Below are 57671 nucleotides of genomic sequence, written 5' to 3'. Positions count from 1 at the left end.
GTGAAGATGGTTATGATTCGCTCGAGATTACCGAAGCAAGCGTAAAACGATTGATAGCTCTGATCAACGATTTACTCGATCTGGAGAAAATGGAATCTGGAATGCTCGAATTACGCATTGCGAAGACTGACATGAAGAGTGTTCTTTCCAGCTCGATTGGTTCAGTAATTAGTTTCGCCAAGCAAGCTGATGTTGAGGTAACGATTAATGGTGATGCCCATCTGATACTTGAAGCGGACAACGATCGACTGGTGCAAGTGGTAGTCAACCTGCTATCCAACGCGATTAAATTTTCACCGAAAGGTGAACGGGTCACAATCGACGTAGCAAAAATGCCTGACGCTGTAAGAGTAAATATTCGGGACAGGGGCAGGGGAGTTCCGGAAAAAATGAGGGAATCGATTTTCGAGCGGTTCAAGCAGGTTGAGCTGAATGATGAGAGAAAGAAGGGCGGCTCAGGTTTAGGTCTGGCGATTTGCAAAGCCATTATTGAAAGGCACGGAGGCAAAATCGGTGTCGAACCCGGTGAAAATGAAGTCGGCAGCGTCTTCTGGTTCACCCTGCCACTTACCGCCTCCATCGCGCCGGCTGAAAAAGCCAGGGTCTAAAATTCATTGCGCCTGCACCGAGAAAACAGGGATTGGTTTTACATGAGTCCACGCATGCTGTAGTATCTGCGTGTCGGTCTAAAGTGACATTCAAAAATCTCTTTGCACTTGTCAGCAAAGCAGTTGAAGGTTCACAGTCCGGGCATAATAGACACGACAGTATCGAGTGGACGGTTCTGTGGCCAAAATTCTCCTGGTTGAAGACGATCAAGGTCTGTGCCGTATGGTACGGGACTGGCTGACGATGGAGAAACACAATCTGGAAATCATTTCAGATGGACGCGAAGCGCTTGAAAGGCTGAAATACTACCAATTTGACGTGGTCATTCTCGACTGGGAGCTGCCCGGCATTCATGGACCGCAAATTCTGAAGGAGTTTAGGGACGCCGGAAAAACCACTCCCGTGATTATGCTGACCGGCAAGTCTACTATAGACGACAAAGAAACTGGTTTTACAGCCGGAGCCGACGACTACCTGACAAAGCCGTTTGCTATGAAAGAGCTTTCGGTTCGGCTCCGAGCTTTACTGAGACGCCCTGGTTCGTTCACCGGAAACGTGATTACGATGGGAAATATCACCCTCGACCAGGCGAACTTCAAACTAACCAAAAACGATGTGGAGATCAAGTTACTGCCAAGAGAATTCGCTTTGATGGAGTTTTTCATGCGACATCCAAAGCAAGTTTTTAGCGCAGACGCCTTGCTCAATCGCGTTTGGGCATCAGACTCCGACTCTAGCAGCGACGCTCTGACGACGTGCATTAAACGTCTCCGCAAAAAGCTTGATGAAGAAGGAAAGCCCTCCATTATTACGACCGTTCACGGCGTCGGTTACAAACTCGATATTGGATAGCTCTTTAGCTCAACAGCTCAATAGAAGAGAACTACAGCCGCTACAGGAACAGCCGATACACCGCCTCTGCCTGGAAATTCATGTTGCGGAAATCGCTACCGCTACCCCACTGACTGAATTTCGCCGAATTGCAAAAGTAAATTCACCGCTCTCGCTGATTCGGCCGATTGGCTGACCCGCTTTTACCTTGTCGCCGGTAACTACGTTTGCCATGTCCAGTCCGACATATAGATGATAACGAATCGCTTTTTGCGCTCTGTCATAACATTGAATTACAACCGCTTCTTTGGACAGATTCAGCCGCTTGTATTTTTCGATAAGTGCGAAATCCTTATCGCTGAGGCTGATCAATGCATGCTTTCTCTGATCATTCCCCTCAGACTGGCGCGTCGAGTAGACTACTACTCCATCTTGAAAGGCAGCAACAGGAGACTGACTGTCAAACTTAATCGTCGAATACACGTCAGAACCTGATACGACTGATGAACACTCGCCACGCTCAAGCAGCAATTGGCAGGACGTGGTAACTCCATTTTTCAACGCGAACTTTGGTCTGCCAATCAACGGTGGTTCCTGAAACGCCACACCATCTGTAAACTGTCTCGTCTTTCGACCTTCGAGATCAGTAATGGTACGGATTCCGCAATACTCCTCAACAGCGTATCCGTTGCAATATCTTATTGTTTGTTTGCCGGACAACTCGGTGTAAGTATAAGCACCACTTGTATTGACCGATACAGTACCGTACCAATAGCGACCAGTTTCCTCGTTGCACCAAATCTGGTTACCGATGTTATTCCATGTACCGCGCTCATTCAAGATACGCTGCGGTTGCCCATCTGCACTATAGTTTTGGAACTCGAATTTACGTCCATCTGCGTCATGCATTACCGTCAATCTTCCTGTTGCGTCATAACCGAGAAGAGAATTATTGAGAAGATCTCTAATTGCCGACCTGCCGTCAATGAATCTATAAGTGATCGTCTGAGCAATCGCATCTTCCAGAGATGTGTTGCCCTGTGCGTCTTCCTTGATGCGTGAATACAGTTCACCAGAGGCATACTTTTCGGTGGTCTTCGTTCCGCAGGGTGAAAAAAGAACACTTTCAAAAGCATTGCTCATAGCGCAACCAGCTTTGCCGATCGAAATGCGACCATTCCAAACGACCCCGGTTTGATTATTGATCCAGCTGTCCAAATAGCGCCTGTCTTCACCAAACTGCCTGAACCAGTCACCATACTGATTTGCAAAAGCGTTCATTTCGCCTGTAATGTCGTCGTAAGCAAAACCAAAGCGCCGACCGGCAGCATCTTTGAAGATGCTGATTCGATTTTTATCGTCGATAGTCAGTTCGCTGCCGTTTTCTCCGGATACAGTTACCGGCTGCAGGAATTTGCGAGCGGCATCGGCAGCAGAATCGCATTCGCCTGCTATGCGCGCCTCGCGATCAAAAACACTGAGAGTTGTGGCGGCAGCGACAGAAGAATCGCCTGCCCCGATATTACACTCAGCAGGACTCTTCCTGGAGCTGGAGAACGGGTCATCGCAGTTGAGGAAAAACCCGTTTGGCAATTGATTTCGATGTTCCAATAGGTTCATGTCCTGCGCCTCACCGTTCTTCCATTACGCTGGCGTCTCGCGCCTCATGTACCTAATTTAGAAAATTAAGTTGGCTAAGTTTTGGCATCATCGATAGATGTTCAAAAATTTGTGGCGGGCCCGTCCAAAGTTTTTTCTTGACATCAGACAGCGAAAGAATATACTGATGAAGCCCTCTCATACTTTTATACGTCCAAACCAGGTCCCCGAGACTGTTCAGCACAGCTTTGGAGGGGATTTGCATCCTTAGCAGCAGGATACTTGCCATGCCTCCCGGTCCAGGCGATACCAACCTTAGTAATCACGATAAATTAGTCAGACAGATTGAAGGTGACTTCAAAGACCTGTATGGCAAATACCACGACGCTTCCCACATGCAGAAAGTGTGGGATGAGTTGAATCAGCTACATAAGATGGATGGCGGCGATGATCGGTTCCAATCCGACATGCGCATGATCAACAAGTACTTGCAAGACAAGCACATTCTGCCGGGGCTGGAAATCGACGAGGACCCGACCAGCCCGGACGGATACAAAATTGGACCGACAGACCCGGCCAGTCCAGACTCGCCCTCCAACGAAAAGGCGTCGATGGATGCGAACCAGGCTGCACAAGAAGCTGCATCGCAAGACGCTCCAGCGAGCGGATACAATGGCAGCCCAGGCGAGTCGGGCGGCTACTCAGGCGGCGCTCAGGCAGGAGACTCAGGCGCGACTGGCAGCGGTGGCTACGACAGTTCAGCCAGTAACGATGGCTCGGGGGGCTCCGCTTACAACCCTAGTTTTTCTGGGCAAGCCGGGTTTGACGGATACGAAGACACGGTCGATCCAAACAATGACGCTCAAAATTCGATCCTGAAGACCTGTGAAGAAGATGTCGGTCACGCCATGTGGAAACAAATCAATGGTGGCGCCAGTGGTGGCAACGAGGGCTGCGCGGCTTCCGTGAGCGCAGTGCTAGACCAGGCTGGCGCAGCCAATGTCAGTGAGATGGAGTGCCATCATTTACAGTCTTCCCTACAAAGCCAGGGGTGGAGCATCACCAATAAACCGCAGCCAGGCGACGTAGTAATTGGGTACGGCGGATTAAGCGCTGCACACACAGGCATCGTCGGAAAGAACGGCACGGTTTTCGACAACCACTCAAGCACTGGTACCTTCCAACAAGACTCTTTGAGCTATTTTAAGAACTGGAATCAAGTTGTATTCCTGCATAAAGATTCTGCACCGGCGGCTCATGCGCCAGCTCCAGCAGCTGCCCATGCACCGGCTCCCGCGCATAAGTAATACAGCGCCGGCGTAATTGATTAGACAGTTCACAGCGTGCCTTTCAGGCACGCAAAATAGATAAGAACAAAGTTGCGATCAGAAACAATATCTGGGCATCCGTTGTAAGATTCGTTCTTAACGGCTTACAACTATTTCCTTTCGAGAGATTTCGTCCCATGCAAAATAAGTGCCTTGAGTTTGCTCTGTCAGTTTGTCTATTGGCAGGTGTAGCTTTCTGCCCAGTGCCAAGTATGGCGCAACAGGGACCCGGCGATCCCCAGGTCAATATGATGCTCTTCCCGGTCATGCGTGACCAGAACAATCAGCAATACATCATCAGCCGTGCAGGCTACAAACTGAACATCGAAGGCGTTGGCATCGCTAAAGACGCCAAGCAAATCGCTGTCTATCAGGATAACCAGAACAACTTCTGGTACATCAACAAGAATGGTGAACCGACCCAAGTCAATCCTCAACAAATGCAGAAACTGCAAGCTCAGATTGAGGCGCAGCAAATGATGCAGCAGCAACAGCAGCAGGGCGGCAATCCAAACGGTAATCCACAAAACGTAACTGTTAACAATTATGGTTCTACTGGCAGCAGCAGCGGCAGCAGTGGCGGCGGAGCCTCAGCACTCGGCACGGGCTTGGCAGCCATGGGCGGCGCAATGGGCGGCGCAGCGCTGGGCGCAGCGATGACTAACTCGATGTACCATGAGCCTTACCCGGCATACGGCGCTGGTTACGGCGGCATTCCCTACGGCGCCCCAATCTATAAAGAAGGCGGTACTGGAAACTACTACTATCACGGCGCTTCGGGCAACAACGTCTACGTTAAACCAACCGAAAACACCGCTGCCATGTTCAATCAATATGACCAGCAAGGCGCCTGGAAAGACAAACAACAGTGGCAGAATAACCCGAACTGGGCGAAAGAACAGCACTATAACCAGAACATGAGTGGCATGAACAACATGAACCAAATGAACAAAAATGCCATGAATGGAATGAACAATATGAACGAAATGAACAAGAACTCCATGAACGGAATGAATGGCATGAACGGCAAAAACATGAATGAAATGGCCGGTAAGGGCGAAGGAGAAGGCGAAGGCGGTCGCAAATTTGGCCGTCGCGGCGGAAACGAAGGCGGCTTCGGTAACAGAGAAGGCGGCGGCGGCGGTGGCGAGCGTCGTTTCGGGGGCGGTCGATTCCGCTAAGCGTCGGGCTTAGAAACCCAGTACAGTTCGCACCGGACACAGAACCGGTAACCAAGTAACAGAAACGGCGAGCGCATTAAGCGTTCGCCGTCTTTACATTAAGCCGTCAGCCTCAATCGTTAAGGCTGCCAACCTTAGTCTTTGAGGTGTGAGCGGAGCAATACGCCCGACAACAGTTCAAAAGCCTCGTCATCAAAATGGTTTGAGTGAAGAGCCTTTTCCAGAAATGCCTTTTCTTGCTCGGATACCTTTCCGTCCGCCATAATTAGCTCGCGAATAACCTTTGCCTCGTATTTGGACACTTTATGGTCGTCCTGAAGCGCTTCTTTAAGAGCTTCTTCCAATGTCAACTTAAACGCCACTTTCGTTGCCTCCTTTGGCAGACCCGATTAATCGAGATTATACTTAACTCCTGGTTGAATTAAAAAGGGGTCAGGGATGGCTGGGTCGGACACAAAGACTGAAATAACACCTCTGGAGCTTAAAAAACGGCTCGATGCGGGCGAAAATATCGTACTTCTCGATATCCGAGAACCACATGAGCTGGCGATTTGCACACTTGCCAATACGACCGCGCATATTCCCATGGGCGATTTAATGGAACGACTGTCGGAATTGGAGAAATTTAGAAATCAAGATATCGTAGTTTACTGCCGCTCTGGAAATCGAAGCGACAGCTGCGCCGAGTTCTTACGAGACCAGGGATTTTCCGGTCTTAACTTAACAGGTGGAATAATCGCCTGGTCAAATGACATCGATCCGTCGGTTCAGAAGTATTAGAGAAACGGAGGCGCCTGTGACTAACTCTACAGACGGTGATACCGCGGGCAATACTGAAGAAGTAGCTAAACGCAAACAGAAACAATTCATGATACTGGTGGCAGTGCTAAGCGTCTGCACAGTTATCTTCATTGTGATGATGGTTTTGCTTGCATATACTCTGCCAAATGCGACAGGCTGATACTTCAAATCAAGTTGATTACAAAGTTAGACAGAGTCCATTGAAAGCGCAGGGAGATTCGGCCTACGCACGAAGTTACAGAGCTTAAGTTGACACGGTAAAAACGCAGACTGATCTTATCTGGAGATATCGAAAATGGAACGAGCGCTCAAATCATTGACAGTGGGGATGAGCGCACTGCTTGTGCTAAGTGCCAGTTTTTGTGGGACCAATGGCTATTGCGCCGGCAAATTGAATGCCAGCGATACCAGCCGCACCAGCGCAACCAGTGAAATCGCAGTTCTTCTCAATAGCCTGCAACAATCGATCGTGAAAGGTGATGCAAAAGAAGCGGCCTTGCTCTGGACAGACGATGCAATCTTCATTGACGAAGGCGGAGCAGAGACCCACGGTCGCAATGCCTTGCAGCAGCGGTTTGAAGAGCTTTTCAAATCGAGAGCACAGAATACAGAGAAAAACGGGACCATTGAATTTGAAACAGAGCGCGTATCTTTTCCATCAAGTAATGTGGCACTAATTATTGGTGTGGTGAAAAGAAGTGCAGCGAATAATGGAAGTGCAGCGAATAATGAAAGCTCAGGCACCAGATTCTCTATGACTGCAGAGAAGCGAAATCAGAAATGGCTTATTTCTCAGGCGAGCGAAACACGCATTGCATTGGAACCGGGTACAAGTGCGGACGCACACGAGCATTTAAAAGAGTTGGATTGGCTAACGGGTAACTGGAAAGCCATTACGTCAAGAGGCGTCGTGACAATGCGAGTCGAGTGGGTTCCAGGCAAAAATTTCATACGCGCAACCTGTGTCAGCACGGACAAAGACAGCACGGAAGAAAAGACAGACACACAAATCATCGGTTGGGATGAGCGGTCAGGCTCCATAGTTTCATGGTACTTCGGCTACCGCGGCAATTTTTCATACGGCAAGTGGAGACGCAACGGCACTGATTGGCTCGTAGACATTGCAGGTATGAACAGTGATGGCAGTGCATTTCGAGAAACAAATGTTTTCTCCAAACCAGACTCGCACAAGTTCACGTGGCAGTCGACCGAAAGAACTAACGCCGGCACGAGTTTGCCTGATACAGAAGAGCTGACAATCGAAAAGGTCAGTGGTACAGAGCAATGAAGCACTATCGACATATTCTTGTCGCAGCAGCTGTCGCCCTCACTTGCTCATGCCTGCCCTCTCATTCTCAGTATCTGGGGCAGAACAGCCAGTACAGTGTAAATGGCACTGGATTCGGTGGCGTAAGTTCGTACCAACAAATGCCCAAGGCGTCCACAATGCAAAGCTTAGAGCAAACGCTGGACACAGTGGACAACCGCAACGCCTGGTCGCGCACACCGGTTTCAGGTGCTGTGCAACAACCGCAATATCAGCAACACCCTCAATCACAGCAACGTTCGCAATATCAACAGCAACCACAATATCAACGACAATCGCAATATCAACAACCTTACAACGTGTCCGCACAAAACAGCGGCATGTTGCCGAAAGTCACCAAACGAGATCTCGCTCGAGTCTTCTTCGAAGGAGGCTCGCTTTTCGATAGCTCAGTCTCACCAACAGCATCGAGCTATATGGCGCCAGCGCCATCAGGCAACAACTCGCAGGCTACAAGCGTGGCATATCAGGGCTATCAAAGAGCACAAAACATGTCCACACGCGCGAGAAATGCCGCCAGCCGAGCGCGTAACAGCACTGATCAATGGGTCAGAAAGAAGGCCGCCGATGAAGCCTACTATGATGCGAATGATGCAGACGCCGCAGCTAACCGCGCCTATTACGCTGCCCAGAATGGAGATTCACAAGCCAGAGGTTATGCCAACTTAGCCCGTCAGGCAGCAGATCGAGCGCGCGCCGATGCCAACCGCGCCCGGTACAATGCAGACACGATTCGCTAAACATATTTACTTCTCGAAGCGCGCGATAACTTTGCTGTAACGTTGCTCCAATTGCGCCGCATCGTTGTCGCGTTTTTCAAAGCGCAATAACTGAGTCATGTTGGCGAGAGAAATTCGAATTCGGCTTGGGTCGGCGCTATTACGGTGTAGGGAAAGCGCTCTGTTGAAGCACACTTCGGCACCACGAACATCGCTGCTGTTCGCAAGCTCGATGCCATAGTTATCATAAGCAGTGCCCAGGTCATCCTGAAGAATCGTGCTACCGGGCGAACTTGCCAGAGCACGTTCGAAGTACTCAACCGCCTCGCGGTTACTTGAGAAGCTCTGCCCGCTTTTGTATTTCTGAATCTTACCTGCTTCTGGCGGTGGCGGCGCAGAAACTAAATTCGGATTTGTGCTCTGACGCATACTCCTATGGGCGGTGAACTCAGAGTCATCACTACTTGCAGAGTCATCATTACTCGCAGAGCCATCATTATTGGTTTTGACATTATTCCGCTGCGCAGGTTCAGAATCAAAAGCTTCTGCCTGCGGCATGCTCGCCAACTGAGTTGTTGATTGCGGCCTGTTGTTGGCGCTGCGCCTCTCCAGAAGAGTCGAGTAAAGCTTCGCCAATGTGTTGACGTCGCGTTGAGTTAAATGCGGCTCTTGCACTTTTTGACCATTTGCTGTGAAGTACATGACGTCAGTAGCGACATCGCTATGTCCCAGTAAACCGAGCGTGTGCCCTATCTCATGCAAGCAAATTGCATGCATCACAAGATCGCTCACCGAAGACTTATCATCACGCTCTCGTGTCAACAAGAACAGCTTAGAGCTGACGATGTATCCGTCGCTGTCGAGCATCGGTACAGCTTCGCCAGCTTCCAGCCCACGATTCTGCGGGAACTCCTTTGGATCATCTATCCAGATACATTCAATATTCGCATCTGCAACACTATCTACGCGAGTGAAGGTGATGTGCCCTTCTGTTGCTTTAGTCCATTCGGCAAATGAGTTGTTCAGAATTATGGCATCGTTAGGACGATACCCCTTAACTCCTTTACCGTCACCGATATAAACCTTGAGTGGCATTGCATCGAGATTCCATCCATAAAAATTCTTACCTTCTGTAGCGAGCGCAAAATAGCTGTCAGCACCATCGCGGCCCACTCTAGCCCAGATCTCATTCTTCCTGGCGAGTTGCTCATTCAACTTTTGCATGATCAGCATCGTCTCTTTTCGCCGAGAACTGTGCGGGAAGTTTGCGAGAAACTGATTGCCTACCTGTATGCCTTCCTCAAGTTGCCCGGACGTCATGCAAGCTCCGACAAGCGCAGCCCAAGCCAAATCAAAGCTAGGGTCAGCCTGCACGGCTTGTTCGAACTTAATGCGTGACTCCTGCAAGCGATTATTATCTGCAAGGCGAATCGCTTCGTTATACAAATGCGAAGACACCATGCGCGGTGTCTGCTGCTGCTGGACATACTGACGTGATCCTGAACTCGGTGAAACGCGAATACCACCGACGCCCGGGATAGGAATTCCGCCGCTCAAAATAGTATCGAGAAATCCAGCTTGCGCACCGGTACAGGAGACGGCGAACGCACCTACTAGTGCAAAAAGACGCGAAATGCCAAACTTCGCCATGCCGATCCCTCACTGGTCTAGTAATCTATGTTCCCAGTGTGCGGATATTTAGTGACAAATTGGTGACCAGAGCTTACAGTTAACCCGGTTCGAGTTATTGCATTAAATTTGAACGGAAAGCCTATTGAAACGTGCTTTTGCTGGGCTCAATCCAAGAAATAATCTGAAAACCATTGTTCGAAGCAGCCGGATTTTTTACGTAGTACAGGCTATTGCTGGTGTTGTTGGTACTGCTTGTCGAAATTGACGGATGTGTTGTGGCAGGGTCGTAGTAAAACGTGCCACTTCCAGCTAAAGAGACGTTGTTTCCTGCCACTGCTCCATGGAACTCCTGCCCCGACCCCGACATCGTTACGTTGATCGGTGCATTCGGAGCATAAATCAGTCCGTAAAACTTACTGAATCCAGAACTTAATGACACAGATACATTCTGCTGTCCGGCGTAGAAAATCTGGAGATTGCTCGCCGACGCCGATCCAGATTGGGTTATTCCCTTTCCTCCGATAGCAATTGGAGTAGCAAGTGATGTTTCGCCCTGGACTGTAATGTTGACGCCTGTTGCATTCGGAGATGTGGTGGCAATAATTTGTGCGTTGTCTTTTATCGAAATCGAAGAGGCAACATAGTTACCAGCAGGCAAAGTCAGAGTATCTGAACTACGCAAATTAATCGCACCCAGATTAACGGTCTCACCAACGCCTGGAGCACTTACAATGCTGGAGTTGCTTCCAGTCGCAGTGTATGTGGCAGTCGTATTGGCCTGAACTTGAGTCACAGGAGCGAATTCTGCCTGGGCACTGCCAACGGAAGTGATGGTTCCTTGAGTGGGAGTTGGTCCGAACGAACCATCCCCCAAAACATTTGGATTTCTGGACAAATTTGAGCTACTGTCCACCAGAAACGCCGGTGCTGTTGATGAAACGTTGTTGGACATAATACCGTTATAGGAAAGATTTCCATTTATTCGATTGGTAGAAGAGCCGACAATCGAAACGGCGCCGTCGTCATTGTTAGCAACGACGTTGCCATCAATAGTAGTTCGACCGCTCATCGTTATCAGGTTGTTACTGCCAATTTGCGCTTGCCTTGTTGAGTTCTCAGATACGACCCTGAGCCGACTTGACCCGGTGTTTTTTAAGGTCAATCCATCCGCCCCGAATAACGCATTATTGAAATATGCTGTTGGTGAGGACGGTAGACCAGACGCTCCGCTGGACGGCACAGCCTGAGTTTGAACCGCTTTGACTATCATATAAACAACTGATTTGGACGCCCCCAGAGTAGCCATTGAGGTGATGCGACGGTAATCTGGTAGCGGATTCCCAGATTTGTTTCCAAAATTAGTTGCTGCCGGATTATTGACAGCGGTTCCACTCATTTGCGCCGAAGAAAGCGATTCGATCGTTATCGCAACATTTGCATTCGAAGCTGAAGATGGCAACGTCAACGATGCTGGCACGGACGAAAGATCGGCCGCAGTATTAAGCTTCGCAAGTGCATACTGAGCACCAACTTCAGCCGCTGATTGCGTCTGAGCATTCAAATTCTGTGCGCTGACGTTCTGGTAAATCGGAATCAATGCGCTAGTGGCGGCGAGGGCCATTAGTACCATTACAATGCCCATTGATGCTACAAAGACCAGCGAAAATCCTGAGTTATCCCGATTCTTTCTCATGGTGCCACCATGTTTGTACGTGTGAAAACATCGGATGCAAATGCAAATGACTTGTTGGACGTATCGCTTCGAACAGAGCTGTTGGGCGCAACTTCAACGGTCACTCGCACTCCCACGATTTGGGAAAGTTCAAAGTTAGTAAAACCAGTCGAAGGAGCATCAACCAATTGTGGTAATGCAGTTGCAGAAATTTTTTGATAGTACCGGAACGGTTTAGGCATCGTAGTATCGCTCGGATCCATGGGACCGACGAGGCCGCTAGCGAGCGTGTACGTGGTGGTGGTAGTTCCTGTGGAAGGCACAAGCGCTTGCTTTTGCAGAACAAACTGCCCGGGGCGAGATGCATCAGCCACAATCGAATAGCTAACCAAATCAGTCAGCCATTTGGAATTGGCCTGTTGCGGCAAACCAACTTGAGATCCACTGGTTATGAACTCCGGCGTGTAAATTTGAAATGATGTCGGCGTGGCACTGGCAAATGTTCTCGCCATGTGCACGTCTCTCTCGAAGCCATTGAAGAACCTCCGCGCAGCCACCAGAGAATCAATTCTGTTCGAGGTTTTGAGAGAAACAACGTTTTGAGTAACTGCAATCTCTGCCATGATCGTACCGATGAAAGCGGTTACAAACAGCGTCGAAAGCATTTCTATCAATGACATTCCAAGATGATTGCGCTGATGATTACGTTGTTGATTACGCATTCTAGAATGTCGCTCCATCATCGAAGATACACGTGGTGCGCGTGACGGATTTCGTGCCACCAGTTTCCGAAGGATAAGCAACGACCACGTTATAGATGGTGCAAGGCAAATTGTCCAAAGCCGTTCTGGTACTTTGAACCGTTACCGTCCCTTTGAATTGATTACCGGAGGTGTCGGTCCAACGCTTCGAAAGATCAAGCGACCCATTACTGAAGATACCGAAAGCGTCTCTATTCACATCCAGTTGATAAGTTGGATTTGGGGATGTCTCAGCCAGATTCCCAGACAAATTTTGGTGCTGAATTAACTCAACTATCTGATCCGCGGTCGCGCCAGCCAGAATCTGGTTCTCACTGGCAGTGGCAAATCGCAGGGTCTGAGAAAGCATGCCGGATAGGAGCACGACAAAGATGCCGCTCAATCCAACGGCAACAAGCATCTCAACTAGTTGTATTCCGCGAGCTGACCGCATATAACATCCCGGCGAATCTACCTAACACATGCCCGCGGTTCCGGCTGCAGCACCACAGGATTGCAATTTTAAGGTTTTCGAGCAATTTTATTTCCTAGGGCGATAAATTCGCCTACGGCACAGCGATGTCACCCTGTTTGCTTACATCCACATGAGCAGACCGAATTCCTTTACTGACGATGAAGGACGCAGCGTGGAGAGGAAGTCCCTGCGAGTCAAAGGTGACCGAACCGACAACATTAACCCCCTTGGGCAGAATTACTTCCTCGACGGTCTTCTCTTCATCTCGGATTTCATACGCAGCAGGAGTTTTATCGGTCGGGTTCCGACTTGTCAGCGTGATATTGACTTGATGCTCCTTAGCAAGGCCTTTGCAGCGAATCAAATCATTAACCAGGTCGACTGACGTGTTTTTGACGGCAAGCGTCGTCGTCGCATGATCCACGACCTTGAGGGCAAACAGCGGCAGAGCGATAAACATGGCGGCGAAAACGAAGGTCTCGACCTTCCGAAACAGGGGCCATTGACCGATTGCGTCAATCGTCTGCCCTATGTCGCCTTTATTCTTTTTCGGTTGCTCTGCCAAAACGTGAAATTCGTGGTTCCAAGTCTGCCGGATACCGGCTTTATAACACTCAAATGAAAGTATAAGCCCCTTTGAATGCCCTTTGCCTTTCTAAAATATGCTTGACATCAAACCGGAAATGGCTACAATGACCATAATTCGTGTTACTACCACTCGAAAATTGTGCCTAGCAACTCAGTTGCAGCACCCCCCCGCAATTCAATCCGTACTTCGGAAAGAATGATTCTGCGCCTTCTCCAGCTTTGGCCTTCCCTGCCAAGCGTTTGAGGTTTTACTATGCAAATGTCCGCTCCAACGATGCCACCTGTTGTTTCCGAGAGCCGAATTCCAAAGAAAGAGATTACAGCGGTCCATGACCTCGGACTGTTACTAAAACGGATGATTCAAACAAGCACGGGCGAGAATCCGTGTTTGCCAGCGACCCCGCTGACTGCCGACCCGGCAGATTGGGCGACATATAAAGTAGGCGCAGAAATTGCCATCCAGCATGGCAAAATTCGAGAAGCTGAAACCGCCTGGCTGAAAGCGCTCAGTATCTCCAACCAGTTTCCAGCTTCAGATGCCCGCGTTCCTTATACGTTAGAGAGCCTGGCCGCATTTTACATATCGGTTGGCAAGTTGGATCAGGCTGAGCAGTATCTGAAAGAAGCTCTACAGGCGCTGGAAGTCGTTTACGGACCTGCCGATGTCAAAATCGCCCAGTGTCTCAACACTATTGCCGGTCTGTACTACAGGCAGCGCCGATATATCGAAGCTGTTCCCTATGGCATCCGCATGCTCACTATCTACAACAAGTATTACGGAGCTGAACATGCTGAGGTCGGTATGGCAGCAAACAATTTAGCCATGCTCTACCATGCTCAAGAAAAATTCGACCTGGCCGAAATGATGTACGAACGGGCTTTACCGATCCGCAGAAGAGCACTGGGTAAGAATAGTCCTCAGTTCAAAACACTGATCGAAAACTATTCCAATCTTCTTATATCGACAGGACGTCCAGAGCAAGCTGAAAAGCTGAGAGCAGAGAATGGACCAAGCGATGCCTGGGAAACGTTCGAATGCCGCGTGCCGGTATCCGGAGTCAACTAAGCTAAGGACTGGAACCAAATGATTTATTCGCGGGCAGTGGAAACTGTCCGCGATTTATTTTTCACAATATTGGCGGCTTTCATATTGCTTGCCACCATATCCAGTACCACTACAAATGGAACGCCCGCGTCTCGCGGGCACCAATCTAACTACTACCATATTCAGTGCCCAATCAACACTTGCTTATCAGCCTCCGATAAACGTGGACTATCAGCCGCAGAAAAGTGTTATACCTCAGTCAAGGTATGGTGAGCACGACAGTCGCAAAACCCGCTGTTGATGGGGCTTTCAGAGCAAGCGAGCGGCAAATAATAAAGTGTGAATTTTCGTCTCAGAACTTCGATCCGTTTTCTTACAAAAGGATGTATCTCCGAACTAATCGGTGATAGAACTGACGCTCGCAACATGCAAATCCATAATCACTCTTTACGCGCTAGTGGAACGAGAGTATGATTCCGCCATCAAATCGAAGAAGGGCACAAGTGCTTGATCTTATAGTCTAGATACAATCTGCACTGTCCTGAAATTATTGTTCGCTTGAGCAAATTGCCGACGAACACTAGCGAGAGAAGAGGAGAAAACAATGAGAGTTACCAATACATTGGCGCTGTTAGGCGCCATGTTTGCTTTGACGCCATCAATCATCAGTGTTCCGGCGAACGCTGCGCATCACACCAGACGTCTCAGCGGAAAGATCAATCATGAAGTGTTGATGGCCGATGACTTGATGATGAAAGGAAAGTTCATCCAAGCGGCCGAAATTTATCACGACGCAATCAACAAAGACAACAAAAACATTCAAGCAATGAATGGCTATGGAATGGCTCTGGGACGCCAATTCAAGCTCGACGCCGCCCAAGAGCAATTCCAGAAAGCACTGACTGCCGATCCGCAAAATGCTCAAGCTCATCTCGGTCTGGCAATGGTAGCTTTGAATCGGCTCCAGTCTTCCGATAACAGCATTCGCAAAAATCGTGAATCTATTCTCAATGATGCCGAAAGCCAATGTCGACAGGCACTCGATCTCGACAATGGATCACCTGAAGCTCATTACTGGCTGGCGCAGACTCAGCGTGAGAAAGGACTGTACGCAGACGCCAGCAACTCCTTTCAAAGTGCCATCAAATTAGATCCGAAATATTCGGAAGCTTACGCTGGATTAGCCATGATGAAGCTAGCGCAAAACAGTCCGGCAGAAGCGATCAGCAACTTTCAACAAGCTATCAAACTGAATTCAGGAAATTCAACCGCGCACTTTGGACTGGGCAAAGCGATGCTACAGCAAGGTCAGGTTGACGCCGCCATAAAAGAGTTCAATACAGCCATGTATCAAAACAGAAACAGCGGTCCAACACATCTTGCCCTGGGCGATGCCTACAATCAGCAGGGCAACTACGTTGCAGCAATCAAGCAATATCAGGAATCAATTCGCATCAAACCAGAAATCTCGGAACCCTATCTGCAGATTGCCAGCATTCGCGAAGCGCGTGGCGACATTGAGCACTCAATTGCCGAACTGCGCTCAGCTCTTGAACTAATGCCAAACAATACCGATCTGCAGCAAAGAATTGCTGAAGACAACCTCAGACTAGAAAAGCTCGACGAGGCAATCAAAGGCTTCGAACAAGTAATGGCGACAAATCCAGGCAGTGCAGCAGCAGCGAAAGGCATAACTAGAGCCTTTTACTTAAAGAGTCAAAAGGAAGCAGCCGGAGCCTTTTTTGTTTCCAATCAGTTCGAGAATTCTATGCGTTTGATGGATAAGGCAATTGCTTTGAATCCAAATGATATGGAACTGCGCCTGGCTCAAGCAAAGTTGAGAGCAATGGCCGGAGTAAAAATCGACCTGGCATCGATTGGACAGCCCCGAACAGACGGCGAGCGTGTTGCATATGCAGAAGCATTGCTTGCGCAAAACAAATTTGCGGAAGCGCAAGAGCAGATGAACACCGTCATTGGCTCAGCGATAAACGCCAGACAAGCATTTGCCGTTGCCGACCTGGCGTTGATGATCAAAGACTTGAACGACGCCGAAATTGCGTACAAAAAAGCTGCCACCATGCCTGGTGCCGAAGCGCGAGCACAGAGAGGTCTGGAGCAAGTAGCGAAAGCTCGTGAGATTGCGCGGCAAGACTTAACTCTGGCTTCAGATCTTGCTCGTAGAAATCAACTAGCCAGTGCTGTCGACAAGTTTCACTCCTCTATCTTTGCTGACCCGAAGGGAGCCAACGCTAGAGTAGGCTTGGCACAAACACTGGAAAAATTCCCGGCGACAGGTTCGCAAGGACTGCGCGAAGCGGTTTCGCAATACCGTGCCTACATTAGCCTGAGCCCGACTCTAGCTCCAAAGGAAGTCGAGAAATTGAACAAACGCATAGTCAAACTCGAAGAGAAAGCCAGCAAGGTCGAGCAAAAGGAGAAACGAATCGCCTCGGCTAACTTGCCTCAGAGAAAGTCATAGAAACTTACCTGGGTGGCTTTTTCACTGACTTAGCCTTCTCATCAGCGGCATCGTCGGTGAACGCATCCAGAAAGTCTTCGAAGCGTTTTTTCTGCCGGGAAGTAACCAGGACATCCATTCGATCGCCGGTAATTTTGTATTTCGTAGGGTAGTCAAATGCGGAAGAATCTGTCTTTGTCTTGCACACCGAAACGGTACGATAAGTGTAGGAGATACCACCATCTGTGGTGAGCGTAGACAATTGCAGAGGAAATCCGCCCGGGTACGCCAGAGAATACAATCCTGCCAGAAATTTTTTCTGATCCTCGTTGACCGGAATCGTTGTGGAAACCCTTAACCGACTGGAAAGTAGCTGTTTCTTCTCAGCCGCTCGAAAAATAGCAGGGTCGTTGTTGCCGTAGTAACGACCCTGCAGCGGTATCTCTAGTTGCAAGAGATCCATTTTCAGTTGAGGATCGTGAATTTGAGACTTCTTGCCTGTCAGCAATTCCCCAGGACCTTTGAAAAGCTTCAAACCATTACGAGGCCATTCACTCAAGGGAACCTCGAAACCAACCTTCTCAGATCGGTTGAAGGCCACCACGCGCCAGGCTGGCTTGCGCGCAACAACTATCAAATCTCCATCGTTGCCGATGAACTTAACCGCATCTGATGACATTAAAACGGTTGTCGGACCCAGTTGTTCGGTTTGCTGCTTAATCTGCCACGTTTCCACTTCCGCAGACAGCGCAGGGGTCGAAATCGCCGCCAAAGAGCCAAGCAAAAGTGCCGTGCAAAAAACTTGCATAAGCTTTTGTAGTGAGGATTTAGCCGCCATCATAAAGCCATTCTACACAATAGGCGTTCTTTAGGGCGTGCAACGGACTGCCCGCTAATCTCTGGGGCTGTTAAGCTGGGCGACTGGCCAGCCACGCTTAAGCGGTGGGCATGGATGCCTCAAGCCCCAGTTCTTTGGCCATCATGTCTCGCATCACGAACTTCTGACACTTCCCGGTCACGGTCATCGGAAACTCACTCACCAGTTTGACGTACTTTGGCACTTTGAAGTAGGCAACACGCTCTTTGAGCCATTCGCGAACCTCATCTGGCGTAAGAGCCTCACCCTGCTTTACCATAATCCAGGCAGAGACTTCTTCACCTAATCTTGCATCAGGTACGCCGAACACTTGCGCCTGGGCAATACCCTTATGCTCATGTAGAACTTCCTCGATTTCGCGAGGGTAAATGTTTTCCCCGCCTCGAATAATCATGTCTTTCTTGCGACCGGTGATATTTATGAATCCATCGGCGTTCATCACACCGAGATCGCCCGAATGCAACCAGCCGCTTTTATCAATGGCTTCGGCGGTAGCCTGCGGATTGTTCCAGTATCCCAGCATGACACCATGTCCACGACTGCATATTTCACCCTGCACGCCGCGAGGCACGACCTCACCGGTCTGCGCATCAACGATTTTCAATTCGATACCAGGAATAACTCGTCCAACAGTTGTCGCTCTAATTTCCAAACTGTCATTGCATGTGGTGGCAGTCATCAGCGGCGATGCCTCTGTCAATCCATAAAGAATGACAATCTGCTGCATCTTCATGCGATTAGCAACATCGCGCATCAGCTGCACCGGGCAGGGAGCTCCGGCCATAAAACCGCCCTGCAACGATGTCACGTCAAAACTGTCGAATTCCGGATGGTGCAGTTCTCCAATGAACATAGTGGGCACACCAGACAAGTGTGTGCACTGCTCTTGCTGCACTGCAGTCAGCACGGCGGTGTCATCATAAAATGGACTGGGGATAACAACGGCGCCACCAACCGAGATGGTTGCAAGCGCTGAACTGATCATGCCACCACAATGATAAAACGGCATGGGAACGCAGAAGCGCGAATCGGGTCCGAGATTCATCGCCCTGGCTGCCAGCAAACCATTGTTCAATAGATTGTGATGACTGAGCGTCACGCCCTTAGGCAATCCTGTCGTACCAGATGTGTACTGAATATTGACAGGGTCGTCGAATTGAAGCTGTTTCTCGCGCTCCTTGAGTGCACTGGCTTCCAACTCAGAGCCCATCGCGGTGACTTGATCGAAGCTCAAAAGACGACCTGGCAGCTTGCCGTGGGCGCCGATGACAATGATGTTCTGCAAATTCGGAAGCTTATCGCAAGGGCTCTTATCGCCAGCGACAAAGAAGGTAGGAGCTAACTCCTCGAGCATCTCAAGATAATTGCTGGTGCGATGCTTCGGTATAACGACAAGCAGTTTCACACCGGATTGTCCCAAAACATATTCAAGCTCTGAGGTGCGATAGCCCGGATTGATATTGACCAAAATCGCGCCGACCTTGGCTGCGGCGAGTTGTGTGACTATCCATTCCGCGTTATTCGTCGACCAGATGCCGACCCTGTCACCACGCTCAATACCAAGGCGCAAGAAACCGGACGCGCACAAATTGATGCGCTCCAACAATTGAATGTAGGAATAGCGAATATTCTGTTGCACAGACACAAGCGCGTCAGCATGCTGTCTCTCTGCAACAATCTTTTCAAAGTAATTGCCCAGCGTGTCGCCAATCAGCGGCTCACTACTAATGCCGTGGTCGTAGCTTAGTAATGCTTTTTTCGAGCCGTCATCCACTGAAGAACGTCGCCTGACTTAAGTTGGGGACTACATCGGTAGCGAAGCAGAACCGCCCAAAATCATGACTCCGTCAAGATCTTTGTGGGTTCGAACAACTCGCTCTTGAGGTGCTGGTTTCATCTCCTGGCGGCGCAATTTCTGTTCTCGTGCCACCTGGGCTTCTAAAATCAACTTGATGCCATGCTGCAAAGTCGGGTCTCCAGAATAGGTGGAAACGCCGGAAGCGCTTGCAATGACTTGAGTTTTAGATTCGTCTGCATTTACAGCCGTGGCGGAGCAAACTGCCAGCGCGGCGATTAATGCAAATTTCTTGAATGCCATGAACCAAAACCTCGTTAACTCCCAGGAGTATAGTTGTTCACCGGCAAATGGTACGGAATCTTTGAATGGTTTAAGATTTCGGTAGAATAATCAATAATGTCAAGAAGACATAGTGCCGATGAGGGCTTTGACCAGAAAGGAATGAACCAGGTTCCCAAGATGCCCAGATTTAATTTGACTAATCTCAGCCTCGCACTGTCGCTAATGCTCATCAATAGCGGCTCTTCGTTTGCTCAAGTGAGCGCAAGCGACGCAGCAATTGTGCGCGAACACGTTAACAAAGGCAATGTTCACATGGCTCGTGGTCAGTGGGAGCAGGCTATTGATGAGTATGAACAAGCATTGGATGCCGACCCAGGCAGCATGGTAGCGAAGGAAAATCTTGTGCTCGTCCACAACAACTGGGGCATTTCTCTTTTCCAGCGACACAAGTATGAAGAAGCCAAAGCCCAGTGGGAAGAAGCTTTGAAGATGAATCCATACGATCGAAACGCCAAGAATAATTTATCGGTTCTGAAATCGACTCTAGCTCGAATCAATGCGGCGCCAAAACCACCTGTAAAGCCGCCTGCTGAGACAAAAGACGGGATCGTAGTGAAAGGCTCGCCTGCTGGTGCCGGGTCCGCAGAAACAAAAGACGAGCCACAGGCAGATGCATCGTCTGGACCGAAGATGCTCAACACCTCAAAACAGGAGCCAGCAGGCTCGGCAGGTTCGGGGCCAAAAGTGCTTAACGCAATCAAACAGGAAGAATCATCGGGACCAAAGGTCCTCAACCAAGCGAAAAGCGCCGACATTGCCCCAGCAGCAGAGCCGAGTGGCGGTGTTGTGATCATGCAGTCGGGCAACCAGGCGCTCTCTGTGCCTGATGTCCCAGCTCCACCGGCGGTGCCTCCACAGGCGCCGGAACCACCACAAGTATCGGCACCACCCGCAATCGACATGAGCTCGCCCTACAGTTTTGTTGACACTCCGGCAGCAAAGGCAACCGCCGAAAGCAGCTCCCCTTATGGCTTGCCCGCCAATATGAGTACATCAGGCAGCAGACAGCCGCGTCCTTACATAGCACCACAAGCGACACCAACACCTGCCAGACCGAACAATGCATGGACTGTTCCGGCATCTGTATCAGGCATTACGGAATCAACGACCAATGCGGCTCCGACCAGCACTGCAGCAACCAGTGAATCAGATTCGTCGGCAAATCTGGAAGAGCAACTGGAAGCCATCGAGATGAAGCTTACGGGCAAGAAACAGAAGAACATGCCGATTTTGAAGCGCATCGAAAAGCTCGAAACGTCGATATCAGGCAAATCGAGCAGTGGTTCATTGCAAGAACGAATCGAAGCTCTGCGTAAAAGTTGCGGACTTTAAGCCGCCCCAAACCGCCCCAATCAAATCTTCTCTTTTGCCGACTCAGTGATTTTGATTTTTGCAGCCTCGGAATTCTGAACCTTGGTTTCGTTCAGTCTTCGATGGAACTCGGCGGTTTCGTGTGCCTTCAGAACTTCAAGTCTGGTTTCGGACAGTTCCAACTCGAGTTCCTGAATGCGGCTCTTCAGAGCGATAATTTGCCGTTTACCTGAAATTCTTGATTGCAGCGCCGGAGCAAGCGCACAAAGTAAAACAAGAGCAACCAGCCACGGGGCAACAGTTTGAAAAACGCCGGCACCGCTGCCAATCAAGACGACCAGGATCATCATCACAGCGCCGATTGCCACTATACTGCCCATGAAAATAAATGGACTGGCAGCCAGGAGAGCCAGTATTTTTGCCAGTTTCACGATCGTGGTGTCGGTCTTATCGTGGACTACAACAATTTGCTCGTTTTTCATGTTACGCAACAGCCGGGGAGTTAGTAGTTCTTATTCTATCTGGCTGTATTGGCTAATTGAGAGGTGTTTATGGAATCTCAAGCCCAGATTTTACTTGTATGGGGACGCACGGGGTTTGCCCGACCAATGTGATTGGACGCCTGCACTGCGACTCAATTTTACGGCTCGAAATCCAATCCTAAGCTAAAGCCGCGGCTAGCGGAGCAGGAGCGCTGATATTGGAGCGTTCCGTTTCTTCCACTGCTTCGGCCTCAATTGCCCAGACATAGAGACAAGTGTAGAACGAGGCTCTGATGTAGAGAGACATGGCAGTGACAAGCACTACCAGGGAAGCCCATGCTAAGCCGGCGACAACGATAACAGGACCACTGATGGCAGCCATGCCCTGGGTATTCATGTACCAGACGCCGCCGAATCCGGCCATGCCGACCACGTAGACGATTCCAGACACAGCTCTACAAATGAGGTCGACACCTACTTCTCCGACACCGATTGTAAGCAGGTTGCCCTGAGCTATTTTGTCAGCCCGCTTGAGCGCTCCCCAGAATGAAGTCCCTTCTATTACTATGGAAGGCAAAATCAAGTGTCCAGCGAGAGTCCAGAAGACTTCGACAATCCCGGCCAGGAAGTTCATCCCGAAACCGAAGATGCCGCTTCCACGTTTGTCGCGCATCCAACCGGCTAGCTTCTTCGCGCAAAATGTTACGGCACCCAACATGACGATTGCCGGCAAGCTCGTCAGCACTGCCTGACAGGCAGTCGAGAACTTACCGGAACCCGGACCTTCGGTCAGGTGACTGTAGACCAGCGCGGTAGTAACACCTTCCAGAAAACGGTTTGTCAGCCACCAGACGGAGACAATGCAGGCGACCAGGAAAGTGGTTTCCGAACCCATCACCCCGCCCAGCGCGTTGAAACCGCTCTGGTCCATAGACCCGTTCAACCCGCTCATCGCGAGCATCTCGCCTCCACCGTGCCTGGCGTGGTTCAAAAGCTGACCGGGCGCGGCAGCAAGCTGGTTAGCTACACCTGCTCCGTTACCTCCCATCTTCTGCTTCGCCTCTATCATCAAGACGATGGCGAAGAAGAAGTTTGTAAAAACGGTGAGAACGGAAGGTAACAAGAGGCGTTTATCCTGCCAGCCCATTTTGATGCTGGCATAGATCATCCTGAACCCTCGTCCAAACGATTCAAACATAGCTGTTTACCCTCTTGGGCAGGTGCAAAACCGGGGAAAGCAGTGAACTGCGGCGATTCTGGACCTAGTTTAGTAAGACGAAAGTGTCGCGTAACTGGGTTGGAAAAACCCGTGGCATTATTGTATACGTTGCCAAGATAAAGTAAAGCCTTTTTTATAAGCAGAACGCGGGTTTTCGTGATTTTTATCGATTTTACTCGTGCGCGGCCACTTCAAGATCGCTTACGTCATAAAGGTCGTCCAGTAATTTCTGGTATTTTTCCGTGATTTTCTTGCGTTTAAGCTTGAAAGTCGGGGTGAGCTCATCCGATTCGGCGGAAAAGTCCGCGTCCAAAATGGCGAATTTTTTGATGCGTTCGAACTGAGCCAGTTCGTCATTTTTCTTAGCAACCAGCCGCTCGATTTCCTGGCGAATCCGTGGTTCGTGAGCAGCGGCATCGATATCGGTAAACGGAATCTGATGTTCGTGGCAGAAATTAACGACTCCGTCCCTGTTCAAAGTGATGAGCGCGGTTATGTACTTTCTGCGATCGCCGTGAACAAGAATGTTACTGATCATCGGTTCACCCTTGAACATGTTCTCGATAAACTGAGGGGCGACATGTTTGCCACCAGATGTGATGATGATGTCCTTCTTGCGGTCGGTTATACGCAGGAATCCGTCCTGGTCTATTTCACCGATGTCGCCGGTTCTGAACCAGCCGTCGTGCAGGGCTTCGTTGGTTGCCTCGGGATTTTTATAGTAACCGGAAAAGATACTCGGTCCGCGCGCTTCAATTTCGCCATCGCCGGCAATGCGCACTTCTACACCAGGCAATGGTTTGCCGACAGTACCAACTTTGTTGTTTTCAGGGGTATTGCATGATATCGGCGCGGAGGTCTCGGTCAGCCCGTACCCTTCGACAATTTGCATACCGATTATATTGAAAAATGATTGCACGTCATCTGAAAGTGGCGCCGCGCCCGATACCATTAATCGCAATCTTCCGCCGAATCTTTTTCGAATCTTCGAAAAGACCATGCGATCTGCAACGCGAAGTTCCTGACGATAAATCTGCCTGACCAGGTCATCATTCGAAGCTTGCTGTCTGTATTTTTCCGCCCGCTTACCCAACGAAAGAGCCCATCTAATCAAGATTTGAGAAGCCGCAGGCATTTTACGAATTTCACCCTGAACACGCTGATAGGCTTTTTCGTAAAAACGTGGAACACCGTTCAAAACTGTTGGTTTTACTTCGACCAGATTTTTCGGCACCATCTCCATCGACTCGGCATACGCCATAGTCAGTCCTTGATAGATGGCCAGAAACTGTCCCCCTACTCGCTCGTAAACATGAGACAGGGGGAGGAATGAAAGTGACAGGTCATCAGCTTCGAAGCCAACCAGCTCGCTGGTAGCAGCACAAACCGAATAGATATTCTTATGCGACAACATCACACCTTTAGGCACACCGGTCGTGCCGGAGGTGTAGACAATCGATGCCATTGTATCTGGTGCCACGGCCTCAATGCGCTCCGCTAATTTTTGCGGATTTTCGAACAGCGTCATCTCTCCGGATTTCAAAAGTTCATTCCAGGTCAGGCACTTAACCCTTGTCTCAGGCTTGGAAAGCTCACCTTCAATAATCACAAGAAAACGCAATTTTTTGGGCAGCTCCTCCAGATCGAGAATCTTTCGGGCCTGTCTCTCATTCTCAACAAAGACACCTACGGCGTCGGAGTGATCGACGAGATAATGCACCTCCAGTGGTGCAAGAGTGGGGTAAATGGGAATTGTGGCACCGCCGCAACTGAGCACTGCAACGTCGCCCCAGGTCCAGGCCGGTCGGCTCTGGGACATGATAGCGACATGCTCGCCCGCTTCCATAAGATTGGTCAATCCGGCCGCTACCTGTTCAACGATTTGCCCGTGCTCGCCCCAGCAGACAGGGACGTAAGCGCCGTCCACTTTGTGCATAATCGCATGACGCTCCGGAGCGGAAGCGACACGATTCCAAAAAACCTGAACGATGGTTTCTTCAGCCACCTCAACGTCCTTTCTATGTGTTCCGTAATGTGGACTCAATTAACACCTTGCAGTTGAGCGTTAAGCCAATTCATATAAGGACCGTGACCAGCTTCTATCGGCAGACTGAGAATCTCCGGTACGTCATATTTATGCAACTCTTTGATGCGCGCCTCCAGACGATTAAATAAATCGCGATGCGACTTTATCAAAAGGAGAGTTTCTGAATCCTTCTCCACTTTGTCTTGCCAGCGATAAATGGAAGTTACTCCAGGCAGGACATTCACGCATGCCGCCAGGCGTTCTGAAACCAAATCAGTGGCAAGCTTGCTCGCATCATCCGGCTGACAAGTGACAAGAACGATAATTTCTCCTGGCATTTAACTCTGGCTCCTGGCCAGCTCCAAGCCGGTTTCCTTGAGGAATTCGTTTATGGCGCCCACCGCTTGCGTATAGAGCTCCGCTTGCAATCGCGGCATTCTATATCGTTTGTGCATGCGCACTACCATGGTCGGCACCGACAGTTCTTCCGCGCTAAATCTAATCAGCGGGAAGTACTGATGCTCCGGAGAATCAGTCAAAACAGGCTCCATCACGGACAGTTTAATTTTCAAGCGGTTCGTGTAATCGTCACACACTTCTTGCGCAGGTCCGTAGGTGCTGACCTGAAGCCCCGGCGCTTCGTGCCACGGAGCACCCAAAAGCATCACAACCAGACCGATTTGACCGGCTTTCACCACATCGGCAAACGCCCTGCGCAGCGGGGTTTCAAGATAGTAGCAAGGGTCTGCCACGCAGCAATAATTAGTCAGCAGACTGTGACAACCACTCATGCGATTGAGCAGCGCCGCCATGCTTCCTGTGTATGAATCGCCCTCCTGGAACTCGCCCTCGCGCCAATATGCGGTAGCATGAGGTGCCAGAACCAACACCGGAAACTCACCGCCCATGAATCTGTAGTCAGGTTCACCCGGAGGTGGGAGCTGCTCGTATCTCTCGGCAAGCAAAGCTTCATTTTGAAGAGTCCAGTTGATTGGCGGTGCATGAGGGTGCTCATCAATCAGATAGTTAACAGCCGTCTCGACGTCGCCAAAACGTGCCTGCGAGTGCGAAAGCACCCACGGGTGAAAGGGCGTCTGCCCAATCACGGTGACCATTTTGCCCCGGCGATAGGCATAAAACATCTCCATCGCCGTGCCATAACTGGACCGATTCAAGTTAGCCAGCAGGGCATCGCACTGGTCGATTAAATCTAGAGCCCGGCGCACCCTCGGGTCCACAACATCGGGCATCTCGAGAGGATTGATGCGGTCGCCGAATGACCAGGCGAGTTCGAGAGGATTGACGACCTTCAACCCGTGCCGTTGAAATTTCGAGAGCGCGACGCTGCGCCAGTCAGGCATTGCGCCCTGGCTGAGGACATCGGGTGACTCTAAATTGTCTCCGGTCAGGTAAATTGAAGACAACATCGGCTCGAGCTTTCTCCTTTAACCAGTCTGGGACGGCAGGGTGCCACGTTCACTATATACCACGGTACTATCGTCGTGCTCTCATATCAGGCGCTAGCAACCCGATGGTTATTTGCTATCCAATGGTTATTCAAGTAGCGTTATCGAAGTTATCTTCCGTCTAGAAGTTCCAACGGGAATCATGAAACATAAAGAGTTTGACGAATGAGCATAAAATTGTCGCAACCAAAGCTTATCGCCCACAGAGCTACCCTCTTCGCCATTATCCTCATGACCATGTTGCTGACGTGGTCCTCTGGATGCAGCGATGCGCGACATCGCCATCGAGATCGAACGCAAGAGATGGAAACCGGGGTGACACCTCCACCTGAGAACGGTTCCGTCATGCCCGGGGGAACCGTCGTCGGCGATGCACAGGTTCTGGAAGCGCAGCAAAATCACTGGAAAAAAGTGGAAGTCACCCTGACTGCACCTGTCAAAAAGCTGTTACCGGAAGACACAAAAGGAATCGAGCATCAGAGATTTTTGTTGGAACTTTCCAACGGCACGACGGTTCTCGTTGCTCACAACACAGACCTGGCACCGCCCGTGCCCATTCAGGAAGGGGACGTCATTACTCTGCACGGCGAATATATCTGGAACAAAAAAGGTGGCGTTCTTCACTACACACACCACAGCACAAATCGGCATGAAAGCGGTTGGATTCAGTTCAACGGTCAAACCTATCAATAGCCTGAGCCTGCTCCACACAACTCGCAGCCGGAAATGGTCAGTGAAAAAGGTGGACACATGCTGCGAACAGCACATGTCCACTCACCCAATCGCGATCACGCGATAGAACCGATGCCATTTTGCCAACCGCCGTTAGAATCAAATCGTCAGTGACGTATCAATTCACGACGGGGAGCTGGATGGCATCATAATCCCCCGCCCAATCCGCCAAAGTTGTTGATCAAATAAATTCCTAGCAGGTGCACCACAAGTGGAATCCCACAAACTGTACACACAGCTCCCAAAAGTTCACCGACAGATTTTCTCGTACGCACTGCAGGAATGACAAAGATGAGAGCAACCAGAAAAGAAAATGCGGTCACCCAACGTGAAATGTCTCGCATCGTGTCGTAACCGAAATCAGCCATCTGACCGACTTCATTCGATTGTCCATAACGAGGATCAACTGGTGCCCCAACCAATCCAGAATACGATTCAGAGCGACTGGCTGTGGTGTCGGGATTAAACAGAAGCGATGGTGCGCCTCCAGGAGCGTCTTTATAAGCGCCGGGATCGAGCTTGTTCTTCCTGTACTCTTCAGCATCATCTAGCACAACAGCGCCTGTCACAGGCGAAACGATTCTGTACTGTGCTGCCAAAATCAGCGCTTGCCGCTCGAAACCATCGGCTAGAAGTCTTCGCACTTCGCCATCGGCCCAGAGACGAGAAACCTGCATCGAGGCAATCGGATTCTCAACAAGAGACACATCAGGCTTGCGCGTAAAAGCGACGCGTTCGAGAAACAGTTTCTTCTCAGGTTGAACCCAACTGCGCACCAGAGCGTCAATATCAGGAATTGAAGAAGCAGCGCCCAACACTTCTCGATTGATCAGCCGCAACGGATCTTCCAGAGAAAGAGCCTGAAGTATCTCATTAGCACCTGACTCTATTTGCCAATCGTATAAACGCACCGGGTGCACCAGATCAAGTGGCACGGCATTGGTTAGATCCTGAGTCAACGGCTGAGGACCATGTATCCACAGTACAGCGCCTTGAGGTGCCTCTGCAGCCAGTTCTAGAGCCTCAGTCAAAACCGGCTTGTTATCCTGACCGCCCTTAAAGGCATCGGACGTGATCACTGCTTTCGCTTGCGAAACGGACATAGCACGAATCGCAGCGCGCTCAGCATTTGCACCGGTCGCTTCGGGAACGAAATAAACGAGTGGTTTGAGAAACGTGGAAACCTTAGCCAAATCGCTATGTATCTCAGCAAGATGATCTCGCATAGACTCGGACGAGTCGACGACAACAATCAAGCGCTTCGGAGGAGTTTTCACCGTCTCCTTGAGATGCTGCACTATATACTGGGGCGGCCGAGCAGTAGCATCAAAGGTAGCCACAGCGGTGAGGGGAGCAGTTCTCAGAACCGATAAATGGCTCTTAGTACCATTCTCCTTTCGCCTTTCTCTTAACGTTCCACTGAGGACATATGCAGATCCTTCTCGGCCCGAGACACCGCCGGCGATGCTATCAGCAAAAGGTGATGAGCTGAGAAATCTAATTTGATGACGGCGCTGTTGAGCGAAATTACTCGCTATCAAGCGCGGAAATACGAGCGTACTGGTGTTGCTAGTGCCTGGTTGAAGGGCAATTTTAAAGCCAAGTCGAATCTTCATCGCGCCGTTAATCGGTACGGGATAACACTGAACCAGAATTTTTCCTGGTGCCAGCATTGTTACAAGCAAAGGATCCCGGCTTCTTTTCACAACCGACTCATAAGCAGCTCTTGTTCTGGCAGGGGATGCGAAAGCTGCTTCTCTAGCTTCTCCATTTATCCACAGTGTCACACGTGACACCACCGCATCGGCTGGCAAAGCGATCACAGCTCGGGCCTCGTGCTCTTCGTTCGACGAGTTGTGAAATGTCATAGACCAATCGAGAGAGCCAGTCATAGTGGCACTATCGATATTGCCAACCATTTGCGATTTAGCCAGCGAAAGTCCAATGTTCCTGGAGCCGACAGCAGCATAGACAGCTGTCGTATCGAGATCTGCTGACTCCTCAGGTTGATTCGCATCATGATTGCCCGGTCGATTTTTAACTGTCGCATCTTCGTTAAATGACTTGCCGGCGACTTTGAAAAACAAATCTCGTTCTCGGTCGCTACCTCCGTCCAGACCTCTGTTTCCGAAGAGCATTGATGACAGAGCGAATCCGGAAACTGGATTCTTTGAGGGTCTTAAATCTTCCGGTGTGGCCTGAGCGCGCAAATTTGCGATCAAAGCAGGCTGCTCGGTCTGCGGAGCCTTGAAAATATCACTCAGCAATGACTGTATATAGAACGTTCTGGTCAAAGGTGCGAAAACGAAGAGTATTGAGAGCAGGCAGCCCAGAAATGAGAATGTAGTCGCTATTCTTGAAATTTTCGGTTCTGTTTTGCGATGCAAATCAAAACTCAATCTAACAGCGGCAAAGAGAAGTACGGGTGAAAGGGAAAGCAGAAGCATCCAACCAAATTTGGTATCGGCCGCATGCGAGATAAAAGACGACTTGAGCCAGATCACTGTCCACGACGCGGACAGCCCCAGTGCAAAACCGTTCATCACCCCCGTCAATCTCGGACGTATCAAATAGCGTCGACGCAGAGAAGACCAGACACTGAAATTGAAAACAGGAACAACGAGCAGCAAAGTGAGTTTTCCAAGCTCATCGAAGAAATTGAAATTAGTTGAGTTTATAAGAGAATACAAAGCATAGGCGATCAGTCCAAGCCCGGGCAGCACAGAGCCAAAGAGGACTGTAAGCACGCCTTCACGCGGCGAAGGCAATTCGAACTCCGAATTTGCACGCCCTAATAATTTCTCGGCGATCAGGTGAAACGCAGCAGTCAATCCAATAAGTGATAGTGTCATGACCCAGAAGTAATTCGGAGTCTTACCAAAGCAAGCTGCCATGGCAACACAGATGAGCACAACACAGAGAAACAAAGAAGGTTGTTTCAAAAGTGATCTCGTGCCACCATCGAACCCAGAAATTTTCTGCTCTGATGCATTCTGCTCCGGCGCAGCCCCCTCAAGCGATGACGGTGTAATCGAGGGCGCAGGCGCTGAATCTAGTTCCCCAGGTGGTTTTTCAGTAGTGTTCATGGCAAGACCTCAGTAAAAAATCGAGTCGAATCGGCACGCGCAAATGGCGTTTGACTGCAAAGCGCTGCCTCGGATGAGCGTTAGAAATGCTCATCACAAGGCGCGCTCAGTCAAACTCTGAGCATGCACCGATGAAATTTTGTTCAGGCATTATGAGCTTGACAGAAATACATGACAAGACGGCAATCTGGCCGCGGGTGGGAATGTTCCCAATCAAACCAGCTTCCTATCTCACTTCAACAGTTCGCTTGCCACCAGATACAGTTACCGTAGTGTGTTGACGCGCATGCAGGCACGATGAACATGAAGGCACATCCGGACGCACGCAGACACGGCGTGCACTACCGACGCAAGCACCACTACGCCGACATTGTTTGTCGTGCTGAACAAAAAGCCGAAATCAAAAATCGAATTCTTGAAACACTAACTGATCAGCTTGGCCATTTTTGGTGTCATGAACCACTTCATAACGCCGGGGCTGGTTGCAGGCAAGTCATAAACGTCGACACGACAGACAGCGCCCTTTTTAAATGGGAAGTGCACATCCGCAGCGGCCCAGAGCATGTTTGAAACGAGCATGCCAATATCAGGTTCATGACCGACGAGAAAGATTTCATCGACATGAGCAAACTGCTTCAGGTATTTGTAGACAGAGCTGGGACTTCCGCCCGGAGCCAGGGTGTCGGTAATCTTCAACTCGTCTTCAAAGTTGAGAACATCTCGAATGATCTCAGCGGTTTGTTTAGCCCTGACGAGCGGACTGGAAACAATAACGTCAGGCTTGACATTAAGCCTTTTCAAGGCGTGTCCAACCTGCTTCATTTCGGACTTGCCCTCGTCTGTCAACGGACGCTGCGAGTCATTCAAAATGGCGCCACCGAGGCGCTCTTGAGCTATACCATGTCTCACTAAATAAACTTTCATAGGCTAATTCTAAGTGATTTTGCCTCCGACATTCCACATAACAACTTCAATGAATTGAAAGACTATTGGCGAAGGAATTGAAAGACTATTGGTAAAATTGAGTCTATGAGCCAAAAACCACGTCTTATCGGTCTTGACATTGGTGATAAAAGAATCGGTGTCGCGATTTCGGATCCACTTGGCATAACAGCTGCCGGTCTGGAAACCATTGAACGCAAAAATATGGCCGCAGACGTCAAAGCAGTCAAAGAAATCGCTGAACGGCATGGTGCAGTCGAAATCGTGCTTGGCTTTCCGCAAAACATGGACGGCTCCGTTGGCGAACAAGCCGAAAAGATTCGCTCCTTCGGTCGCAAGCTGGCAAGAGCGACCGGTTTGCCGATTGTCTATGAAGACGAACGATTGACAACGATATCGGCAATTAGAACTCTCACTTTGCAAGGTGTCAAGACCGGCCACAACAAAGGGCTTGTTGACATGCAGGCGGCGGCGATCATCTTGCAGAAATATCTCGACCGCAATGAGCCGCCACCATCGGCATGACCACCGCAGCGAAGACCGATAAGTTAAACCGGTTATTGCACTGGTATCACTCGAAACTGATTAGAAAAGCACGCAACAAAAAACTTGTTGCTTTGTTCGAAGCATCAATTATCGGTTCTGTCGCTGCAGTCTGCGCTTACACATTCGTCGTTGGCGTGGCACTGCTTACGTCTTTCCGCACCTATCTGACAACGATAATGCCTGCGGTTGTTGTTTTTCCATTGGTGGGGCTCATAGGTGGTGCTATTTGCGGAGTGATCATCCACTTCATTGCTCCTGAAATCACAGGCAGTGGCATACCGCAAGTCAAGGCGGCACTGAATAAGATACCAATGAAGCTGGACCTGAGAGTAGCGCTGAGCAAGCTGGTAGCAGGTATAGTGGCGCTGGGCATCGGCTTGCCGTTGGGTCGAGAAGGACCAACAGTGCAGGTAGGCGCGGCAGCGGCGGCGGTGCTCGATCGACTGGGCATGCGCTCTTTTAGAAATCGACGCCAGCTGATCGCAGCCGGTGCCGGTGCAGGGTTGGCGGCGGCCTTCAATGCACCGCTGGCGGGGCTTATCTTCGTACTGGAAGAACTGCTGCGCGAAATATCCGGTGCAACTGTAACAATTGCTCTTCTGGCTTGTTTCTTTGCCGGAATCGTTTCGCGTTGGATGGGAAATCACAGTCTTGATTTGCATGCCAACACTGAGTTTCCTAAGGCAATCTTCACCGGGCAGGATATTCCGTTTTGCTTTTTGCTCGGCATCATTGCAGGTTTAGTCGGCATCGTTTTCAATCGCGGAGTGCTTGCCGGAACGAAGTTAAATCGAAAAGTTTTCGGTAAGCACTTCGGTCTCAGAGTGGCTCTGGCAGGATTTATATGTGGGCTGGTGATCGCCCTTTTGCCTGATTCTTTTAGAGATTTCGCCGGAGTCAGGCAATTGTTACTCGAAGGTCGCGGGCTCCATTTTGCTATCGTCGTCTTCCTGGCAAATTTTGTTTTGACGCTGATTGCCTACGGTTCCGGCGCGCCTGGCGGTTTGTTCGCCCCCGCTCTAACCATAGGCGCTGCAATCGGCTATTTTGTCGGTTACGGAGAAACACTCATCTATCCGCTCGCCACCCATGCACGTATGACCCTGGCACTGGCCGGCATGGGTGCGTTTTTCTGTGCAGTAGCCAGGGTGCCTGTCACCGCAGCAGTAATCGTGTTTGAAATTACCGCAGACTTCAATTTACTGTTACCTCTCATGATCAGCTCTATTACCGCCTATTTCATCGGCGAAAGCGTGTTTCCCGGTTCAGTCTACGACCGGCTGCTGGAGATAGACGACATACACCTGCCCGAGAATTCAGAATCAACACCGCTGGATTTACTTACGGTTGGCGAATGTATGCAGCACCAGGTGATCTCGCTGGACGCTGCAATGACCAGAGACGAGGCTGCAGACTACGTAAAAAAATACAGCCATAAAGGTTTTCCTGTTCTGAGAGAGAACCAGTTAGTCGGCATATTGACGAAAAATGATCTGGTTGAACGAACCGGTGCAACAGTTGCGGAAATAATGACACCAGATCCGATATCAATAGATCGAGATTCACTTCTAGTAAAAGCAATATCAATAATGGATGCAAAAGAAATCAATCGCATCCCGGTTACGGCTGGTACACACTTGATCGGAATAATCACGAGAGCCGACATAATTCGAGCTCTTTCCGAACTGTAAAAATTTTGGATGTCAGGAGGTGAGCTCTCCTCCTAAATAAACTCCTTCCCCTGTTTATGAATACGTGGGCAGATTTTTTGAACTAGAAACGGCAGACAAATCATGAACTTCCAGAGTCTATCGAACCAGGGTGCAAATCTATCGCAACAGAATTTCCAACACCAGATTGGACAAAACCCTCTACAAGAACTGCATTCCATTGCAGGTGTCTCAAGTTATATCAAAAGCAACTTTCGACAAATCGACATTGATGGAGATGGTCGGATTGGTCGCAACGATGTTCTTCGCATGCTTTCTCAGGCTGAAACGCAGAAAGTCGAAGACACATTTGCATCGGCTTTTCTTTATCACTACCGCGGCAATCGCGGCACCAAAGAAATTTCACTGAATTGCCAGGACCTTGAGCGCATGAGTGATCCCAAATTCAGCGATCGAGCCCAAAGAACCCTGGACCAACTGGCAAAAAAGGAGAGTGTGGCGGAGCTCTACCCCAAACACCGAATAGATCCAACCACAATCTTGCAAGGCGCCCTGGTCGACAGCAAGTTCACAGCTACATTGGCGGCTCTGGCGGCTACTCCTGAGGGAGATAAGCGTATCAAGAAGATGATCAAGGTCAATGCGGATGACTCGTACACAGTAACGTTTCCGGGCGATCCCCAACATCCTATTCAAGTCTGGGAATTGACTTTGCGCGACAAAATAATTGGTTCAAGTTGTGCCGACGGTCGTCTCTTCGTAACTTTACTGGAGCGCGCATACGAGTTGCATCGGCAGATGATGCAGATTACAGAAGGTCGCTTAGGACTGGAAAAAGATCCTTTCGAGCTACTCACAGGAAAAGCAGCAATCAAGCTTTCAACAAAACGAAATAGCCTTTTGAGTATTTCATCGCAAGACATGCGCAATCGGCAAATTATTCTACAAGCCTTGAAAAGCTACAAAACAGTAACGTTGGCGATCGTCGATGATCAATGTGCTGAGACTTCCGGATATGTCATCCGCAGGCGCATTGCAGAACGTCAGGCGCGCGGATTTCAGCTGCGCAGCAAACATACCTACGCATTAATCGACTACAACGAGAATACTCGCATGGTCACTGTATGTGATGCCAGTAAATCAGCGATAAAAGATCAAAACGGAACGGTACAAGGTGAGATCAATATCCAGTTAAGCGAGCTGGAAAGATGTTTCTCGGAAATCTCAATTGAGGCTTAACGGGCAAGCTGAGCAAGTCTCGAGCATGCTAAGAACAAGCATGGTCTTCATGACATCAAAACACCCAGCCGGATGACTGGGTGTTTCAAAATTCAAAACCGAATCGGCTAGATCGTTTCAGCGCTCTTAAACGGTAGGAGTTCCTGCAACTTCGTTGCGGTGGCTGTCGAGAACAGCTTGAAGTTTTTGTTCGTCAACACCGGCAAGAGATGTCTGCAAGACTTTTCCGCCAGTTCCTTCCAGTCTTGGCAGCACTTTATCGAGAGTGACCTTCTTAACCAGAATGAAGAGAGCAGAGGTGTTGGGCTTCAAGGTTTCTGACAACTCTTTGATAAAGTTGTCATCGATTCCGAGATCAGACATTTTGCCTGAGAGTGCGCCAGCAGCGCCACCAAGAACCATTCCGAAGATCGGATTGAGTAGCACCAATCCCAGCAGTGCGCCGAGCATTCCGCCCTGCAATGCGCCGACTGCTGTCAAGTCAACCGCCTGATGCAATTTCACCTTGCCGTTGGCATCTTTGGTTACGACAACAGCATCTTCCAGGTCAATTAAGTACTCGTGCTGAAGCTTTGCCAGGGTAATTCTGACTTCTTCAGCTTTGTGTATGTCATCGTATGCAATTACAACTAAGTCGCTCACGTCGACCTCCTCAAATAAATATCAGCACTGTATGCTGCGCATATTCTACAGCACATTGATTGCTGCATAATCAAATCCTGCCATTAGAAACCGAATCACAGTGACCGATTTGTCTCGGCGGTAGAATTGTCGTCTCGACGCAGCTGACTAGCCTGCATTTCAAAGCGAGTGGCCTCACGCAATCTGTTTTCTCGTTTCAAAAGCTCCGCATAAGAAATCAGAGCCGCCGAAAATTCGCTTTTATCAGGGGCGCTAGCACGCTCATAGAGATAGACGGAACGACGATAAAAACGCTCGGCTGCACCTAGATTGCTTTGAGCCGCAGCAATATCTCCCGCAATCTTCTCAGTTTGAGCCAGGCTGGAATCGTCTGGATCGTTTACCACTGTTTGCTTGCGAGCTATGTCGACCATCTTTTGGGCTGCAACGTAATCGCCATTCTTGACATACTCTAAAGCCCTGTCCATCGAAGATTTCCATTTAACTTGCCGAACCTGCATATCCGCTCTATATTCGCGGCTCTGCACAGTCGATGTATCAAGCGAACTGTTTGAACTTGATGTCACAGCCGTACCGTCGGCTGCTAGTGCCGGATCGCACGGAACCAACGAGAACAAAAGCAGCAGCCAGATGGATTTAATCATTAGTGACTCGATAACTCAGACTTCCACAGCAATCATAAAGCTTGACTGGGATAATGGAACGGACGAGTTTGGTAAGAATTCGTTCCCTTACAGTAAGCTAATTGCCCGAGTCAGTTTTTCCCTTCGCGGGATGTCAATGCGGCAGCGGCTGCTTCGGTATAGTGACACTGAATGTAGTGCCTTCGCCGAGTTTACTGCAAACAGAAATAGTGCCACCATGCGCAACTATGATCTGCCTGCACAAGTACAGGCCCAAGCCCGTTCCCGGCGCGAATTGTTTGGCACTGTCGCCCTGCCAATACCGCAAAAACACCTGTGTAAATTCAGATTGAGGAATGCCGACGCCGGTGTCACTGACTCGAAAAATAACGTCACCGCCCTCTTCTTCAGCAGAGACTTCAATTACTCCATCTTTTGGAGTAAATTTCAGGGCATTATCGAGCAAATTTAAAATTACTCGGCGTATCGACATTCGGTCACCGATAATGATTCCGTTTCCACTCGAAAATACAGAGCGCATCGTAATTTCTTTATGTGTGGACCATTGTGCCAGTTCTTGGATACAGCTATCGATTAACTCGAACAGGTTGAATTCTTCCACTGACATTCGCGCTTCACCAGCGTCGTAGCGGTACGCTTCGATAAGATTGTGAACCATCGTCAGCAAATGTTGGTTGCTTCGTTTCAGCATCGACAGAAGCTCTGACTGATTGGCGTCCACCGGTCCAAGATTTCCCCGCAACATCGCTTCTAGAGCCTGGTCTGCTCCGATTAGCGGCGTTTTCAAATCATGAACCAACGCCGCCACGAAATCCTCCCGCTGTTGGTCCGCCAACAACCGCTCAGTCACCTCGGTGGTGCTCACACAGACACCGACAACTTTGTTCGCTTTGTCTCTCAATGGCCAGGCGGCGAAGTCCAGAAAAACCTTTCGGCGTTTTTCATCCAAGGTCAGCGTAACAGGGTGATTTTCCAGTTTTATACGCTCACCATGTTGCAAAACCCTGCTGAAAGTATTGTCGGGAATGGATGAGACGACGTTCGTAAAGGTGCGTCCAACAAGATGTTCGGGCGTGACACTAAATAGCGTCGCCACAGCCGGATTGGTCTTGGTGATGACGAGATTGGGATCAAGTTTCCATACACCGATAGGGACGTGATCGAGAGTAGTCATCACTCCCACGGGTTCGAAAACCGGTGACAAATGATCTTTGGTGAAAATAGTCTGACTTATGTCTGCGCAGGAGCCGAGCATGCCAATAAAGGCGCCGTCCGCCCGAAGCTGTGGAGAACCACTCTCCCAGATCAACCGGAACTGCCCGTCAGCTGTTCGCAGTCTGTATTCGACGTGATAAGACTTCCTTTCTCTCAGCGCGTTGGTATACACCGACAAAAGTCTTTTCAAATCCTGCGGATGAACCGCCTCAGTCCATTTCTTGCCAAGCTCTTGCTCGAGAGTGCGACCAGTGAATTTCAACCATTTATCGTTGAACAATATTCTCTCGCCCGACTCATCAGAGAGCCAGGACATGGTCGACAGTGTGTTGGCTACACCGCAAAGCCTTGCATTAGCCTTAGCCAACTCATGAACTCTAAATTGTCCACTGATGCGAAGACGCTCACAGGCTCGCAAAATCAGCGAAAGAAAAGGCTGCCCGGAAAGGTGGTCACGTAAAATCGTGTCAGTGGCACCTTTCCGTATCAACTCACAAGCGCGAGAGTCCGACTGTTCTGCTACAACCACGTAGATGAGAGCCTCAGCCCTTGCCTGCCTGAGCTGCATCAGCATGGTGCAATCGAGTCCACTTTCATCGATCAAAACAAAATCTGGTTGAAAACTGCGTATCTTGAACAGCCCTTCCACTGAGTGTCCTGAGAGTTGCAAGTCAAAGTCAAGGTCTGGAATGCTCTTCAAAGCATTCTTCACCATGGTTCTTTCGTCAGACTTCAGTCCAATGACGAGGAACTTCAATCAGTGCTCCCTTGCGAAATTCGCCAAAACCAGCCGCCGACTGCCAGTATGTACACCATACTTACCACGAAAAAACTCCCCAAAACAAGACGGGATTTCCATACAAAATCATGCGAAATCAATCAAATGCGAGTGCTTGTCTTACCAGAGAGAGGCGTTGATACTAAATTCGATACCAACATCTGACCGAGGCGAGTACAAAGCAATGTTTAGCGTTAGTTGAAGGCATGGGGTATCCGCGCGACGATACGATATAATCCTCGCTAGCAGCTCTGCTTACAAGCAAGCGCATTTAAGAGGTTTTTTCATGGGTTCGATGAGTCTTCCATACGTCATCTTGCTGGTCCTTGAAGCCATTTTAGGCTTGGCAATGGTCGGCTTGATACTTTTGCACCAACCGAAAGGCGAAGGTATGGGCGGAATCGGAAGCGGCGCCACCATGTTCAGCGGCAAACGGGGTGCGGAAGCAGGACTTGACAGGCTAACCTGGACAATCGTCGGTCTTTTTCTCACCGTCTGCACCATTCTTGGATTCGGTCTCGTTAAATAGGATTCATGTCCTTTTCACTGCCAACTGCGGAAGAGAAAGCGGAGTACGTACTGCGCCAGTTCGATCGCATCGCTCAACGATACGATCTGACCAACGATGCCATCAGCATGGGCATGCATCATTCCTGGAAACGGCGGGCAGTTGCTGAGCTGGCGCTGAAGCCCGACGGTGTTTATCTGGATGTTTGCTGCGGAACCGGTGATTTAACTCTGTCTATCGCCCGACAACTTTCCGCGAATGGAAAGGTCGTGGGTCTGGATTTTTCACCAAAAATGCTCGCTGTGGCGAATCAACGAGCCACTAAGCATGCCAACGAAAAGCGCTGCGAGATGAAGTTCCAGGAAGGTGATGCGCTGCATTTGCCGTTTGCGGATCACAGCTTTGACGGTGCTATTGTCAGTTTCGGTTTACGCAACGTCACCGATTATCAGCGCGGGATCAATGAAATGGCTCGCGTCGTTAAGGCGGGAGGCAAGGTTATCAATCTTGATCTAGGTAAATCACAGGTACCAATTTTTGCCCAGCTGTTTGCTTTCTACTTTCGACAGATAGTGCCTTTAATCGGTCAGGTGCTGCAATCAGACAAGCAAGCATATACGTATCTGCCGGTCTCAAACAGCGCTTATCCGGGTCCAGAAGGTATAACTCAAATTTTTGAAAGAGCGGGACTGATAAATGTCAGACACCTCAGCCTGGCGCTGGGCAGTGTAGCGTTACACGTTGGCACAGTTCCCAACTCACCGGGCAACAAGGTCTAATGGATTCACGTACACCGGAAGAAAAGCGCAAATCGCTTTTCCTGATGGTCGGTGACCCTTCTGCAGATCGAAATGTAGCCCGCATGATCGCCACCTTGAAACAGATGTCTCCAGAATTGCAGCTCTGGGGCTGCGGCGGATCCCAGATGGCTGCTCAAGGGGTCGAAATCCTGCACAATTGCGAAGAATTCACGACAATTGGCGTTGTAGAGATTGTAAAAAGAGCCAAATTCTTCATCGATCTGGAAAAGCAGATCGTTCAAAGCATAATCGAACGAAAACCAGATGCTATCTTGCTTGTCGACTTCGGGACATTCAATCTCAAATTAGCGACGGCGATCCGCAAAGCCAATTTGAAAATGCCCATACTCTACTTCACCTCGCCCCAGGTCTGGGGTTCCAGACCCTGGAGAATCAAGACAATTGCTCGAACGGTAACAAAAATGCTGGTCATTTTTCCGTTTGAAGTAGCAATCTACAAGAAAAATTCAGTTCCAGTGCGCTTCGTCGGGCACCCGCTCTTGAAGAATATGCCGGCACGCGAAGATATGCCGACCAGGGAAGACTTTTGTGCCCGTTACAAGATTGACCCGAAGAAACCGCTCATCGGGGTTTTCGCGGGCAGCAGGAAACGTGAAGTCGGCTTTTTTGCGCCGATAAGTCTCAAGGCAATCAAGGAGCTTTTACAAGAGAATTCTGAATTCCAATTCGCCTATTCAGCGGCGAACGAGAAACTGCGCACAAAAACAATAGCTGAGATAAGTGCATTCGGCATGGACCACTTACTCGAGAAAAATCTATTCCTGGTGGCTCACGAAGACAACCTGAATCTGATATCCGCTTCAGACTTGGTTTGGGCTAAATCAGGAACGACAACGTTAGAAGTTACACTTTTTGGCAAACCAATGCTCATTTTCTACCGTGGTGACTGGTGGGAATATGCGCTGTACTCGCTGCTTAAGACGATCAACTTCATCGGTATGCCCAACATTTTGGCGGGCGAACGTGTCGTGCCTGAACTACTTCAACTAGATTGTCGAGCAGAGCAACTCGTAAAATACACTGGTGACATGATGAACGTACCGGCATTAAGAGCAGAAATTTCGCGAAAGCTGCTCCAGTTGCGTGACCAGCTCGGTCAGGGCGATTACGCCGCCAGTCTGGTGGAAGAAATTCTCGCGGTCATCTAGTTCGCCAGGGAACGGAACTTTTGAAAAACTTAATTCAGCAGAACGAAGACAAGAAACAACAGCTAGATGAGCCCAAACAGGCTCAGATTTACTGGCGCCTGCTGCAATATATCAAACCGTACAGCCTGCCTTTCTTCATCGGAATGGTAGCGGCTATTCCCTCCGGCAGCATGGACGGCATCATCGCCTGGCTGGCCGGTGAAGGCATTCAACGCGTTTTCATGGGTTCAGACCGACATCTAATCTACTACGTGCCGCTCGTGGTACTCGGGGTGGTGGCGTGTCAGGGAATTTTCAGATTCATCGAAGCATACACAATCCGTCTGGTCGGCTCGTCGGCAATTCGTGATCTGCGCAATGAAATGTTCTGCCACCTGGAAAAACAGCCGTTGCTCTTTTTCCAGAGCCAGTCATCCGGGATAATGATCGGTCGCATGACCAACGATATTGGTTTGATTGAAAATGCAATCTCGCAAACTTTTCAGTCAATGATCAGCAGAACGATCACAGTCATCTCGCTGGCCACGGTGCTGATCTTGCAAAGTTGGATGCTCAGCATTATCGCACTTGGAATTCTTTCTCTGATTGTTGTGCCGGTCTCAATCTTCGGCAAGAAGATCCGCAAGAGTTCGCGAGGCGGGCAAGAAGCAATTGGAGACCTGGTCTCCGTTTTGTCTGAGTCGATTCAGGGCGCCAAGATTGTACAATCCTACAATTTAGAAGACTTTCAAACTGCGAGATTTCTCGCCACCAATCAAAGTTTCCAGAGCAACACCATGAAAGCTGTGCGCTCTGAGGCAGTTCTTTCGCCGATTCTGGCGATGATCGGAGCACTTGGAATAGCAAGTGTGATGTGGGTAGCCGGTTACCAGATCATGCACAAGCACATGGAACTGGGAGCCCTCACTTCATTTGTAATCGCATTACTGCTCCTCTATTCACCGATAAAGAACATCGGTCGCATCAACGGCATTCTCCAACCAGCTCTCGCCGCTGCTCAGCGAGTATTCGAAGTACTGGACACAGAATCTAATCTCACCGATGCCCCACAAGCGATCGAACTCAAAGACGGCATGCATCGCATCAAATTTGAAGATGTATATTTCCAGTATCCTGGACACTCAAACATGGTGCTCAAAAACGTCAATCTCGAGATCCCGCCCGGAATGATGGTGGCACTGGTCGGTCTTTCAGGTTCAGGAAAATCCACGATGGCAAACCTGGTGCCGCGTTTCTTCGACGTAACCTCAGGTCAACTTTCAATCGATGGAATTCCTATAAGGGAAATCTCTTTGCGTTCGCTGCGATCGAAAATCGCTCTGGTAACGCAAGACAATTTCCTCTTCAACACCACCGTCGAAGAGAATATTCGTCTGGGTAAACTGGACGCCACTCAAGAAGAACTCGAGAGTGCTTCGAAAGCCGCGTACTGCCACGACTTTATTTTGGAGCTGAAAGACGGATACAAAACGATGATCGGTGAGCGTGGTGTAAGACTCTCCGGCGGTCAACAACAGCGTCTGGCCATTGCCAGAGCTTTCTTAAAGAACGCGCCTATCCTGATTCTCGACGAGGCAACCAGCTCTCTGGATAACGAATCCGAGGCAATGGTACAGAAAGCCCTCAACCACTTGATGGAAGGCAGAACAGTCATTGTCATCGCTCACCGACTTTCGACCGTCCGCCATGCAGACCAGATAGTCGTGCTGGAAGACGGTCAGATTGTCGAGACAGGAACGCATCAATCGCTGCTCGATGCAGACAAGCACTACGCAAGATTGCTCAAAGCACAGTTTGAGAGGCCGGCCCTGGCGGCTGAATAATCTAGTGCTTCTTTGTTTCGCTGCAAGATTTTTCGCACCGTCCATACGATTTACGGTCGGCTTGTTCAGACTGAGATTCTTGCTCGGCTAGTTTTCCTTCACTCAGCAAACTTTCAAAAGCCTTCAGATAGATCGGATCTGTGTAGGTTACTTCACCGGCAACGATGTAGTCTTCGCGTTTCTCATCCTTCTCGTCGGTAGCTTTGACTTTTTGAATTGGACCAAGTTCCGAAGCGTTCCACAGAACCGCAACAGCATCTTGTACTTGTTCGTCAGACCACATGTTCTTACCTCCATGATGGCAGGAGCACCTGAGCGTTCACCTGCCGCTTGTTTCTTTGGGCACTGACGAGACCACGCCTTAAAAGGTGCCGACTTTGATTCAAAAATAAGCTCGCAGAGCTGGCAATGCAGCAACCAGCTTCATGTCCAGATGGTTGCGCGAATTACCGTCGATATGAAAAAACGGACCCGGCTCAATGCCAGGTCCGCAATTCTATAGCTGAGTTCGAACTATGCCAGATTCTTCTTGAAAAATTCAAGCGTCCTTCCATTAGCAAGCTCAGCAACTTGCATATTGTAGTTCTGTCCACCAACTCTGCAGAATGCATGATCGGTGTTCGGATAGGTGTAGATGGACGCCGATGAATTCGAAGCAAAAGCGTTCTTGATTTTGTCTTGCTTGTCCTTAGTGATGTATCCGTCGTCTTCAGCAAAGTGCATCATAATTGGCTTTTTGATGTTGTGCGCTTCGCCGAGAAACTCATCGATGCCGCCCCCATAATAAGCAACAGACGCGTCAACATCACTGCGAGCTGCCATCAGATAGGTCATTAAACCGCCCAGGCAGTACCCGCTAATTCCGACTTTGCCGTCGCCGACCTTCATGGCACGTACTTCTTTCAGCACATGCTTCAAATCTTCGATGCCCTTATCCTTATCGAATTCACCATAGTATTTGAATGCCTTTTTCAAGTCGGCTTCATCTCTATCGTTCAAATTCAAACCGGGTTCGAGACGCCAGAAGAGGTCGGGCACAATGGCTAGATAACCATTGGAGGCGTACCACTCAGCGGCACTTTTCAGCCATTTGGTGACACCAAAAATCTCTTGAATTATGATCACTGCTGCTGTGGCTTTTTGCCCCGGTTTTTCGACCAGGCAATTGAACTTACCGCCATCACCAGCGGTGACGACTAATTTCTCGGAAACAGTATCCACTTCTTTTATCCTCCAGAAAACATTCGTTGAGTATCGCGCTAAACAGGCAATACGCCGTGCTTTTTCTTGAATCCAGTAACTTGTTTGCTGGCGTATGCATTAAATCGATTGATCAATTCACCGCGCAAGTTGTGTGGAGCAACCATGCCATCAACAACCATTTCAGCAGCCAGCTTGTAGATGTTTACATCTTCTCTGTACTCATTGCGTTTCTCTTCGATGTAGGCATTGCGCTCAGATTCAGGCAATTCCATAATCTTGTTGTAGTAGACCGCATTCACAGCAGCCTCTGGTCCCATGACCGCAATCCAAGCGGTGGGCAGAGCCAGACAAGCATCCGGTTCGAATGCTGGTCCACACATAGCATACAAACCGGCTCCATACGCTTTTCGCACTACCACCGAAATCTTAGGCACATCGGCAGACGACATCGCTGAAATCATCTTGGCGCCAGCTCGAATGATACCGTCGCGCTCGACTTTGGTGCCAATCATGAAGCCTGGAACATCGGCAAGGAATAACAGCGGAATATTGAAAGCATCACAAAGCATCATAAAGCGAGCGCCTTTGTCAGCCGAGTCAACAAAAAGTACTCCGCCCTTCACACGAGGTTGATTAGCAAGGATGCCGACCGGGCGACCACCGAGCCGCGCAAAACCGGTGATCAATTCACCTGCAAACAACTTCTTCATCTCGAAAAACGTACCGGCATCGACCAGCTTGTCGATCACTTGATACATGTCGAACGGCACGTTCTCCTTTTCAGGAATGATCTGTTCGATAGATTTCTCAATGCCGCCGGCGTCGACTGGTGGCAATAGTGGTGCGGGCTGTTCGCAGTTCGATGGCATGAAGCGCAAGTAGTCTTTGCACATCTGAATCGCCTCTTCTTCCGATTTAGCGAGGACATCGCCACAACCACTGACCGAGCAATGCATTTTGGCACCGCCCATTTCTTCAAGCGTGACTTTCTCGCCGATCACCATCTCGGCCATGCGCGGTGAACCGAGATACATCGAGGCATTGCCATCGTTCATGATGACGATGTCGCAAAATGCCGGAATGTAAGCTCCGCCTGCAGCAGACGGTCCAAACAGAAGACAGATTTGAGGTACGAAGCCTGACATCTGCACCTGGTTGTAGAAGATTTTGCCTGCGCCCCGACGCCCCGGGAACATCTCAATCTGGTCAGTGATTCTGGCACCGGCGGAGTCAACGAGATAAATCATCGGCACCCGCAGTTTCTGCGCAGTTTCCTGAATACGAATGATCTTCTCGACGGTCCGCCATCCCCACGAGCCAGCTTTGACAGTCGAGTCATTGCCCATGAAGCATACTGTTTTACCTTCTATTTGCCCGATGCCTGTGACAACGCCATCGGCAGGAAGATCCGGCTCGTTGCAGTTGGCAAAGACGGCATCTTCTATTTCAAAACCGGGATCAAGAAGCAAACGAAGCCGCTCCCGCACGAAGAGCTTTTTGTCTTCTTTCAGCTTCTGATGATACTTGGGAGCACCACCCTTACGAATTTGCGCGATGCGCTCTTCCAAGTGGGTAGTTTTGTCTGAGAACTTCTTTTCAGTTTCCTTCAATGTTACTTCCATCCCTTTTCCTACCTGTTGTAGACATAAACCGGATATAGCTGCATATTCTACGGCCATGCAGGCGCAAAGATGGTTTTATGCGGCTCATATTCGACGAGGATATAATGGAAAAGAAGATGCAAAGCGCGTTCAATCTCATCTCGAACCTAGAAAACTGGAGCCAATGGCGAGCCTCAAATTTTCCCGAAGACAATTTCTTCAAGCACTCTCCCGCCATTTGACAACAGCCAGCGGCCTGAGTCTGGCTTACGGACTCTGCAATCGATGGGACCTGGCTAAGGCCAAAGAAGAGCTTCAGACAGGCAAACCCAGCTACAAAATTGCACCATGGACGGGCGACGACTTCACGATAGGGCACAGGCTGAGAAATCACGAGCTGCCAGATTTTCCACAAAACGCCGAGAAGGAAGTAGATTTTGTCATCGTAGGTGGTGGCATGTCCGGGCTGGCAAGCGCATATTATTTGCAAAATCATAATTTTTTGCTGCTCGAGCAGTACGACAGTCTTGGCGGTCAATCTCGTGGCAGCACTTATCGTGGTGTCGACTATTCATACGGAGCTGCGTACATAAGCACCGTCGACGGGCTGATGGGTGAATTGATTTCCGACTTGAAACTAACGCCTGCAAAGTTGCAGCCTCTGAAAAACTCCTGGCGTTGGGAAAATACCTGGGCAGTTGGACTGGAAGGAAAGAACAAGTTCTACTCGGAGCTGAAAGGATTGCTTGCGGAATGCAAACCGATCTGGAACGAACTGCATAACGGAATTCCAGTGCCCCTGGCCGGAGGGAATCTTGAGAAACTGGATTCGACCCCTTTCCGAGATTACATTAAAAGCGGTTCGCCTGCATTCGTTTCTCTGATCGATTCATACCTGAAGGCATCACTCTGCGGAGGGGTTGATGTAGTGAGCGCATTGTCCGCAATTGCCTCGCTCGAAGATCTGGTTTTACCGACCTATGTATTCCCCGGAGGAAATCAAGCGCTTGCCCGGGCAATTGCATCCAAAATCAAAGGGGAACGTTGCGTTCAAGGATTTGTCTGGTCAGTTGAAATTGGCTCAAATGGCAAGTCCTATGTGATCTATTCAGGAGCGGATCAAAAACTGCACAAGGTCGCTTGCAGACACGTGATCATCACCGCCCCACCCCTGGTGGCAGCACGTATCCTGCATAATATTCCGGATGCGGTGAAAGCTGATTTGCTCGGATTTAAATATGGCTCCTATCTGGTCGCTAATATCTTGATGCGAAAGAAGAAATTCAATGGTGCCTATGACAATTTCGTTGCGCCGCCTTTCTCCTTTGCAGACGTCGTCGTTGCCGAAACACCTTACATGGAACAACACAAGTACAATCCTGACACGATGGGCTCTGTTTTAACCATGTATCAACCCTACGCACCATCATCTGAAGGACGCTCCGTCTTGCAACAAGGCGACCGCAGCGCTCTGTCAGCGTCGCTGGTCAATCAGATGGTGAAGTTAATCGGACCGATTGAAAAGGATATAGAAACCGTCGTTCTGAGCCGCTGGGGACACGCCCTGGCGGTGACAAAGCCCGGATTTTACGCCCGCATCTCAAAATTCAATCGCACTGCCAACAGTGGCTACACACTTGCGCATAGCAGCACTCAAGGTATACCATGCGCTGAGAGCGCAATTGCAGCGGCACGACTGGCAGCAAATCGTGCCCTCGGCAAAACAGCAAGGAGCTAGACATGTCGCCCATCCTCTATCAAGCCATCGGTCGGCCCAACACAGCTCGCAGAGTAATCCGAGGATTGACGATAAGTCTTGGATTACTCGCAGCATCAGTTGCTTACGCTGCGGTGATAACGCCGATTCTGGTGCGAATAATTGGAAATAGAAAGCACCCGATTGATGAACCCATCGATGTTGCATGGATCGAAGAAGATAGTGAAAATGACGCGAAGTAATTGCGGCAGGAGAATACTATATATAGGTGCACTGGTTGCGCTGGTGGGTGACTCCGTACTGATCACCTCTTCGGACTGCTTTGCACAGAACCGTAGCCCAATCGATGTGAACGGTGTTTTGCTGGCAGCCAAGAAAACGGCGCCTGTTCATCAAGGACCTCCAAAGCAGATCTTTGAATTGTCAAAACGCGAAGAGTTCTCAACGTGTCTTGGTGCCTCGGGTGTAGCAGCGTACGTAGCTTCTGCTGCCGGATCGAATCGCGGACTGCTGCTTCGATCTGTAAACAGCGGTCTGGCAGCCAGTATGGGTATGCAACCAGGAGATGTACTCCTGTCGGTCAACAGCCGGGTTGTCCAAACAGGCTCTGATGCCGATCGTATTTTAGAATCCGGCGACGGCGGTCTGGCTCGAGTCGTATTCGTGCATCCTACAGAAAGCGGATTGCAACTGTACAACGCGCAGTTCAACCTGCCAAAATTTTCGGGCGTCCACTCCGCTACAAGTGTTGCTTCATCGGGGTCTTTTGGCTCAAGCTCCGGCAATAACTCAGGCGGCTCGGGCGGCGGAACTTCAAAACAAGCCGAGTCTATGCCTGCTTACGAGTCGTACATGATTGAGCTAATCAACCATGACCGAACATCAAACGGCAGTCCATCTATTCCGGCGAATGCAGCGCTGACGGCACTGGCTCGTGCTCACGCTCAAGACATGGCGGCGCGAAATTTCTTCGCGCACGTCAACCCTGACGGCATTGACCCTCAAGGACGTGCAATCAACGCTGGCATAAGAGGTGGTGTGTTCGAAAACATCGCCTACCAGAGCGGTTTCGACTCGGGCCACAGACAAATTCATGACTCGGAAGCGTCAATGATGAGTGAACCGAAAAATGAACAGAATCACCGTAGCAACATCCTGGATCCAAACCACGCCTGTGTTGGAGTTGGTATCGTCAGAGCGCCCAGCGGAAAGCTATATATGGTACAGGAATTCAGTCATTCCACGCCGTGACCAGACAACCCTGGTGGAACTTAAACACCACGAGGAGTCAAGCTTCGATCCGCTGCCCGCTCCGCTACAGCAAATAGCTACTGGTGAATGCCCCGGAGCAACTCACTATTATGGCTGGCTCTCATTGCTTGCATGGAGGGCTTCAACTTTGTCGTCTCTGGATTAGCAGGCGCCGGTTGAGCGGGACGCAAGCGTCTGAAAGCAAGCATCATGTTCTGAAGTCTGGTGTTGAATGCCGGGCTGGTGTTGCGTAGAACAGTCGTTTCAGCCTCGCTTACGTATGAGCGAATTGACTCCAGTCTCTGCACGCTGGGGCAAAAAAGGAATCTTGAACGCCCTAAAAAGATTTCGTCATCGGGTTTCAGGGCAACAATTCCATCCACAGCCTTTCCATTCAGCAAGGTGCCATTGGAACTGCGTAGATCTCTCAAGTAGTAAACGCCGTCTACGCAGGTGACAGCCGCATGCCGCCGAGACAAGCTCAAATCTCCGATAAGGGAGATGTCGTTTTCTTTCGACCTGCCAATGAACGTATCACTCGAACTCAGTTCAAAAGTGCGCTTATCGTCAACACTGACGAGCACAGCTCCCGAATCTGATTCGGTGAAGGGGTGGTTAAGGAACATAGTAAACATCTCCGCAGGGGTTTGGCGGGACTCGATGCATTCACAATAGGAAAAAGATGTGACGAAGTTGTGTCAATTATTTGAGAGCGAGCGGCATTTTTCGGATTTCTATAGAATTAATCTTCCGGAACTTTCGCCAGTCCCTGACTGCCTTAAAACCAGAGTTGAACAGGTTTCACCGATAAGGAGAGATACATGAATTGGGACGAAGTAAAAGGCGATTGGAAACAAGTCTCCGGAAAAATCAAGTCTAAGTGGGGCAAACTGACCGATGACGAGATGACACAAATCGGCGGCAAAAAAGACGAACTACTTGGAAAACTTCAGTCGCACTATGGACATTCGAAGGAAGAGGCTGAAAAGCAACTGGATGACTTCATCAAATCCTTCTAGGTGCTGTTAGATATTAAACGGGTCGGACTGTCTCATCGGGCAGTCCGACTTTAAATTAATGGGACAAAAGCAGAACAAACCAGAACAAGAGCAGAGCAAGAGTAGAACAAGCCAGAACAAAAGCAGAGCAGGATAATAACTATGAGGACCCGGGAGGAGTCAGACAAATTTGTCGGCTGGCTCCAGGGAACGGGAATATAAGCATCTACTGGCAGATGAAAGAGCAAACTCGTACGTGTTTAGTTGGTTTTTGAAAATTTCGACCGTCCAACGCGCCCGATTTTCGACAGCCGTGGTCACTTTGACTTGTGGAACTATCCATCAGGTAATCGCCTCTCCAGTACCAGCTGCAAGCAAAAGTGATAGACAAGCGTCATCAGCCCAAACTAGCAAATTCAGCAATTCAAAAACAGAAGACGAAGCGATTCTGGCTCGAGCGAGACAGAATAGAAAAATGTTCGAGGATGAGGAGGCAATCAAAGACTATTCTGCCTACCTGAAATCCCATCCCGAAAACGATACGGTGCGGGCTGAACGCGCTGACGAATTAAGAAACGAACATCGATTTGAAGAATACATCTCAGATTTGCAAATTTTGATCAAATCAAAACAACGAAGTATTGCCTGTGAGGCAGCCTCCCAGTTAGGCAAATTCTACCAAAAACAACATCAGTACTCAGAGGCTATCAAGGCGTTCAAACTGGCTCGCAGCCTTGGTTCTAGAACACAGCTCACGGAAATGTGTGACTGCGCAAGACTGAGCGGCGACTATGAAACCGCGCTGAAGATATCAAACGATATCATCAACTCAGGAGAGAATTTTGCTGGCAGGCTTCGCCGTGCTCAGACTCTTATCGCCTGGAACAAACCGAGAGAGGCTCTGAGTGATCTAAATTCGTTGATTGCCGAACAGAAGAAGTACATTGACAGCATCGATAAGGAAAGTCGGGCAATTTTTCCTGCATTGAAAAGACTGATGCAGGCTTTAACAGAACGAGCAAATTGCTTTGACGCACTGAAAGAAGCTAAACTTGCGAAACAAGACAGAAGTGAGATCCGAAAAATTGAGCAAGAAGCCTATAACGAGTCGCCTTTCCTGACCAAATGATTCTGTTTTCACCGCTTAAGCCGCCGGTTTCGTGGCCAGTTCGATGTCTTCTTCGGTTTGCAGAATGCCCTGACCTAGCTTCTGTTCTTCCTCTTTCAGCAGACCTCGCGCCACATAAATCGGTCGAGATTCCCGCCTCAAACGCGGCATCTGTTTAGTAAAAACGATTGCCACAAGCAAGCAATATGCAGAACAAGCGAACAACATTGAATGGAATCCAAAGTGAGTAGCGATTACTCCCGCTGCCAAACTTCCAAGAGGAATAGTGCCCATATAGGCCATCGTGAACAAACTCATGACTCGTCCGCGCCTGTCGTCGTCTACGATTGATTGAAGTATTGTATTGCAGCATCCCATCTGGAGCATCATGGTGGCACCGAGCACTGCCAACACCGGCAAGGCGAGTAGCAGACTATTTGCAAAAGCGAATGCGAAAAGCGCGGCGCCATAAATGTATGAACTTATCAGAGCCAGCTTACCCAGCCCAACAACATTCTTTCTGGTGGCGAGAATGGCTGTTCCAACAATCGAACCAATCGCGGATGCCGAGCTTAAATATCCGAGCGTGTTGGCATCGCCTCCTATATTTTTGACGAAAACAGGAAGCAAAGTCGAGTAAGCCATGCCACCAAAGCCGAATAAAGCAAGAAGAAGTATAGGTGCCCGAATCGGTGCCGTGCGGGCTGCATAAATGAATCCATCTTTTAACTCGGCAACGACTCCAAGCCCGCTTCGCTGTTTTGGTTCGAAATTCCCATGAATGAAAAGAAGTGCCGAGATTACTGCGACATAACTTGCGGCATTGATTGCAAAACACATCCCTTCGCCAAGAGCTGCCACTACGAAACCAGCAATAGCTGGACCGAGCAAACGCGACACATTCATCAAACTGGAGTTCATAGCAATGGCTGCCGGTCTATCCTCTTTGCGCTGCACCATATCCATGACAAATGCCGAGCGGACCGGCATATCAAAAGCGTTGATGACCCCCATCAAAACGCTGAGCGCAATGAGATGCCAGATTTGCAATTGATGCGAAAGGGTCAGGTAGGCAAGGGTTCCCGCCTGCAACATCGCTGACAGCTGAGTAAAAATGATGATTCGATGGCGATTAAACCGGTCCGAAAAGACACCAGCGAATGGCATTACCAGCAATGACGGCAGTTGCCCGGCAACAGTCACTGTCGCAAGCATGAGAGCAGAATTCGTCAACTTATATGTAAGCCAACTCAGCGCAATTTGTTGCATCCAAGTTCCAACTTGAGATAGAAGCTGTCCGCCGAAATACAACGAGTAGTCTCGACTTCTAAACACGCGAAACGGGTTAGACGAATCATGACCGGCATCGCTGAATGGACTGACGGAATTATCCGTCCCGCTGACTTGACTGGACATAGTAACTTCTGACTCCTCCACTGCATATAACAGACGAGCGGAAATTTCGGTTTGTTCGATGCCAATACACTTTATTTACATCCTGAATCATAAATGCGTACCCTGCTGAGGCTCATGCCTCAACAGGTTCTCAGCAAAGCGAGAGCGAATAGACCAGGCGAATGGTAGCTATCGACTTGCTGAGACGTACGCAAATTTGTTGCTGATCAACTGACTCCCCAGAAAAGCTGACCAGCAAATCGGTCATCCAACAAGTAATACGTCAAAGCGCCCCAAAAAGTTCAAATGCCCAAAGACGCCAAAAGTTCAATCATTTAGCGTTCTGAGGTAACAAACAAGGCTCAAAACTCAACGTCACTAATAATTTGGCAGATTAAGGTGCACAATATAGTCATGATAATTGCGATTCATAGTTCTTGTTCACCGAGCGGACAGATTCCAGTGAAAGAATAATCGGGCACAATCTTGAGATCAAAATCGTGGGAATCACAAAATCACTGGCATCGAACCGACCGCTTCTAGTTGTTAGCGTTGTGACATTGCCCGTGCTGGCTTGGTTCATTCACAGCATATTTTTTGACATATCGCACAGACCAATTGTAGTAACCGGAACAATCCAGGCCAAGGAGATTCCTGTCTCCTCAAAGATCGGCGGACGCATTGCTAAAGTACTTGCCAGCGAAGGGCAGGACGTCAAAAAAGGCGAGGTGCTGGTGGAGTTTGAAGCGCCCGAGCTGGAAGCCAAACGTCTGCAGTTGCAAGCGTCAATCGAACGAAGTCAGGCGCAGCTGCAAGAACTCACGAATGGACCTCGGCAATCCGAGATTGAAAAAGCCAGGGCAATAGCAGGTCAAGCCTTTGCAAACTGGCAGATGCTGAAAAGGGGATATAGAACCGAAGACATTTCCAAAGCGGCTGCCTTGCGCGGCGAAGCACAGGCTAATTTCGACTTACTCAAACGCGGATATAGAAGCGAAGAAATCAGCCAGGCAAAAGCAGTAATGGACCAGGCGAAAGTGCAATTAGATTTCCAGAAGCAAGATGCTGAGCGATATTTAGCGCTATCAAAGCAGGGTGCGGTATCGACAAGAGATGCCATCGAACTGAAGAGCAAGGAAGATGCAGCGCTGGAAGCATATAACGCCGCCAAACAAGCGTATACGAAAATGCTCGCAGGACCGCGAGAGGAGGAGATCCGAAGTGCCCACCAGCACCTGGAGACAGCTAAAGCAAATGAGGAGATGATGCGCCGAGGTCCCCGCCCAGAAGAGATCGAGGCTGCGCGCCAGCAATATCTCTCAGCCAAAGAATCTCTAAGTTTGTTGGAACAAGGCACCAGAACAGAAGAAATTGCACAAGCACGAGCACAGCTTAAACAGAGCGAAGGCATGCTAGCCGAACTGGAAGCACAACTGAGAGAAAGACAAGTGGTGGCACCAGTCGACGCCGAAGTTTCTGTGATGGACTTGCACCCGGGTGCGGTATTCAACCCGCAGCAGTCAGTGGCAACGCTCACAAAACTGGATGAGATCTGGACGCGCGTCTATATTCCCGAGCGGGAATTAGGACGGGTTCACGTCGGGCAAGAAGTGGATTTAAAAGCAGACGCTTTTCCAAATAGAGTTTTTCAAGGCAAAATCGTTCAGATTCCCAGCGTCGCAGAATTTACGCCACGCAATGTACAAACAGCCGAGGAGAGATCTGCGCAAGTTTTCGGCTTGAAAATCACAATTGACAATAAAGAGCATCTTCTGCGTGGTGGTATGAATGCTGAAATCAGTATTCCTCCGGTTGAGCAACCGTTCGAACGAGTAGCGAGAAAAGAAAATGTCCGCAGCGATCGTCCTTAACGGTCTGACCAAACAGTATGGGCAGCAGACAGTAGTTAATCATCTTTCTTTCACGGTCGAGCGCGGAGAAATTTTCGGATTTCTGGGACCGAACGGCTCGGGCAAAACGACGACAATAAAGATGCTCTGCGGGCTGCTCGAGCCCTCATCGGGAACGGCTGCTGTTAACGGTTTCGACATAATCAAAGAAGCAGAACAAGTGCGGCGAAGCATTGGCTATATGTCGCAACAATTTAGTTTGTACAAGAATCTAACAGTCGAGCAAAACATTGATTTCTATGCGGAGCTATACGGATTGGGTAGCGAAAAGTCTCGCCGCAGAAAAGCAGACGTGCTTCAAATTACCGGACTTCTTGGACAAGAGACGAAAAAAGCTTCCAGTCTATCTGGCGGCTGGAAGCAACGCCTTGCCCTCGCCTGTGCGATAGTGCACGAGCCTCCCATTGTTTTTCTGGACGAACCGACGGCAGGAATTGATCCGGTGGCACGCCGAGCCCTCTGGGATCTTCTATTTACTTTAGCGACTATGGGAATTACCTTTTTCGTCACCACCCATTATATGGACGAGGCGGAGCGTTGCAGCACGGTTGGCTACATCTTTCAAAGCAACTTGATAGCGCTCGGTAAAGTTGATGAATTGGGTTCACTACCCGTGGTGAATGATCCAAACACGAAGCATCTGGAAGTCAGTTGCAATTTGATCATGCCAACATTCCAATTTTTACGCAGCCAGGACTATGTCTCCGATGTAACCATTTTCGGGAGAGCACTTCACATCGTTGTCTCCAAAGAGATTGAAATAGATTGGTTACGGCAAAAACTGGCTGAACAAAATTTTGGAGTAGGAGAAATTCGCGCTATCAAGCCATCACTGGAAGATGTTTTCGTCACTCTCACTGAACATGAAGAAGCTAAAGTCTTGAAATCGGCGGAGAAATAGAGGACAGGCAATGTCAATTCTCGAAAAAATTCGAGCCATGTTCTGGGGCTTCCATGCGGTCATGACCAAAGAATGGATCGAGATCCTCAATGACAAATTCACTGTCGCAATTATTCTGATCATTCCAATTGTGCAAATGACCATTTATGGATTCGGAGTTAGCTTTGAAGTCAGAAAAGTACCAACGGTGGTGTTCGACCAGGATCTGCGACCACAGTCATCGATTCTCATGGATGAAATAATCGCCACCGACTTTTACAAAATCACAAAACACGTTTACTCTCGCGAAGCTGCGGTTGATGAGATTGTTGCAGGAAATGCCAGAGCCGCAATTATAATTCCGCCCAACTTTTCCGACAAATTGCAGGATGGCGCCCAAGCACAAATTCAGGTGCTTATTGACGGATCAGACTCAACCATTGCCAACTCGCTGGCTCAGACAGCAATCGCTGTAGGGCAAAGTCGATCGCTGCAAATTCTCAGCACCGTGCTCAACCAAAAACAGGCCAGACCACCGATCGATATTCGATCGAGAATGTTATTCAATCCTGACGCGAAAACTACCAACTTTATTTTGCCTGGACTGATCGGATTCATGGCGCAAACAATAACATTGTTTCTGACAGTCAACTCAATTGTTCGTGAGCGAGTGAGCGGCACTTTGGAACAGCTAATGCTAACCCCTGTAAAGCCATTGGGATTGATGCTGGGCAAGTTGGTCCCGAACGGCGTTATTGGATTTATCGGCACAAACTTGATGCTCGCCGCAATGTACTTAATTTTCAAAGTGCCAATCAATGGCAACATCTTTCTACTCGAAGGCTGCACACTAATTTTCGTGTTCGTTTCCTTATCAATTGGGATTTTGATCTCCAGCACAGCAACCAGTCAAGAACAAGCAATGCATTTAGCCTCCTTTGTTCTGATTCCATCCGTACTTTTATCAGGATTCATCTTTCCGAGAGAATCAATGCCACCATTTCTGAATTGGCTTGGATTCTTAATTCCACTTACCTATTTCCTCCAAATTCAGCGCGGCATAATTTTGCGAGGCGCTGGGCTTGGCGCACTATGGCAATGGGTGCTACCTCTGATGGTGTTCGGTTTCCTACTGATCTATTTAAGCGTCAAACGATTTCGGAAGTCACTGGGGTAACCAGTCACCAAAACTCGCTCCACAAATTGATCACTACGCTGCGATTTCTCACAAATTGATCACTGTGCTGCGATTGCTCACGTATGGATCACTCTGCTGCGATTGTTGACACATTGATCAACGTGCTGCGATTGCTCACATATCGATCATTCTGCTGCGATTGCTCACATATTGATCACGTGCTGCGATTGCATATCGATCACTCCGCTGCGATTGCTCACATATTGATTACTCTGCTGCGATTGCTCACTTATCGATCATTCTGCTGCGATTGTTGACAAACGAAGTAGTCAATAGTTGATTTACCAGGTCGATCATGTGATTATAAAAGCGTGGCTAAAGTTGATAAAGTTAGTCAACTTTGTCAGATTAACCGAATAACCGCGCAGGATTGGCGATTTGAAACTTTCTAGAAAAGGCGAATATGCGATGAAAGCACTTATGGAGTTGGCAGTTTGCGACCGGACACAAGGTTCAACGACTCCGGAAATTGCAAAGAAAGCACAGATTCCCGAGCCATTTCTAAATCAAATTTTGCACACACTCAAAAATGCCGGCATCCTTAGAAGTCGACGTGGTGCACATGGAGGATATGTGCTCAATCGGGATCCCGAGCAGATTATTCTCGGTGATGTAGCTCGACTCATGGATGGTCCTCTCGCACCCATCCCTTGCGCGTCAGTCACTGCTTACGAGCCCTGTCCAAGCTGTCCCGAGCCGGACAGCTGCAACCTGCGAATACTGATGCGAAGTGTGCGCGATGCGATCTCGAATATTTTGGATGGCACCACGCTCGCGGATCTTATTAAAGGACGCGCCACCATTTGAACAAACCTTACACCGCACGAAATCGATAATACGGCAAGCAAATCTACAAAATCGCTACAAAAACTGCTTCAAAACTGCTTCAAAATCGCTACAAAAACCGGCTATAACTTACTAACGGAAGAACCCGATGAACAGAAACATATACTTGGACAACAGTGCCACCACTCCAGTGCGGCCGCCCATTTATGCAGTACCGTCAAAATCATGCTTCGGCAATCCATCATCAATTCACCATATCGGACGACAGAGCAAGGCAGCAATTGAAATCGCCAGGCAGAAAGTAGCCAATCTTATCGGTGCAAAACCGCACGAAATTTATTTCACACCAAGTGCTACTTACAGTAACAATGTCGCACTGCTTGGGCGCGCGAGATTTGTCGAGCAAAACGGGCTTGGTCGGCACATTATTACGAGTGGAATCGAGCATTCTTCGGCTCTGGGTCCAGTCAAATACTTGGAATCGCAAGGATGGCGATTGACGATACTTGACGTAGATAGCGAGGGATTCGTCGATCCTCGTGATCTCGAAAGAGCCATTACACCTGAGACCAGCATCATATCGATCATGTGGGCCAACAATGAAGTGGGCACAGTGCAGCAGATCGAGAAACTTGCAAAAATCGCCAAGGCGCACGGCATATTCTTCCACACAGACGCCGTGCAGGCAGCAGGAAAAATCAAGATAGATCTAAACACCGTCCCAGCAGACACGTTGTCCATCACCGGTCACAAACTTCACGCACCGAAAGGAATTGGTGTCCTGTTTATACGTGAGCGCGTTCAAATTCTGCCCATCATATTCGGTGGCGGACAAGAAGGCGGTCTCTTCCCTGGGACCGAAGGTGTCTCCGAAATAGTTGCTTTAGGCGAAGCTGCAGAACTAGCAAACGTGCACATGGATCAGAATCAAGCACATTTGCGCAAGTTGCAGAAAATACTCACAGACAAATTTGCGGCACTTCCCAACGTTAATTTGACCGGTCCCCTCGATCCGCGTAAGCGAATTCCAGGACACGTAAGTGTGGTCGTGCGCGGAGCGATCGGCGAACAGATCGTTGAAGCCGCGGATGAGCGTGGCATCTCAATTTCAAGCGTATCAGCATGCTCGGGCAGACATCCCTCTTATGTGCTCAAGCAAATGGGTTACACTCACGATGAGGGACTAGGTTCGGCGCGCATCTCAGCATCAGTACTCAATTCCGCAGAGGAATGCGAAATTGCCGCAGGTGTACTCGCAGAAATCTTCATCAATGCAAAAAATCTGAATGTGATCAATATTT

General features: G+C 49.4%; 51 protein-coding genes and 1 pseudogene (2 of these 52 cut by a window edge). 27 read left to right on the top strand and 25 right to left on the bottom strand.

The window, feature by feature from the left end; genetic code table 11:
- Both EKK48_03665 and EKK48_03660 read left to right on the top strand, forming a co-directional pair.
- On the top strand, positions 1-608 hold the 3' end of the coding sequence (locus EKK48_03665; GenBank protein ID RTL45165.1) for a PAS domain S-box protein. Its footprint begins 1228 nt before the window's first position; the window shows 608 of its 1836 coding nt (coding positions 1229-1836); its start codon lies beyond the left edge, outside the window; the stop codon is at positions 606-608.
- A gap of 178 nt (positions 609-786) precedes the next feature.
- Positions 787-1461, top strand: coding sequence for a response regulator transcription factor (locus tag EKK48_03660; protein RTL45164.1), 675 nt, complete (start codon positions 787-789; stop codon positions 1459-1461).
- Between the two features lie 78 nt (positions 1462-1539).
- Here EKK48_03660 and EKK48_03655 read toward each other — a convergent pair whose 3' ends face one another.
- Complete coding sequence (locus tag EKK48_03655; GenBank protein RTL45163.1) at positions 1540-3060, bottom strand: hypothetical protein; 1521 nt, start codon at positions 3058-3060, stop codon at positions 1540-1542.
- Positions 3061-3326: 266 nt separating this feature from the next.
- On the opposite strand from EKK48_03655, the gene EKK48_03650 reads away from it, so the two are divergent.
- Both EKK48_03650 and EKK48_03645 read left to right on the top strand, forming a co-directional pair.
- Positions 3327-4346: a hypothetical protein gene (locus EKK48_03650; GenBank protein ID RTL45162.1), complete on the top strand. Its 1020-nt coding sequence runs from the start codon at positions 3327-3329 to the stop codon at positions 4344-4346.
- A 233-nt stretch (positions 4347-4579) separates the two neighbouring features.
- Complete coding sequence (locus EKK48_03645) at positions 4580-5548, top strand: hypothetical protein (protein RTL45161.1); 969 nt, start codon at positions 4580-4582, stop codon at positions 5546-5548.
- Between the two features lie 134 nt (positions 5549-5682).
- Here EKK48_03645 and EKK48_03640 read toward each other — a convergent pair whose 3' ends face one another.
- Positions 5683-5910, bottom strand: a complete 228-nt coding sequence (locus tag EKK48_03640) for a hypothetical protein (protein RTL45160.1) — start codon at positions 5908-5910, stop codon at positions 5683-5685.
- Between the two features lie 76 nt (positions 5911-5986).
- Here EKK48_03640 and EKK48_03635 point away from each other — a divergent pair, with 76 nt between their 5' ends.
- From EKK48_03635 to EKK48_03625, 3 genes and pseudogenes are all read left to right on the top strand, one after another.
- Positions 5987-6328, top strand: coding sequence for a rhodanese-like domain-containing protein (locus tag EKK48_03635; GenBank protein RTL45159.1), 342 nt, complete (start codon positions 5987-5989; stop codon positions 6326-6328).
- A 316-nt stretch (positions 6329-6644) separates the two neighbouring features.
- Positions 6645-7637 carry a nuclear transport factor 2 family protein gene (locus EKK48_03630; GenBank protein RTL45158.1) on the top strand — a complete coding sequence of 331 codons (993 nt, stop codon included), beginning with the start codon at positions 6645-6647 and terminating at the stop codon, positions 7635-7637.
- A gap of 236 nt (positions 7638-7873) precedes the next feature.
- Positions 7874-7966, top strand: a pseudogene (locus EKK48_03625) (VrrA protein).
- A gap of 456 nt (positions 7967-8422) precedes the next feature.
- Here EKK48_03625 and EKK48_03620 read toward each other — a convergent pair.
- From EKK48_03620 to EKK48_03600, 5 genes are all read right to left on the bottom strand, one after another.
- Positions 8423-10045: a matrixin family metalloprotease gene (locus EKK48_03620; protein ID RTL45157.1), complete on the bottom strand. Its 1623-nt coding sequence runs from the start codon at positions 10043-10045 to the stop codon at positions 8423-8425.
- 121 nt (positions 10046-10166) lie between these two features.
- The gene (locus tag EKK48_03615) at positions 10167-11720 is read right to left on the bottom strand and encodes a hypothetical protein (protein RTL45156.1); all 1554 of its coding nucleotides are present in this window, start codon (positions 11718-11720) and stop codon (positions 10167-10169) included.
- Entirely contained in the window at positions 11717-12421 is a 705-nt protein-coding gene (locus EKK48_03610; protein RTL45155.1) for a hypothetical protein, read from the bottom strand. The genes EKK48_03615 and EKK48_03610 overlap by 4 nt, the downstream gene beginning before the upstream one ends.
- A gap of 1 nt (position 12422) precedes the next feature.
- Complete coding sequence (locus tag EKK48_03605) at positions 12423-12893, bottom strand: hypothetical protein (GenBank protein ID RTL45154.1); 471 nt, start codon at positions 12891-12893, stop codon at positions 12423-12425.
- 112 nt (positions 12894-13005) lie between these two features.
- The gene (locus EKK48_03600; GenBank protein RTL45153.1) at positions 13006-13479 is read right to left on the bottom strand and encodes a hypothetical protein; all 474 of its coding nucleotides are present in this window, start codon (positions 13477-13479) and stop codon (positions 13006-13008) included.
- A gap of 276 nt (positions 13480-13755) precedes the next feature.
- On the opposite strand from EKK48_03600, the gene EKK48_03595 reads away from it, so the two are divergent.
- Both EKK48_03595 and EKK48_03590 read left to right on the top strand, forming a co-directional pair.
- Entirely contained in the window at positions 13756-14568 is an 813-nt protein-coding gene (locus EKK48_03595) for a tetratricopeptide repeat protein (GenBank protein ID RTL45152.1), read from the top strand.
- Between the two features lie 583 nt (positions 14569-15151).
- A complete protein-coding gene (locus EKK48_03590; GenBank protein ID RTL45151.1) occupies positions 15152-17029 on the top strand; it encodes a tetratricopeptide repeat protein in 1878 nt (625 codons plus the stop codon).
- 4 nt (positions 17030-17033) lie between these two features.
- Here the strand turns inward: EKK48_03590 and EKK48_03585 are convergent, their stop codons facing one another.
- The 3 genes from EKK48_03585 to EKK48_03575 form a co-directional block, all read right to left on the bottom strand.
- A complete protein-coding gene (locus EKK48_03585; protein RTL45150.1) occupies positions 17034-17849 on the bottom strand; it encodes a hypothetical protein in 816 nt (271 codons plus the stop codon).
- A 94-nt stretch (positions 17850-17943) separates the two neighbouring features.
- Positions 17944-19659: an AMP-binding protein gene (locus EKK48_03580; protein ID RTL45149.1), complete on the bottom strand. Its 1716-nt coding sequence runs from the start codon at positions 19657-19659 to the stop codon at positions 17944-17946.
- Positions 19660-19689: 30 nt separating this feature from the next.
- Complete coding sequence (locus tag EKK48_03575; GenBank protein RTL45148.1) at positions 19690-19983, bottom strand: hypothetical protein; 294 nt, start codon at positions 19981-19983, stop codon at positions 19690-19692.
- A gap of 96 nt (positions 19984-20079) precedes the next feature.
- On the opposite strand from EKK48_03575, the gene EKK48_03570 reads away from it, so the two are divergent.
- Complete coding sequence (locus EKK48_03570; protein RTL45147.1) at positions 20080-21357, top strand: tetratricopeptide repeat protein; 1278 nt, start codon at positions 20080-20082, stop codon at positions 21355-21357.
- A 20-nt stretch (positions 21358-21377) separates the two neighbouring features.
- On the opposite strand, the gene EKK48_03565 is transcribed toward EKK48_03570, so the two are convergent.
- From EKK48_03565 to EKK48_03545, 5 genes are all read right to left on the bottom strand, one after another.
- Positions 21378-21818, bottom strand: a complete 441-nt coding sequence (locus EKK48_03565) for a hypothetical protein (GenBank protein ID RTL45146.1) — start codon at positions 21816-21818, stop codon at positions 21378-21380.
- A 178-nt stretch (positions 21819-21996) separates the two neighbouring features.
- Positions 21997-23016, bottom strand: coding sequence for a hypothetical protein (locus EKK48_03560; protein ID RTL45145.1), 1020 nt, complete (start codon positions 23014-23016; stop codon positions 21997-21999).
- A gap of 193 nt (positions 23017-23209) precedes the next feature.
- The gene (locus tag EKK48_03555) at positions 23210-25042 is read right to left on the bottom strand and encodes a long-chain fatty acid--CoA ligase (GenBank protein ID RTL45144.1); all 1833 of its coding nucleotides are present in this window, start codon (positions 25040-25042) and stop codon (positions 23210-23212) included.
- 35 nt (positions 25043-25077) lie between these two features.
- Positions 25078-25401 carry a divalent-cation tolerance protein CutA gene (locus EKK48_03550; protein ID RTL45143.1) on the bottom strand — a complete coding sequence of 108 codons (324 nt, stop codon included), beginning with the start codon at positions 25399-25401 and terminating at the stop codon, positions 25078-25080.
- A complete protein-coding gene (locus EKK48_03545; GenBank protein RTL45142.1) occupies positions 25402-26490 on the bottom strand; it encodes a hypothetical protein in 1089 nt (362 codons plus the stop codon).
- A gap of 204 nt (positions 26491-26694) precedes the next feature.
- Here EKK48_03545 and EKK48_03540 point away from each other — a divergent pair, with 204 nt between their 5' ends.
- Positions 26695-27222 (top strand): DUF3465 domain-containing protein, encoded by a 528-nt coding sequence (locus EKK48_03540; GenBank protein ID RTL45141.1) that lies wholly within the window; start codon positions 26695-26697, stop codon positions 27220-27222.
- 185 nt (positions 27223-27407) lie between these two features.
- On the opposite strand, the gene EKK48_03535 is transcribed toward EKK48_03540, so the two are convergent.
- Complete coding sequence (locus EKK48_03535; protein RTL45140.1) at positions 27408-30347, bottom strand: hypothetical protein; 2940 nt, start codon at positions 30345-30347, stop codon at positions 27408-27410.
- 423 nt (positions 30348-30770) lie between these two features.
- Positions 30771-31271, bottom strand: coding sequence for a phosphohistidine phosphatase SixA (gene sixA, locus EKK48_03530; GenBank protein RTL45139.1), 501 nt, complete (start codon positions 31269-31271; stop codon positions 30771-30773).
- Positions 31272-31376: 105 nt separating this feature from the next.
- Between sixA and ruvX the strand changes: the two genes are divergently transcribed.
- From ruvX to EKK48_03515, 3 genes are all read left to right on the top strand, one after another.
- Entirely contained in the window at positions 31377-31814 is a 438-nt protein-coding gene (ruvX, locus tag EKK48_03525; GenBank protein RTL45138.1) for a Holliday junction resolvase RuvX, read from the top strand.
- Complete coding sequence (locus EKK48_03520) at positions 31811-33526, top strand: CBS domain-containing protein (GenBank protein ID RTL45137.1); 1716 nt, start codon at positions 31811-31813, stop codon at positions 33524-33526. Before ruvX ends, EKK48_03520 begins: the two co-directional genes overlap by 4 nt.
- A gap of 102 nt (positions 33527-33628) precedes the next feature.
- Positions 33629-34744 (top strand): hypothetical protein, encoded by a 1116-nt coding sequence (locus tag EKK48_03515; GenBank protein RTL45136.1) that lies wholly within the window; start codon positions 33629-33631, stop codon positions 34742-34744.
- A 126-nt stretch (positions 34745-34870) separates the two neighbouring features.
- Here the strand turns inward: EKK48_03515 and EKK48_03510 are convergent, their stop codons facing one another.
- The 3 genes from EKK48_03510 to EKK48_03500 form a co-directional block, all read right to left on the bottom strand.
- Positions 34871-35386: a DUF1269 domain-containing protein gene (locus tag EKK48_03510; protein ID RTL45135.1), complete on the bottom strand. Its 516-nt coding sequence runs from the start codon at positions 35384-35386 to the stop codon at positions 34871-34873.
- A gap of 95 nt (positions 35387-35481) precedes the next feature.
- A complete protein-coding gene (locus EKK48_03505) occupies positions 35482-36030 on the bottom strand; it encodes a hypothetical protein (protein ID RTL45134.1) in 549 nt (182 codons plus the stop codon).
- Between the two features lie 133 nt (positions 36031-36163).
- Positions 36164-38002 (bottom strand): PAS domain S-box protein, encoded by a 1839-nt coding sequence (locus EKK48_03500; protein RTL45133.1) that lies wholly within the window; start codon positions 38000-38002, stop codon positions 36164-36166.
- Positions 38003-38318: 316 nt separating this feature from the next.
- On the opposite strand from EKK48_03500, the gene secG reads away from it, so the two are divergent.
- Genes secG through EKK48_03480 form a run of 4 tightly spaced genes read left to right on the top strand, consistent with a single transcriptional unit; the run spans position 38319 to position 42323 of the window.
- Positions 38319-38552 carry a preprotein translocase subunit SecG gene (secG, locus tag EKK48_03495; GenBank protein ID RTL45280.1) on the top strand — a complete coding sequence of 78 codons (234 nt, stop codon included), beginning with the start codon at positions 38319-38321 and terminating at the stop codon, positions 38550-38552.
- A gap of 5 nt (positions 38553-38557) precedes the next feature.
- Positions 38558-39310 carry a bifunctional demethylmenaquinone methyltransferase/2-methoxy-6-polyprenyl-1,4-benzoquinol methylase UbiE gene (gene ubiE / locus EKK48_03490; protein ID RTL45132.1) on the top strand — a complete coding sequence of 251 codons (753 nt, stop codon included), beginning with the start codon at positions 38558-38560 and terminating at the stop codon, positions 39308-39310.
- On the top strand, positions 39310-40500 hold the full coding sequence (gene lpxB / locus EKK48_03485) for a lipid-A-disaccharide synthase (GenBank protein RTL45131.1): 1191 nt from the start codon (positions 39310-39312) through the stop codon (positions 40498-40500). Before ubiE ends, lpxB begins: the two co-directional genes overlap by 1 nt.
- Positions 40501-40520: 20 nt before the next feature.
- Positions 40521-42323, top strand: coding sequence for an ATP-binding cassette domain-containing protein (locus tag EKK48_03480; GenBank protein ID RTL45130.1), 1803 nt, complete (start codon positions 40521-40523; stop codon positions 42321-42323).
- A 1-nt stretch (position 42324) separates the two neighbouring features.
- On the opposite strand, the gene EKK48_03475 is transcribed toward EKK48_03480, so the two are convergent.
- From EKK48_03475 to EKK48_03465, 3 genes are all read right to left on the bottom strand, one after another.
- Complete coding sequence (locus EKK48_03475) at positions 42325-42606, bottom strand: hypothetical protein (GenBank protein RTL45129.1); 282 nt, start codon at positions 42604-42606, stop codon at positions 42325-42327.
- A 230-nt stretch (positions 42607-42836) separates the two neighbouring features.
- Positions 42837-43640 (bottom strand): dienelactone hydrolase family protein, encoded by an 804-nt coding sequence (locus tag EKK48_03470; GenBank protein RTL45128.1) that lies wholly within the window; start codon positions 43638-43640, stop codon positions 42837-42839.
- Positions 43583-45148 carry an acyl-CoA carboxylase subunit beta gene (locus EKK48_03465; protein RTL45127.1) on the bottom strand — a complete coding sequence of 522 codons (1566 nt, stop codon included), beginning with the start codon at positions 45146-45148 and terminating at the stop codon, positions 43583-43585. The genes EKK48_03470 and EKK48_03465 overlap by 58 nt, the downstream gene beginning before the upstream one ends.
- On the opposite strand from EKK48_03465, the gene EKK48_03460 reads away from it, so the two are divergent.
- Both EKK48_03460 and EKK48_03455 read left to right on the top strand, forming a co-directional pair.
- Positions 45081-46865 carry an FAD-dependent oxidoreductase gene (locus EKK48_03460; protein RTL45126.1) on the top strand — a complete coding sequence of 595 codons (1785 nt, stop codon included), beginning with the start codon at positions 45081-45083 and terminating at the stop codon, positions 46863-46865. The genes EKK48_03465 and EKK48_03460 overlap by 68 nt on opposite strands.
- A gap of 141 nt (positions 46866-47006) precedes the next feature.
- The gene (locus tag EKK48_03455; GenBank protein ID RTL45125.1) at positions 47007-48095 is read left to right on the top strand and encodes a hypothetical protein; all 1089 of its coding nucleotides are present in this window, start codon (positions 47007-47009) and stop codon (positions 48093-48095) included.
- Positions 48096-48172: 77 nt separating this feature from the next.
- On the opposite strand, the gene EKK48_03450 is transcribed toward EKK48_03455, so the two are convergent.
- Positions 48173-48730 (bottom strand): FHA domain-containing protein, encoded by a 558-nt coding sequence (locus tag EKK48_03450; protein RTL45124.1) that lies wholly within the window; start codon positions 48728-48730, stop codon positions 48173-48175.
- Positions 48731-48916: 186 nt separating this feature from the next.
- On the opposite strand from EKK48_03450, the gene EKK48_03445 reads away from it, so the two are divergent.
- Positions 48917-49114, top strand: coding sequence for a CsbD family protein (locus EKK48_03445; protein ID RTL45123.1), 198 nt, complete (start codon positions 48917-48919; stop codon positions 49112-49114).
- A gap of 169 nt (positions 49115-49283) precedes the next feature.
- The gene (locus EKK48_03440; GenBank protein ID RTL45122.1) at positions 49284-50222 is read left to right on the top strand and encodes a hypothetical protein; all 939 of its coding nucleotides are present in this window, start codon (positions 49284-49286) and stop codon (positions 50220-50222) included.
- Positions 50223-50237: 15 nt separating this feature from the next.
- Here EKK48_03440 and EKK48_03435 read toward each other — a convergent pair whose 3' ends face one another.
- The gene (locus tag EKK48_03435; protein RTL45121.1) at positions 50238-51617 is read right to left on the bottom strand and encodes an MFS transporter; all 1380 of its coding nucleotides are present in this window, start codon (positions 51615-51617) and stop codon (positions 50238-50240) included.
- Positions 51618-52033: 416 nt separating this feature from the next.
- Between EKK48_03435 and EKK48_03430 the strand changes: the two genes are divergently transcribed.
- From EKK48_03430 to EKK48_03410, 5 genes are all read left to right on the top strand, one after another.
- Complete coding sequence (locus EKK48_03430) at positions 52034-53467, top strand: HlyD family efflux transporter periplasmic adaptor subunit (protein ID RTL45120.1); 1434 nt, start codon at positions 52034-52036, stop codon at positions 53465-53467.
- Positions 53445-54407, top strand: coding sequence for an ABC transporter ATP-binding protein (locus EKK48_03425; GenBank protein ID RTL45119.1), 963 nt, complete (start codon positions 53445-53447; stop codon positions 54405-54407). The genes EKK48_03430 and EKK48_03425 overlap by 23 nt, the downstream gene beginning before the upstream one ends.
- A gap of 10 nt (positions 54408-54417) precedes the next feature.
- A complete protein-coding gene (locus EKK48_03420; GenBank protein ID RTL45118.1) occupies positions 54418-55563 on the top strand; it encodes an ABC transporter permease in 1146 nt (381 codons plus the stop codon).
- Between the two features lie 429 nt (positions 55564-55992).
- A complete protein-coding gene (locus EKK48_03415; protein ID RTL45279.1) occupies positions 55993-56391 on the top strand; it encodes an Rrf2 family transcriptional regulator in 399 nt (132 codons plus the stop codon).
- A 127-nt stretch (positions 56392-56518) separates the two neighbouring features.
- Positions 56519-57671 carry the 5' portion of a cysteine desulfurase gene (locus tag EKK48_03410; GenBank protein RTL45117.1) on the top strand. 14 nt of this gene lie beyond the right edge of the window, so 1153 of the gene's 1167 nt are visible here — the first part of the coding sequence; the start codon lies at positions 56519-56521; its stop codon lies off the right edge, out of view.

The organism is Candidatus Melainabacteria bacterium, from assembly GCA_003963305.1.
Classification (GTDB): domain Bacteria; phylum Cyanobacteriota; class Vampirovibrionia; order Obscuribacterales; family Obscuribacteraceae; genus PALSA-1081.
This window is presented reverse-complemented; position numbering and strand designations above follow the sequence as displayed.

Coding starts and splice junctions, on each gene's coding strand:
- EKK48_03655 (RTL45163.1), bottom strand. CDS start 3,060: ATGAACCTATTGGAACATCGAAATCAATTGCCAAACGGGTTTTTCCTC.
- EKK48_03650 (RTL45162.1), top strand. CDS start 3,327: ATGCCTCCCGGTCCAGGCGATACCAACCTTAGTAATCACGATAAATTA.
- EKK48_03645 (RTL45161.1), top strand. CDS start 4,580: ATGGCGCAACAGGGACCCGGCGATCCCCAGGTCAATATGATGCTCTTC.
- EKK48_03635 (RTL45159.1), top strand. CDS start 5,987: ATGGCTGGGTCGGACACAAAGACTGAAATAACACCTCTGGAGCTTAAA.
- EKK48_03630 (RTL45158.1), top strand. CDS start 6,645: ATGGAACGAGCGCTCAAATCATTGACAGTGGGGATGAGCGCACTGCTT.
- EKK48_03620 (RTL45157.1), bottom strand. CDS start 10,045: ATGGCGAAGTTTGGCATTTCGCGTCTTTTTGCACTAGTAGGTGCGTTC.
- EKK48_03615 (RTL45156.1), bottom strand. CDS start 11,720: ATGAGAAAGAATCGGGATAACTCAGGATTTTCGCTGGTCTTTGTAGCA.
- EKK48_03610 (RTL45155.1), bottom strand. CDS start 12,421: ATGCGTAATCAACAACGTAATCATCAGCGCAATCATCTTGGAATGTCA.
- EKK48_03605 (RTL45154.1), bottom strand. CDS start 12,893: ATGCGGTCAGCTCGCGGAATACAACTAGTTGAGATGCTTGTTGCCGTT.
- EKK48_03595 (RTL45152.1), top strand. CDS start 13,756: ATGCAAATGTCCGCTCCAACGATGCCACCTGTTGTTTCCGAGAGCCGA.
- EKK48_03590 (RTL45151.1), top strand. CDS start 15,152: ATGAGAGTTACCAATACATTGGCGCTGTTAGGCGCCATGTTTGCTTTG.
- EKK48_03585 (RTL45150.1), bottom strand. CDS start 17,849: ATGATGGCGGCTAAATCCTCACTACAAAAGCTTATGCAAGTTTTTTGC.
- EKK48_03575 (RTL45148.1), bottom strand. CDS start 19,983: ATGGCATTCAAGAAATTTGCATTAATCGCCGCGCTGGCAGTTTGCTCC.
- EKK48_03570 (RTL45147.1), top strand. CDS start 20,080: ATGTCAAGAAGACATAGTGCCGATGAGGGCTTTGACCAGAAAGGAATG.
- EKK48_03565 (RTL45146.1), bottom strand. CDS start 21,818: ATGAAAAACGAGCAAATTGTTGTAGTCCACGATAAGACCGACACCACG.
- EKK48_03560 (RTL45145.1), bottom strand. CDS start 23,016: ATGTTTGAATCGTTTGGACGAGGGTTCAGGATGATCTATGCCAGCATC.
- EKK48_03550 (RTL45143.1), bottom strand. CDS start 25,401: ATGCCAGGAGAAATTATCGTTCTTGTCACTTGTCAGCCGGATGATGCG.
- EKK48_03545 (RTL45142.1), bottom strand. CDS start 26,490: ATGTTGTCTTCAATTTACCTGACCGGAGACAATTTAGAGTCACCCGAT.
- EKK48_03540 (RTL45141.1), top strand. CDS start 26,695: ATGAGCATAAAATTGTCGCAACCAAAGCTTATCGCCCACAGAGCTACC.
- EKK48_03535 (RTL45140.1), bottom strand. CDS start 30,347: ATGAACACTACTGAAAAACCACCTGGGGAACTAGATTCAGCGCCTGCG.
- sixA (RTL45139.1), bottom strand. CDS start 31,271: ATGAAAGTTTATTTAGTGAGACATGGTATAGCTCAAGAGCGCCTCGGT.
- ruvX (RTL45138.1), top strand. CDS start 31,377: ATGAGCCAAAAACCACGTCTTATCGGTCTTGACATTGGTGATAAAAGA.
- EKK48_03520 (RTL45137.1), top strand. CDS start 31,811: ATGACCACCGCAGCGAAGACCGATAAGTTAAACCGGTTATTGCACTGG.
- EKK48_03515 (RTL45136.1), top strand. CDS start 33,629: ATGAACTTCCAGAGTCTATCGAACCAGGGTGCAAATCTATCGCAACAG.
- EKK48_03505 (RTL45134.1), bottom strand. CDS start 36,030: ATGATTAAATCCATCTGGCTGCTGCTTTTGTTCTCGTTGGTTCCGTGC.
- secG (RTL45280.1), top strand. CDS start 38,319: ATGAGTCTTCCATACGTCATCTTGCTGGTCCTTGAAGCCATTTTAGGC.
- ubiE (RTL45132.1), top strand. CDS start 38,558: ATGTCCTTTTCACTGCCAACTGCGGAAGAGAAAGCGGAGTACGTACTG.
- lpxB (RTL45131.1), top strand. CDS start 39,310: ATGGATTCACGTACACCGGAAGAAAAGCGCAAATCGCTTTTCCTGATG.
- EKK48_03475 (RTL45129.1), bottom strand. CDS start 42,606: ATGTGGTCTGACGAACAAGTACAAGATGCTGTTGCGGTTCTGTGGAAC.
- EKK48_03460 (RTL45126.1), top strand. CDS start 45,081: ATGCGCTCTTCCAAGTGGGTAGTTTTGTCTGAGAACTTCTTTTCAGTT.
- EKK48_03465 (RTL45127.1), bottom strand. CDS start 45,148: ATGGAAGTAACATTGAAGGAAACTGAAAAGAAGTTCTCAGACAAAACT.
- EKK48_03450 (RTL45124.1), bottom strand. CDS start 48,730: ATGTTTACTATGTTCCTTAACCACCCCTTCACCGAATCAGATTCGGGA.
- EKK48_03445 (RTL45123.1), top strand. CDS start 48,917: ATGAATTGGGACGAAGTAAAAGGCGATTGGAAACAAGTCTCCGGAAAA.
- EKK48_03435 (RTL45121.1), bottom strand. CDS start 51,617: ATGTCCAGTCAAGTCAGCGGGACGGATAATTCCGTCAGTCCATTCAGC.
- EKK48_03425 (RTL45119.1), top strand. CDS start 53,445: ATGTCCGCAGCGATCGTCCTTAACGGTCTGACCAAACAGTATGGGCAG.
- EKK48_03420 (RTL45118.1), top strand. CDS start 54,418: ATGTCAATTCTCGAAAAAATTCGAGCCATGTTCTGGGGCTTCCATGCG.
- EKK48_03415 (RTL45279.1), top strand. CDS start 55,993: ATGAAAGCACTTATGGAGTTGGCAGTTTGCGACCGGACACAAGGTTCA.